This window comes from uncultured Tateyamaria sp., from assembly GCF_947494755.1.
Taxonomy (GTDB): domain Bacteria; phylum Pseudomonadota; class Alphaproteobacteria; order Rhodobacterales; family Rhodobacteraceae; genus Tateyamaria.
The window spans coordinates 217,557-272,328 of record NZ_CANLVZ010000005.1; the positions used below are offsets into that span (position 1 = coordinate 217,557).

The 54,772-nt window shown below is 61.8% G+C and carries 57 protein-coding genes, 2 tRNA genes and 1 riboswitch (2 of these 60 only partly in view); of the genes, 30 read left to right on the forward strand and 29 right to left on the reverse strand.

The window, feature by feature from the left end:
• The 4 genes from Q0908_RS08545 to Q0908_RS08560 form a co-directional block, all read left to right on the forward strand.
• Nucleotides 1-57: the end of an RluA family pseudouridine synthase gene (locus Q0908_RS08545; RefSeq protein WP_299282994.1), read on the forward strand. Its footprint begins 966 nt before the window's first position; only the last 57 of its 1,023 coding nucleotides appear in the window; its start codon lies beyond the left edge, outside the window; it ends in the stop codon at nt 55-57.
• A 225-nt stretch (nt 58-282) separates the two neighbouring features.
• Entirely contained in the window at nt 283-1,179 is an 897-nt protein-coding gene (gene rpoH, locus Q0908_RS08550; RefSeq protein WP_299282996.1) for an RNA polymerase sigma factor RpoH, read from the forward strand.
• Nucleotides 1,180-1,332: 153 nt separating this feature from the next.
• Nucleotides 1,333-2,325: a Gfo/Idh/MocA family oxidoreductase gene (locus Q0908_RS08555; RefSeq protein ID WP_299282998.1), complete on the forward strand. Its 993-nt coding sequence runs from the start codon at nt 1,333-1,335 to the stop codon at nt 2,323-2,325.
• 2 nt (nt 2,326-2,327) lie between these two features.
• Nucleotides 2,328-2,597 (forward strand): DksA/TraR family C4-type zinc finger protein, encoded by a 270-nt coding sequence (locus Q0908_RS08560; protein ID WP_299283001.1) that lies wholly within the window; start codon nt 2,328-2,330, stop codon nt 2,595-2,597.
• A 430-nt stretch (nt 2,598-3,027) separates the two neighbouring features.
• Here the strand turns inward: Q0908_RS08560 and Q0908_RS08565 are convergent, their stop codons facing one another.
• From Q0908_RS08565 to Q0908_RS08590, 6 genes are all read right to left on the reverse strand, one after another.
• Nucleotides 3,028-4,848 carry a M3 family oligoendopeptidase gene (locus Q0908_RS08565; RefSeq protein WP_299283004.1) on the reverse strand — a complete coding sequence of 607 codons (1,821 nt, stop codon included), beginning with the start codon at nt 4,846-4,848 and terminating at the stop codon, nt 3,028-3,030.
• A 141-nt stretch (nt 4,849-4,989) separates the two neighbouring features.
• Entirely contained in the window at nt 4,990-5,847 is an 858-nt protein-coding gene (locus Q0908_RS08570) for an amidohydrolase family protein (protein ID WP_299283007.1), read from the reverse strand.
• The gene (locus Q0908_RS08575; RefSeq protein ID WP_299283010.1) at nt 5,840-7,432 is read right to left on the reverse strand and encodes an ATP-dependent DNA ligase; all 1,593 of its coding nucleotides are present in this window, start codon (nt 7,430-7,432) and stop codon (nt 5,840-5,842) included. The genes Q0908_RS08570 and Q0908_RS08575 overlap by 8 nt, the downstream gene beginning before the upstream one ends.
• The gene (locus tag Q0908_RS08580) at nt 7,429-8,427 is read right to left on the reverse strand and encodes a ligase-associated DNA damage response exonuclease (protein ID WP_299283013.1); all 999 of its coding nucleotides are present in this window, start codon (nt 8,425-8,427) and stop codon (nt 7,429-7,431) included. The genes Q0908_RS08575 and Q0908_RS08580 overlap by 4 nt, the downstream gene beginning before the upstream one ends.
• A 38-nt stretch (nt 8,428-8,465) precedes the next feature.
• Complete coding sequence (locus Q0908_RS08585; protein ID WP_299283016.1) at nt 8,466-9,407, reverse strand: alpha/beta hydrolase; 942 nt, start codon at nt 9,405-9,407, stop codon at nt 8,466-8,468.
• Nucleotides 9,407-9,697 carry an SCP2 sterol-binding domain-containing protein gene (locus Q0908_RS08590; RefSeq protein WP_299283019.1) on the reverse strand — a complete coding sequence of 97 codons (291 nt, stop codon included), beginning with the start codon at nt 9,695-9,697 and terminating at the stop codon, nt 9,407-9,409. The genes Q0908_RS08585 and Q0908_RS08590 overlap by 1 nt, the downstream gene beginning before the upstream one ends.
• A gap of 73 nt (nt 9,698-9,770) precedes the next feature.
• On the opposite strand from Q0908_RS08590, the gene Q0908_RS08595 reads away from it, so the two are divergent.
• From Q0908_RS08595 to Q0908_RS08615, 5 genes are all read left to right on the forward strand, one after another.
• Nucleotides 9,771-10,328 carry a tetratricopeptide repeat protein gene (locus Q0908_RS08595; RefSeq protein ID WP_299283022.1) on the forward strand — a complete coding sequence of 186 codons (558 nt, stop codon included), beginning with the start codon at nt 9,771-9,773 and terminating at the stop codon, nt 10,326-10,328.
• Nucleotides 10,329-10,360: 32 nt separating this feature from the next.
• Complete coding sequence (locus tag Q0908_RS08600) at nt 10,361-13,267, forward strand: helicase-related protein (RefSeq protein ID WP_299283025.1); 2,907 nt, start codon at nt 10,361-10,363, stop codon at nt 13,265-13,267.
• Nucleotides 13,268-13,654: an RNA-binding S4 domain-containing protein gene (locus Q0908_RS08605; protein WP_299283028.1), complete on the forward strand. Its 387-nt coding sequence runs from the start codon at nt 13,268-13,270 to the stop codon at nt 13,652-13,654.
• A 52-nt stretch (nt 13,655-13,706) separates the two neighbouring features.
• Nucleotides 13,707-14,042, forward strand: coding sequence for a ferredoxin FdxA (gene fdxA, locus Q0908_RS08610; protein ID WP_299283031.1), 336 nt, complete (start codon nt 13,707-13,709; stop codon nt 14,040-14,042).
• Between the two features lie 308 nt (nt 14,043-14,350).
• Nucleotides 14,351-14,863 carry a CarD family transcriptional regulator gene (locus tag Q0908_RS08615; RefSeq protein ID WP_299154831.1) on the forward strand — a complete coding sequence of 171 codons (513 nt, stop codon included), beginning with the start codon at nt 14,351-14,353 and terminating at the stop codon, nt 14,861-14,863.
• Nucleotides 14,864-14,913: 50 nt separating this feature from the next.
• Here Q0908_RS08615 and cobS read toward each other — a convergent pair whose 3' ends face one another.
• The gene (gene cobS, locus Q0908_RS08620; protein WP_299283035.1) at nt 14,914-15,678 is read right to left on the reverse strand and encodes an adenosylcobinamide-GDP ribazoletransferase; all 765 of its coding nucleotides are present in this window, start codon (nt 15,676-15,678) and stop codon (nt 14,914-14,916) included.
• A gap of 71 nt (nt 15,679-15,749) precedes the next feature.
• Here cobS and cobT point away from each other — a divergent pair, with 71 nt between their 5' ends.
• Nucleotides 15,750-16,757, forward strand: a complete 1,008-nt coding sequence (gene cobT, locus Q0908_RS08625; protein WP_299283038.1) for a nicotinate-nucleotide--dimethylbenzimidazole phosphoribosyltransferase — start codon at nt 15,750-15,752, stop codon at nt 16,755-16,757.
• A gap of 61 nt (nt 16,758-16,818) precedes the next feature.
• Here the strand turns inward: cobT and Q0908_RS08630 are convergent, their stop codons facing one another.
• Both Q0908_RS08630 and Q0908_RS08635 read right to left on the reverse strand, forming a co-directional pair.
• Nucleotides 16,819-18,711, reverse strand: coding sequence for a cation:proton antiporter (locus tag Q0908_RS08630; RefSeq protein WP_299283041.1), 1,893 nt, complete (start codon nt 18,709-18,711; stop codon nt 16,819-16,821).
• 41 nt (nt 18,712-18,752) lie between these two features.
• Entirely contained in the window at nt 18,753-19,208 is a 456-nt protein-coding gene (locus Q0908_RS08635) for an Lrp/AsnC family transcriptional regulator (RefSeq protein ID WP_299154839.1), read from the reverse strand.
• 136 nt (nt 19,209-19,344) lie between these two features.
• Here Q0908_RS08635 and hppD point away from each other — a divergent pair, with 136 nt between their 5' ends.
• On the forward strand, nt 19,345-20,439 hold the full coding sequence (gene hppD / locus Q0908_RS08640; RefSeq protein ID WP_299283044.1) for a 4-hydroxyphenylpyruvate dioxygenase: 1,095 nt from the start codon (nt 19,345-19,347) through the stop codon (nt 20,437-20,439).
• Between the two features lie 3 nt (nt 20,440-20,442).
• Here hppD and Q0908_RS08645 read toward each other — a convergent pair whose 3' ends face one another.
• Complete coding sequence (locus tag Q0908_RS08645) at nt 20,443-22,956, reverse strand: hypothetical protein (protein ID WP_299283048.1); 2,514 nt, start codon at nt 22,954-22,956, stop codon at nt 20,443-20,445.
• Nucleotides 22,957-23,137: 181 nt separating this feature from the next.
• Here Q0908_RS08645 and Q0908_RS08650 point away from each other — a divergent pair, with 181 nt between their 5' ends.
• A complete protein-coding gene (locus Q0908_RS08650; protein WP_299283051.1) occupies nt 23,138-23,812 on the forward strand; it encodes an SIMPL domain-containing protein in 675 nt (224 codons plus the stop codon).
• Between the two features lie 127 nt (nt 23,813-23,939).
• Here Q0908_RS08650 and Q0908_RS08655 read toward each other — a convergent pair whose 3' ends face one another.
• The 7 genes from Q0908_RS08655 to Q0908_RS08685 all read right to left on the reverse strand — a co-directional run bounded on the left by Q0908_RS08655 (nt 23,940) and on the right by Q0908_RS08685 (nt 29,473).
• Complete coding sequence (locus Q0908_RS08655) at nt 23,940-25,232, reverse strand: O-acetylhomoserine aminocarboxypropyltransferase/cysteine synthase family protein (protein ID WP_299283054.1); 1,293 nt, start codon at nt 25,230-25,232, stop codon at nt 23,940-23,942.
• Nucleotides 25,233-25,318: 86 nt separating this feature from the next.
• The gene (locus Q0908_RS08660) at nt 25,319-25,744 is read right to left on the reverse strand and encodes a hypothetical protein (RefSeq protein WP_299283058.1); all 426 of its coding nucleotides are present in this window, start codon (nt 25,742-25,744) and stop codon (nt 25,319-25,321) included.
• 138 nt (nt 25,745-25,882) lie between these two features.
• Complete coding sequence (locus tag Q0908_RS08665; RefSeq protein ID WP_299283061.1) at nt 25,883-26,899, reverse strand: hypothetical protein; 1,017 nt, start codon at nt 26,897-26,899, stop codon at nt 25,883-25,885.
• Nucleotides 26,900-27,019: 120 nt separating this feature from the next.
• Complete coding sequence (locus Q0908_RS08670) at nt 27,020-27,283, reverse strand: hypothetical protein (protein WP_299283063.1); 264 nt, start codon at nt 27,281-27,283, stop codon at nt 27,020-27,022.
• Nucleotides 27,280-28,035: a hypothetical protein gene (locus Q0908_RS08675; RefSeq protein WP_299283065.1), complete on the reverse strand. Its 756-nt coding sequence runs from the start codon at nt 28,033-28,035 to the stop codon at nt 27,280-27,282. The genes Q0908_RS08670 and Q0908_RS08675 overlap by 4 nt, the downstream gene beginning before the upstream one ends.
• Nucleotides 28,032-29,105, reverse strand: a complete 1,074-nt coding sequence (locus Q0908_RS08680; RefSeq protein ID WP_299283068.1) for a Rieske 2Fe-2S domain-containing protein — start codon at nt 29,103-29,105, stop codon at nt 28,032-28,034. The genes Q0908_RS08675 and Q0908_RS08680 overlap by 4 nt, the downstream gene beginning before the upstream one ends.
• Entirely contained in the window at nt 29,102-29,473 is a 372-nt protein-coding gene (locus tag Q0908_RS08685) for a hypothetical protein (RefSeq protein ID WP_299283071.1), read from the reverse strand. The genes Q0908_RS08680 and Q0908_RS08685 overlap by 4 nt, the downstream gene beginning before the upstream one ends.
• A 250-nt stretch (nt 29,474-29,723) precedes the next feature.
• On the opposite strand from Q0908_RS08685, the gene Q0908_RS08690 reads away from it, so the two are divergent.
• The 7 genes from Q0908_RS08690 (at nt 29,724) to Q0908_RS08720 (ending at nt 36,452) form a co-directional block, all read left to right on the forward strand.
• A complete protein-coding gene (locus tag Q0908_RS08690) occupies nt 29,724-30,689 on the forward strand; it encodes a glycine betaine ABC transporter substrate-binding protein (protein WP_299283074.1) in 966 nt (321 codons plus the stop codon).
• 84 nt (nt 30,690-30,773) lie between these two features.
• Nucleotides 30,774-31,808, forward strand: coding sequence for an ABC transporter permease subunit (locus tag Q0908_RS08695; protein WP_299283160.1), 1,035 nt, complete (start codon nt 30,774-30,776; stop codon nt 31,806-31,808).
• Nucleotides 31,805-32,839, forward strand: coding sequence for a betaine/proline/choline family ABC transporter ATP-binding protein (locus Q0908_RS08700; RefSeq protein ID WP_299283076.1), 1,035 nt, complete (start codon nt 31,805-31,807; stop codon nt 32,837-32,839). Before Q0908_RS08695 ends, Q0908_RS08700 begins: the two co-directional genes overlap by 4 nt.
• Nucleotides 32,840-32,912: 73 nt before the next feature.
• Nucleotides 32,913-33,134: riboswitch (cobalamin riboswitch) on the forward strand.
• A 119-nt stretch (nt 33,135-33,253) separates the two neighbouring features.
• Nucleotides 33,254-33,661: a DUF1636 domain-containing protein gene (locus tag Q0908_RS08705; protein ID WP_299283079.1), complete on the forward strand. Its 408-nt coding sequence runs from the start codon at nt 33,254-33,256 to the stop codon at nt 33,659-33,661.
• Complete coding sequence (locus Q0908_RS08710) at nt 33,658-34,440, forward strand: ABC transporter ATP-binding protein (RefSeq protein ID WP_299283082.1); 783 nt, start codon at nt 33,658-33,660, stop codon at nt 34,438-34,440. The genes Q0908_RS08705 and Q0908_RS08710 overlap by 4 nt, the downstream gene beginning before the upstream one ends.
• A gap of 15 nt (nt 34,441-34,455) precedes the next feature.
• Nucleotides 34,456-35,391: an ABC transporter substrate-binding protein gene (locus Q0908_RS08715; protein WP_299283085.1), complete on the forward strand. Its 936-nt coding sequence runs from the start codon at nt 34,456-34,458 to the stop codon at nt 35,389-35,391.
• Between the two features lie 11 nt (nt 35,392-35,402).
• The gene (locus Q0908_RS08720) at nt 35,403-36,452 is read left to right on the forward strand and encodes an iron ABC transporter permease (RefSeq protein ID WP_299283087.1); all 1,050 of its coding nucleotides are present in this window, start codon (nt 35,403-35,405) and stop codon (nt 36,450-36,452) included.
• Nucleotides 36,453-36,502: 50 nt separating this feature from the next.
• Here the strand turns inward: Q0908_RS08720 and Q0908_RS08725 are convergent.
• Nucleotides 36,503-36,586, reverse strand: a tRNA-Tyr gene (locus Q0908_RS08725).
• Between the two features lie 120 nt (nt 36,587-36,706).
• Here Q0908_RS08725 and rlmB point away from each other — a divergent pair.
• The 3 genes from rlmB to Q0908_RS08740 all read left to right on the forward strand — a co-directional run bounded on the left by rlmB (nt 36,707) and on the right by Q0908_RS08740 (nt 38,506).
• Nucleotides 36,707-37,483, forward strand: coding sequence for a 23S rRNA (guanosine(2251)-2'-O)-methyltransferase RlmB (gene rlmB, locus Q0908_RS08730; protein ID WP_299283089.1), 777 nt, complete (start codon nt 36,707-36,709; stop codon nt 37,481-37,483).
• Nucleotides 37,484-37,604: 121 nt separating this feature from the next.
• Nucleotides 37,605-37,796: a hypothetical protein gene (locus Q0908_RS20400; protein WP_366868921.1), complete on the forward strand. Its 192-nt coding sequence runs from the start codon at nt 37,605-37,607 to the stop codon at nt 37,794-37,796.
• Between the two features lie 236 nt (nt 37,797-38,032).
• Nucleotides 38,033-38,506, forward strand: a complete 474-nt coding sequence (locus Q0908_RS08740; protein ID WP_299283095.1) for a CoA-binding protein — start codon at nt 38,033-38,035, stop codon at nt 38,504-38,506.
• A gap of 83 nt (nt 38,507-38,589) precedes the next feature.
• Here the strand turns inward: Q0908_RS08740 and Q0908_RS08745 are convergent, their stop codons facing one another.
• Nucleotides 38,590-38,967 carry a DUF2147 domain-containing protein gene (locus Q0908_RS08745; protein WP_299283098.1) on the reverse strand — a complete coding sequence of 126 codons (378 nt, stop codon included), beginning with the start codon at nt 38,965-38,967 and terminating at the stop codon, nt 38,590-38,592.
• A 136-nt stretch (nt 38,968-39,103) separates the two neighbouring features.
• Between Q0908_RS08745 and hisA the strand changes: the two genes are divergently transcribed.
• Nucleotides 39,104-39,823: a 1-(5-phosphoribosyl)-5-[(5-phosphoribosylamino)methylideneamino]imidazole-4-carboxamide isomerase gene (hisA, locus tag Q0908_RS08750; protein WP_299283100.1), complete on the forward strand. Its 720-nt coding sequence runs from the start codon at nt 39,104-39,106 to the stop codon at nt 39,821-39,823.
• 50 nt (nt 39,824-39,873) lie between these two features.
• Here hisA and Q0908_RS08755 read toward each other — a convergent pair whose 3' ends face one another.
• Complete coding sequence (locus Q0908_RS08755; RefSeq protein ID WP_299283103.1) at nt 39,874-40,323, reverse strand: DUF302 domain-containing protein; 450 nt, start codon at nt 40,321-40,323, stop codon at nt 39,874-39,876.
• Nucleotides 40,324-40,466: 143 nt separating this feature from the next.
• Between Q0908_RS08755 and hisF the strand changes: the two genes are divergently transcribed.
• Nucleotides 40,467-41,228 carry an imidazole glycerol phosphate synthase subunit HisF gene (hisF, locus tag Q0908_RS08760; RefSeq protein ID WP_299283106.1) on the forward strand — a complete coding sequence of 254 codons (762 nt, stop codon included), beginning with the start codon at nt 40,467-40,469 and terminating at the stop codon, nt 41,226-41,228.
• Nucleotides 41,225-41,533, forward strand: coding sequence for a phosphoribosyl-ATP diphosphatase (locus Q0908_RS08765; protein WP_299283108.1), 309 nt, complete (start codon nt 41,225-41,227; stop codon nt 41,531-41,533). Before hisF ends, Q0908_RS08765 begins: the two co-directional genes overlap by 4 nt.
• 95 nt (nt 41,534-41,628) lie before the next feature.
• Here the strand turns inward: Q0908_RS08765 and hisH are convergent, their stop codons facing one another.
• Entirely contained in the window at nt 41,629-42,267 is a 639-nt protein-coding gene (hisH, locus tag Q0908_RS08770) for an imidazole glycerol phosphate synthase subunit HisH (RefSeq protein ID WP_299283110.1), read from the reverse strand.
• Nucleotides 42,264-42,851, reverse strand: coding sequence for an imidazoleglycerol-phosphate dehydratase HisB (gene hisB / locus Q0908_RS08775; RefSeq protein WP_299283113.1), 588 nt, complete (start codon nt 42,849-42,851; stop codon nt 42,264-42,266). The genes hisH and hisB overlap by 4 nt, the downstream gene beginning before the upstream one ends.
• 147 nt (nt 42,852-42,998) lie before the next feature.
• On the opposite strand from hisB, the gene Q0908_RS08780 reads away from it, so the two are divergent.
• Nucleotides 42,999-43,238 (forward strand): Lrp/AsnC ligand binding domain-containing protein, encoded by a 240-nt coding sequence (locus tag Q0908_RS08780; protein ID WP_299283116.1) that lies wholly within the window; start codon nt 42,999-43,001, stop codon nt 43,236-43,238.
• Here Q0908_RS08780 and Q0908_RS08785 read toward each other — a convergent pair.
• A complete protein-coding gene (locus tag Q0908_RS08785) occupies nt 43,225-44,013 on the reverse strand; it encodes a transglutaminase family protein (protein WP_299283118.1) in 789 nt (262 codons plus the stop codon). The two genes, Q0908_RS08780 and Q0908_RS08785, sit on opposite strands and share 14 nt — an antisense overlap.
• Nucleotides 44,014-44,130: 117 nt before the next feature.
• Nucleotides 44,131-44,205: transfer RNA gene (locus Q0908_RS08790), tRNA-Gly, on the reverse strand.
• Between the two features lie 229 nt (nt 44,206-44,434).
• Between Q0908_RS08790 and Q0908_RS08795 the strand changes: the two genes are divergently transcribed.
• Nucleotides 44,435-44,785 (forward strand): hypothetical protein, encoded by a 351-nt coding sequence (locus Q0908_RS08795; RefSeq protein WP_299283121.1) that lies wholly within the window; start codon nt 44,435-44,437, stop codon nt 44,783-44,785.
• A gap of 103 nt (nt 44,786-44,888) precedes the next feature.
• Here the strand turns inward: Q0908_RS08795 and Q0908_RS08800 are convergent, their stop codons facing one another.
• A complete protein-coding gene (locus tag Q0908_RS08800) occupies nt 44,889-45,266 on the reverse strand; it encodes a VOC family protein (protein WP_299283123.1) in 378 nt (125 codons plus the stop codon).
• Between the two features lie 104 nt (nt 45,267-45,370).
• On the opposite strand from Q0908_RS08800, the gene Q0908_RS08805 reads away from it, so the two are divergent.
• Nucleotides 45,371-45,721: a nuclear transport factor 2 family protein gene (locus tag Q0908_RS08805; protein ID WP_299283126.1), complete on the forward strand. Its 351-nt coding sequence runs from the start codon at nt 45,371-45,373 to the stop codon at nt 45,719-45,721.
• On the opposite strand, the gene Q0908_RS08810 is transcribed toward Q0908_RS08805, so the two are convergent.
• The 3 genes from Q0908_RS08810 to Q0908_RS08820 form a co-directional block, all read right to left on the reverse strand.
• The gene (locus tag Q0908_RS08810; RefSeq protein WP_299283130.1) at nt 45,718-46,866 is read right to left on the reverse strand and encodes an MFS transporter; all 1,149 of its coding nucleotides are present in this window, start codon (nt 46,864-46,866) and stop codon (nt 45,718-45,720) included. The genes Q0908_RS08805 and Q0908_RS08810 overlap by 4 nt on opposite strands.
• Before the next feature lie 182 nt (nt 46,867-47,048).
• Nucleotides 47,049-47,735 (reverse strand): phosphotransferase, encoded by a 687-nt coding sequence (locus Q0908_RS08815; protein WP_299283132.1) that lies wholly within the window; start codon nt 47,733-47,735, stop codon nt 47,049-47,051.
• Nucleotides 47,732-51,178 (reverse strand): pyruvate carboxylase, encoded by a 3,447-nt coding sequence (locus Q0908_RS08820; protein ID WP_299283134.1) that lies wholly within the window; start codon nt 51,176-51,178, stop codon nt 47,732-47,734. The genes Q0908_RS08815 and Q0908_RS08820 overlap by 4 nt, the downstream gene beginning before the upstream one ends.
• A 299-nt stretch (nt 51,179-51,477) precedes the next feature.
• Here Q0908_RS08820 and Q0908_RS08825 point away from each other — a divergent pair, with 299 nt between their 5' ends.
• Nucleotides 51,478-51,867: a BLUF domain-containing protein gene (locus Q0908_RS08825; RefSeq protein WP_299283137.1), complete on the forward strand. Its 390-nt coding sequence runs from the start codon at nt 51,478-51,480 to the stop codon at nt 51,865-51,867.
• 10 nt (nt 51,868-51,877) lie between these two features.
• Here Q0908_RS08825 and Q0908_RS08830 read toward each other — a convergent pair whose 3' ends face one another.
• Entirely contained in the window at nt 51,878-53,020 is a 1,143-nt protein-coding gene (locus tag Q0908_RS08830; protein ID WP_299283139.1) for an alpha-hydroxy acid oxidase, read from the reverse strand.
• Between the two features lie 168 nt (nt 53,021-53,188).
• On the opposite strand from Q0908_RS08830, the gene Q0908_RS08835 reads away from it, so the two are divergent.
• On the forward strand, nt 53,189-54,772 hold the 5' portion of the coding sequence (locus Q0908_RS08835; protein ID WP_299283140.1) for an ATP-dependent helicase. Its footprint extends 843 nt past the window's final position; only the first 1,584 of its 2,427 coding nucleotides appear in the window; its start codon is at nt 53,189-53,191; its stop codon lies beyond the right edge, outside the window.

Here is a 54,772-nt window from a genome sequence, read left to right on the forward strand (position 1 = left end):
CGATTCGAGGCCGCCTTGCCCGAAGACTTTGAAACACTTTTGGCCCTTCTGCGTTAAGGTTTTGTTAGCTTGGCTGTGCAACATCGCCGTGCGACCCTGGGTTTCTGAAATGATCAGCACGTGCGCGTGAGGGCCGGGCTGCGGGGCTGCACATTCAGGATCGCGCATGCCAATATCACACCAACCGACGACCCTCGCACCTTGAAAGGGTGTGATCGCCGTCCCATATTCAATGTTAAGCCTCTAAACATGAAAGGTTTGAGGGGCACCAGGAGGGACAAAATGGCCAATTACGCAAATCTGCCCGCACCCACCCCCGAGGGTGGATTGAACCGCTATATGCAGGAAATCCGTAAATTCCCGCTGCTTGAGCCGGAAGAAGAATACATGCTCGCCAAGGCCTGGGTCGAAAAGGAAGACACCGAAGCGGCCCACCGGATGGTCACAAGCCACCTGCGTCTGGCCGCCAAGATCGCCATGGGGTATCGCGGCTACGGCCTGCCGCAGGCCGAGGTGATTTCGGAGGCCAATGTGGGCCTGATGCAAGCCGTCAAACGGTTCGACCCCGAAAAAGGCTTTCGCCTTGCGACCTATGCGATGTGGTGGATCCGCGCCTCGATCCAGGAATATATCCTGCGCTCGTGGAGCCTTGTGAAACTTGGCACCACCTCGGCTCAGAAGAAACTGTTCTTCAACCTGCGCAAGGCCAAGAACAAGATCGGCGCGCTGGAAGAAGGCGATTTGCGCCCCGAGAATGTGGCACGTATCGCAACCGACCTGGGTGTGACCGAGAGCGAGGTGATCTCGATGAACCGCCGCCTGTCGGGCGGGGACGCATCGCTGAACGCCACTGTCGGCTCCGAAGGTGAGGGGACGATGCAATGGCAGGACTGGCTCGAGGATGAAAGCGCCGACCAAGCGGGCGACTATGAGGCGCAAGACGAGTTGGAAGTGCGCCGCGAGATGCTGGCCGAGGCGCTGGACGTTCTGAACGAGCGCGAGAAGGATATCCTCACGCAGCGCCGGCTGGCCGAAAAGGTCGTTACGCTCGAGGAGTTGTCCGAGCAGTACAAGGTCAGCCGCGAACGCATCCGTCAGATCGAGGTGCGCGCCTTCGAAAAACTGCAGAAGAAAATGCGCGATATCGCGAAATCCAAAGGGTTGATGGCGACCGCCTGACCCGACCCCTTTTGAGATGTGAATGGCCCTGCCATTGTGCGGGGCCTTTTTCGTTTTGATGCTGGCCGGTGGGTTCCACAGCGGTGGGGCTGACGCGTTGCGATGCTCACATCGGGTGCTATGTTGCAGAGTGTTCAGCTGTGCGAGGTCACCATGTCAAAGCCAATCAGATGGGGAATTTTGGGGGCGAGTAACTTTGCGCGCAAGGATATGGCCCCGGCGATCCACGCCGCGCAAGGTGCGGAACTGTCCGCTTTGGCGACGTCAGATCCAGCCAAGGCCGGGCCATTTTCCGCGTTTTGCCCCGGCTTGAAGATCTATGACGGCTATGACGCCCTGCTGGCCGATCCGTCGATCGACGCGGTCTATATCCCGCTGCCCAATCATCTGCACGTGGCGTGGTCATTGAAGGCCATGGCGGCGGGTAAACATGTGCTGTGCGAAAAGCCAATGGCGATGGCAGCGTCCGACTATGACGCGCTGATCGAGGCGCGCGACAGCTCCGGTCTGTTTGCGACCGAAGCCTACATGATCGTGCATCACCCCCAATGGCACCGCGCCCGCGCGCTCTATCAGGCGGGCGAGATTGGTAAGCTGATCCACGTGGATGCAATGTTTTGCTATGACAACGGGGCCGACACGGCCAACGTGCGCAATCGTCCCGAAACCGGTGGCGGCGGTATCCCGGATATCGGCGTCTACACCTATGGCGCGACCCGCTGGCTGAGTGGGGAGGAGCCGGTGGAAATCACCCACGCAGATGTGGATTTCGAGAATGGCGTCGATGTGCTGGCGCGCGTCGCCGCCCGCTTTCCCGGGTTCAACGCCCATTGGGTCACCTCGATGCGCATGCACCCCTATCAGGAGATGACGTTTTTCGGCTCCGATGGGGTGATCAAATTGACAGCGCCCTTCAATGCGGGCGGTTTTGGCACCGCGCGGTTAGAATTGCAGAAGAACGTGCATGGGGGCGGGCGCCCGTCGTCGATCACCGAAGAGCGGTTTCCGGGCGTCAATCATTACGTTCTGCAGGTCGAGGCGTTCTGCGCGCATCTGCGCGAGGGGGCACCCTATCCCTGGCGGCTTGAGGATGCGCGCGGCACGCAAGCGGTCATTGATGCGGTTTTTGCCGAGGCAAGGGGGTAGATATGGCGGGCGGATGGGCCAAAGACGGCGCGGTGAGCGAACAGATCGAAGCGTCGATTTCGGACGAACTGGCGCGGATGAAAGCGCGCCGCGCCCCGGTGGGGGAAAGCGCGAAATATTGCGCCGAGTGCGAAGAGCCAATCCCCGAAGCGCGCCGCGTGGCCCTGCCGGGCGTGAAGTTGTGCGTTGACTGCGTGGCTGAGCGGGATGCGGCGTTCAAGGGACGGGGCGGGATCAATCGACGGGGGTCGAAGGATTCGCAGTTGAAGTGATTTGGGGGGGTGAACGGCGGGTGTGAGCCCATACCTACCAAACGCAGCAAGCTCCTGCTAATCCACACGAACTGCAAAACCTAAGCACCGAAATCTTGAGAGTGGGAAATGTCAGAAACGGTAGAGATTTACGTCTATTTAGAAGATGAGGGCGTCGATGTTTGGCGCCCAACCACAGCCAAATCGTTGGGCGAGGGTAGATATCTGCTTCAGGCAACACCCGACTACGATCCAGATTTGGAAAAGTGGGAGTTTGTTCCAGGAACCGTAGTGTCTAGTCGAATGAGAAGATTTGAAGGAGGGCCGGAGCAAAAGCGAGTAGTTGTGCCAGTTAATTGACCAAAGTCCGCTTTGTTCGCAAAGCGGACATTCGTGTCCAAGCGCTTGTGGTCTTTCGACAATCCAGACGGACATCCCGCGCGCAGGACAGTTATCCTTCCATCGCTTCCAATTCATCGATAAACCCCGAGATCATCGACAGCCCTTTGTCCCAGAATTTCGGGTCCGAGGCATCAAGGCCGAAGGGGGCCAGAAGCTCTTTGTGGTGTTTGGAGCCACCCGCTTTGAGCATATCGAAATACTTGTTCTCGAACCCGTCTGCACCCTCGGCATAGACCGAGTAGAGCGCGTTCACGAGCCCGTCGCCGAAGGCGTAGGCGTAGACGTAGAAGGGCGAGTGCACGAAGTGGGGGATGTAGGCCCAGAACGTCTCGTACCCGTCCATGAAATCGAAGGCGGGCCCAAGCGACTCTGCCTGCACCGACATCCACAGCGCGTTGATGTCTTCGGGCGTCAGCTCTCCGCCGCGCCGCGCCTCGTGCAGTTTGCACTCAAAGTCGTAGAACGCGATCTGGCGCACGACGGTGTTGATCATGTCCTCGACCTTGCCTGCCAGCATGACCTTGCGCTGCGCGGGTGTTTCGGCGCCGTCCAGCATTTTGCGGAAGGTCAGCATTTCGCCAAAAACCGACGCCGTTTCGGCCAGTGTCAGCGGGGTGGAGGAAAGCATCTCGCCTTGCCCCGCCGCGAGCACCTGGTGGACGCCGTGGCCGAGTTCGTGGGCCAGCGTCATCACATCGCGCGGTTTGCCGAGGTAGTTCAGCATCACGTAAGGATGGACGTCCGTGACCGTGGGATGGGCAAAGGCACCCGGTGCCTTGCCCGGTTTCACGCCCGCATCAATCCAACCCTTGTTGAAAAACGGCTGCGCCAACTCCCCCATGCGGGGATCGAACGCGTTGTAGGCGTCCATGACGGTTTTCTCGGCCTCGTCCCAGTCCACGATACGCGGATCTTCCATGGGCAGGGGCGCGTTGCGGTCCCAGACCTGCATCCGCTCGAGCCCGAGCCATTTGCGTTTAAGTTCATAGTAGCGATGGCTGAGTTTGGGATAGGCGGCGACAACGGCGTTGCGCAGGGCCTCGACCACTTCGGGTTCGACCTGGTTGGACAGGTGCCGCCCCGTTTGCGCGGTGGGCATGCCGCGCCACCGGTCGATGATTTCCTTTTCCTTGGCCTGTGTGTTGTGGACGCGGGCAAAGGTCTTGATGTTGCCGCTGAACACTTCGGCCAGTTCGCGTGCGGCGGTTTCGCGCTTCTTACGGTCGGGATCGGTGAGGAAATTCAGCGTGCCCTCGATGTTGAGCAAATCTCCGTCGATGTTGAATTCCAGCCCGGCAATGGTTTCGTCAAAGAGCCGCTCCCACGCGTCGCCGACGACACCGAGATCGTGCAGAAACTTCTCCATCTCATCCGAAAGCTGGTGGGGCTTCATCGCGCGGATCTTGTCAAAGACCGGTTTGTAACGCGCCAGATCCGCATTTTCGGCCATGGCTTTGTCCAGGTGGTCGTCCTCGAGCCGGTTGAGTTCGAGCGTGAAGAAGACGAGCGGGGTGGTGAAGTTGGTGATCTTCTCCTGGCAATCGGACATGAATTTTGCCCGGCCGGCATCGGTGGTCAGTTGGTAATAGCGCAGACCCGCGAAGGACATGATCCGCCCTGCGATCTGGTTGATCCGTTCCTGGCGGTGAATGCAGTTGAGCAGCCCTTTGGCGTCGAGTTGGTCGAGCTTGCCTTCGTAGTCGGTCGCGAAACTGGTGCACGCCGTTTCCAGCCAATCAAGATCGCGCTTGAGTTCGGGCGCGTTTTCGCCGGCGTAGAGGTCATCGAGATTCCATTCCGGCAGATTGCCCAGTGGCTCGCCCCCTGATTGAGTGGCAGCGTCGCAAACGGGGAAGGGCAGGTGCAGCATGGTGAAAAACCTCGTGTTGTGTTGCGCAATAGGTATGGGTGCGAGCCTGCGGGGGCAAGGGCGATGCCGTTTGTTTCGCGCGCCGACAGGCTGGGGGCCAGCCCCCATACCCCCGCGGTTTATCTGGCGAAATGAAAGCGATCAGGTCAGGAACAGGCGGTTGGGTGTGTCGACGAGGATTTTTTGGCGTTCATGGGGGCGCGTGATTGCGCTCAGGTGGTCTGCCAATGTGGCGGCGCGCGGCATTTTCGCCTTCCCCAGCATGATGTGTGGCCAGTCCGAGCCCCAGAGGCAGCGATCTGGGTTGGCGTCGATCAATCGCCGCATCAGTGGTTCGGTCTGCGTGATGTCGCGTGTGAGCCGGTAGGGGGCGGAGAGTTTTATGTGGATGTGCCCTTCGCTGAGTAGCGCGCAGAGCGTGTCGATGGCGGCGCGATCCGGCTTGAGCGTTGTGGGCCAGCCGCAATGGTCGATGACCAGCGGGACGGGCAGGGCGCGGATATCGCTCGCGAGTTCAGCGACATGTTTGTCTGCGTGCAGCAGCATCTGGATGTGCATGCCGTGGTCTGCCAGCAGCGGGGCCATCGCCTTGGCCCCGTCCCATGTCAGCACACCGCCATGCACGTAATTCAGTCGCACCGCAACGCAGTTGGCGCGCGACAGGGTCCGCACAGCCGCAAGATCGGCCCCGTCGGGCAGTAGCCCCACCCCCTTGAAGTCAGCCCCGAGCGCTGCGACCGCATCACAGGTGACCGCGTTGTCCGTCCCGTAAAGGATCGAGTGTACGATCAGCGCGTGCGCGCAGCCCAGTGCCGCAAGGTGGTCCCGCAGCATCGCCAGCCAATCGTCAAAATCGTGCCCGGGTGCCGGGTTTTGTGCCCGGTTCGGTGACAAGGGGTGTTGTGGGCCGCCGAGCATGTGCACATGCGCGTCCCAAGCGCCTTTTGGCAAGGGATGCGTTGGAGGCGCGGGGGCGAATGGCGGGTCGGCATTATCCATAGGTTTTCAGCATTTCTTTCAGATCATCGAGGCTGTTGGCCTCTTGCAGGGGTTTGTCACGGCGCCAACGGGACATGCGCGGAAACCGCAATGCCACGCCGGATTTGTGACGGGAAGAGGCCTGTATCCCCTCGAAAGCGATTTCGAAGACGTGGTGCGGTGTGACGCTGCGCACGGGACCGAACCGTTGCACGGTGTTCTTTTTCACCCAAGCTGTGATCTTGCGAAACTCTTCGTCCGTCAGGCCGGAATAGGCTTTGGTGAAGGGGACTAGGTCGTTGCCGTTCCAGACCGCGAAGGTGAAGTCGGTAAACAGATTGGCGCGCCTGCCTGACCCGGCCTGAGCATAGATCATCACCGCATCAATGGTCAGCGGGTCGAGTTTCCACTTCCACCAGTCCCCTTTCTTGCGCCCCGTCAGGTAGGGGCTATCGCGGCGCTTGAGCATCAGCCCTTCGGCCTGGGCCTCGCGCGCATTGCTGCGGGTCTGGGCGAGGGCGCGCCAATCGTCGAACGCGACGGTGGGCGAAAGCTTGATCGGCGCGTCCTCGGGCAGACCTTTGCAGAGCTTTTCCAGCAGGGCACGGCGGTCTTTTTGGGCGGTGTCGCGCATGTCCTGTCCCTGCCATTCCAGCAGATCGTAGGCATAAAGGATCACCGGCGCGTCCTTGAGCAGTTTTTTGGGCACGGTCTTGCGCCCGATCCGTTTCTGCAAGACGTTGAAGTTCTGCGGGACGCCATCGCCCCAGGCCAGAATTTCCCCATCCAGCACCGTGCCATCGGGGATGAAGTCGCGCGCCCGTGCCAGTTCGGGAAAGCGGTTGGTCATCAACTCTTCGCCGCGCGACCAGACAAAGTGTTGCCCATCGCGCAGGATAAGCTGGCCTCGGATGCCGTCCCACTTCCACTCTGCCTGCCAATCCTCTGGCTTGCCTAGATTTTCCGGTTCACTCTCGAGCGCGTAGGCAAGGTAGAACGGGTAGGGACGCGAGGCGTTCGCCGCCGGGTCAGCAGCTTCGATGAGGCTGTGCCATGTGACGTCGGCCGGGTTCCAGTCGCCCATCAGCCGGTGCGCCATTTCGGCCTCGTCTCCGCCTGTGGCGCGGGCCAGCGCGCGGGTCATCAGCTTTTGACTGACGCCGATGCGGAAACCACCTGTCAGCAGCTTGTTGAAGAGAAACCGCTGCGTGGGATCGAGGGTGCGCCACGCCTCAAGAACAACCACTTTGCGCGCGCTTTCCTCGACATCAGCGAGGGCGCGCAGGGTATTGATCCAACGCGTTAAACCGAGATCAGAGGTTTCATCAGGCGGCGGCAGCACCAGCGCGATGGTTTCGGCCAGATCGCCGACGATGGGATAGGCTTCCTCGAACAGCCACAGGGGGATGTCCGCCACTTCTGCCGCCCATTCGCGCAGCCGCGTCGTGGTCACGGCCCGCTTCGGGCGACGGCCGGAAAAGATCGCGATGGTCCAGACCCGGTCACTTTCGGCAGCGTTTGCGAAATAATCAGCGAGGGCGGCGACCTTGACGGTTGTTTTGGTGGATTGGTCGATGGCGTTGAACAGGGCAGCGAAATCTTTCATGCCGCGTCCTCAGCTTCGTCCCCACCGAATTCGGTTGGTACGACCTCGGCAGTCCAACCTTCGGCATTCAGGTAGCGCGCGAAGATATCCGTGTAACCATGTGTGACGTATATGTTTTCCGCACGGGTTTCCTTGATTGCCGAAAGCAGTCCGACCCAATCGGCATGGTCGGAAATCACAAACCCCCGATCCCCGGCGCGCCGACGCCTGATCCCGCGCACAGCCATCCAGCCACTTGCAAAGGCGGTTTCCCGCGCCCCGAATTTGCGCGCCCATGCCGAGCCAAGCGCTGATGGGGGTGCCAGCACCAGCGCGCCGGGATGATCCTTGGGAGTCAGATCGGCATCGGCGCGGATTGTATCCACCAGATCAATCCCCTGATCGCGCATCACCGCATTGGTGTTTTCAATCGCGGTATGGGTCAGGATCGGGCCGATCTCGGGGTTCAGCATGCTCATGAGGCGCTGCGCCTTGCCAAGCGCGTAGCAGCCCAGAAAGGCGGTCTTGCCCGCCGCTGCGCACCCGGCCCACCAATCATTGATCTGGGTCGCGATGACGGCCTGATCCTGCCAGCGAAAGACCGGCAGGCCAAAGGTGCTTTCGGTGATGAAATGGTGACATTTGACGGGTTCAAACGGGGTGGACAGCCCATCATCCACCACCTTGTAGTCGCCCGAGGCGACCCAGACCTCGCCTGCGACCTCGACCCGGATCTGGGCCGAGCCGGGGACATGGCCTGCGGGATGAAAGGACACGGTGGCATCGCCGATCACACGCCGTTCGCCATATGTGATGGTGTCCAAAGCGATATCACCAAGCCGGTGGCGCATCACGGGGGCCGCGATATCGCTCGCCAGATAGTTGCCCATGCCCCAACGCGCGTGGTCCGCATGCCCGTGCGTGATCAGGGCGCGCGGTACGGGGCGCCACGGGTCGATATAGAAATCGCCAGCCGCGCAATAGATGCCATCGGGGGTAAAGGTCAGCACACTCATGCAGACCTACTTAGTCTGTCACGGCGCATACGCCAGCGTCAGGCAGCCTTTTCGAACCGCGTGGCCAGCGTGTCGAAGATGCGGGTGCGGGTTTCGGGGTCTTCCATCAGCACTTCGTGCTCGCCACCTTCGATCATGTGCAGGACGCCGTCTGACCAGCTGTCCATCCGCGCCTCGATCCGACCGATATGCACAATCCGTTCGTTGGTTCCCAGGAATGTATCGCATTGCAGGTCCGGGGCCGGCATTTGCGCCAGCGCAAGCGTTTCATCCAGCGCCTCACGCAGCCACACAAAGCTGGGTCCGCCAAGGGCCAGTTCGGGATGAGCCTGCAATTGCGTGCGCATCATGTCGTACATCTCGACATCGGTGGTGAGCATATTGTCGTCAAAGGGGGCCGTCAGTACATATGAATCGATAACGGTGCCCGGTGGCAGGCGGTGGCCTTGGCCCAGAACCGGCATCACCCGGCCCAATGCCCAGGCCACCGGTCGCAGGTGGGGCGAGATGCGGATGCCCCACATCGGACCGGTAAAGGCGGCCGCTGCCACCTCCAGTCCTTCGTGCAAGGCGCGCAGCCCAATGCAACCGCCCATCGAGTGGCCAAGCAGAAAGAAGGGCTTGGGCAGGTTCAGCTCGTGAGCCGCGTCGACTGCGGCCACCACGTCACGCTGATAATCGGTAAACACCTCGACATGGCCGATGCGGCCATCATCAAGCAGGCGATCTGCAATCCCTTGCCCCCGCCAGTCCACCGCAACGGTGGCAAAACCGCGCGCCGCCAGATCGGCAGCGGCGGGGCTGTATTTTTCCACGTATTCGGTGCGCCCCGGAAACAGCAGGACCGTTCCCTTGGGGGCATCCGGGGCAAAGACCCCAATCCGGATGCGCACCCCGTCCGAGGTTTTTGTCCAGTAGGCTGCCCCATCCAATGGTGCGGGGCTGACGTCGGAAAAAAGAGGGGCAGCCTGCAAGGTCATCAGGCCAGAACTGCCGCCAGTTTCATCGCCATGCCCATGTCACCGTCCACCTTCAGTTTGCCCGTCATAAAGGCCGAGGTCGGGTTGGTTGAGCCGTCAAGGATCGCCTTGAACGTCTCGACATCCGCCGACAAGGTCACATCCGCTGCATCATCCGCCGCACGTGCGCCGCTTTCATCAATCATCACGGCCCCTTCGCCTTCGATGTCGAATTTCGCGGTGCCCGAAAAATCGGCACCCGCCAGCTTTTCGTTCAGAACGGTTACGGCTTCGTTTACTGTGTCACTCATCTTTGATGCCTTTTTGTTGGTTGGCTGGCCTGTCTTACTAGAATTCGCAGGTTCGCCTGTTACATTGACAACTATGGGCACTCGACTTCGCAAACTCTACCCTGTCGTCACGGCACTTTTACTGACAGTAGGGAATTCCTTACCCGCATGGGCGCAATCTTCATTGGACGAGATGAAGGATGCGTTACGCACCGCCGAACCGGCGGAGGCTGCGCGCCTCACCCGCGAGATCGAGCGGGCGTGGGCGCAGTCGGGCTCTACGGCGCTTGATATGCTGCTGCGCCGGGGCCGCGACGCGCTTGAGGACGATAACGCCGACATCGCGATTGAGCATCTGACGGCTGTGACTGACCATGCGCCCGAATTTGCCGAAGGCTGGCATGCGCGTGCCACCGCCTATTACATGAAGGGGCTTTACGGCCCGGCACTGGATGACTTGCAGCGCGCCCTGATCCTGAACCCCGACAATTACAACGCGATCTTTGGTCTGGGCGTGATGTTGCAGGAATTTGGCGACTATGTCCGTGCCCGCTCGGCCTTTGAACAGGTCCTCGACTTGCATCCCAACCACGAAAACGCCACCAAGGCGCTCGAGCAGCTCAAAGCCAAAGGCATCGGCCGCGAACTCTGAACCAGACGAGGCCGCCAAGCGGGAGAAGTGCGATGTCGGGCGACGCGCGGGTGGTGGCAGTTCTTGGCCCCACCAACACAGGCAAGACGACCTATGCGATCGAACGGATGCTGGGCCACCGCACGGGTGTGATCGGCCTGCCGCTGCGCTTGCTGGCGCGCGAGGTCTATGACCGGATCGTTGCGTTGCGCGGCCCTTCGGTTGTGGCACTGGTCACGGGCGAGGAACGCATCGTCCCGCCGCGCACGCAATACTGGGTTTGCACGGTTGAGGCGATGCCCGAAGGGATGGGCATTGATTTTCTGGCCATCGACGAAATTCAACTGTGCGCAGATCCAGAACGCGGCCACGTGTTCACGGATCGCCTGCTGCGCGCCCGCGGCCTGCACGAGACGCTGTTTCTGGGGGCTGACACCATGCGCGGCCCTATCGGCGCGCTGGTGCCAGAGGCGCAATACATGCGCCGCGAACGCATGTCGCAACTGGTCTATTCGGGGCAGAAAAAGGTCAGCCGGATGCGCCCGCGCAGCGCCATCGTCGGGTTCTCGGTGGATAATGTGTACGCCATCGCCGAGCTGATCCGCCGTCAAAAGGGCGGGGCGGCTGTGGTGATGGGCGCGCTGTCCCCCCGGACGCGGAACGCTCAGGTGGATATGTACCAGAACGGCGAGGTCGATTTTCTGGTGGCGACGGATGCCATCGGGATGGGGCTGAACCTCGATATCGACCACGTGGCCTTCTCAAGTCTTACGAAATTTGACGGGCGGCGGATGCGCCCACTCGCGCCAAATGAACTGGCCCAGATCGCCGGGCGGGCCGGGCGGGGGCAGAAGGACGGGACCTTCGGTGTCACGGGCGATGTCCGCCCCTTGGACGAGGGCACGGCGCAGGCGATCATGGATCATCGCTTTACGCCCCTCTCAAAGCTGCAATGGCGCAATCACGCGCTGCAATTTGGCACCATCGACGCGCTGGTGCGCAGCCTCGAGGCCCCGCCCGATCACGAGGTTTTGGTGCGCGCGCGCGAGGCCGATGACCTCATGGCGCTGAAATCCCTGTCCGAAAGCGCCGAGGTCACCGCGCGCTGCACCGACGCGCTTTCTGTCCGTCTGCTTTGGGATGTGTGCCGCGTGCCCGACTTTCGTGGTATCAGCCATGCGGAACATTCCAACCTTTTGGACGTTATCTTTCGGTATCTCCATGAAAGGGGCACAATTCCAAACGATTGGATGGCACGCCAGATCAAGCGGATTGACCGCAGCGACGGCGATATCGACGCGATCAGCAAGCGATTGGCCTTTATCCGCACATGGACCTACGTGGCTCAGCGGAAAGGGTGGGTTGACGACGAAACCCATTGGCGCGACGAGACGCGCCATGTAGAAGACCGACTGTCAGATGCTCTGCACGAGAAACTGACGCAAAGATTTGTAGATCGGCGCACCTCTGTGTTGTTGCGCCGGCTAGGACAGAAGGAAGCCATGGTGGCCGAAGTAAACGATTCTGGTGAAGTGACTGTCGAAGGCGAGTTCGTCGGCAAATTGGACGGCTTCCGTTTCAGCCAAGACAAAGGCGCAGGTGCGGCCGAGGCCAAGACGATCAAGTCCGCTGCCTTGCAGGCGCTGGCCCCGCAATTCCACTTGCGCGCCGATCGTTTTTACAACGCGCCAGACACCGAAATCGACTTTACCGAACAGGGCGGCCTGATGTGGGGCTCTGCTGCGGTTGGTAAACTGGTCGCGGGGGCCGAGCCTCTCAAGCCTATGGTCGAGGTCTTCGTGGACGATGTGGCGGGCCCCGAGGTTGCCCAGAAGGTACAGCGCCGTTTGCAGCATTTCATCGACCGTAAGGTGGCGGCCCTGTTTGAGCCGCTTATGAACATGCAGCGTGACGAGACGTTGAACGGTCTGGCCAAAGGCTTTGCCTTTCGGATGATCGAAGCACTTGGCGTGTTGCCCCGTGCGGCTGTCGCGGAGGATGTCAAAGCGTTGGATCAGGACGCCCGCGGCGCGCTGCGCAAGCATGGTATCCGTTTTGGTCAGTTCACCATTTTCCTGCCCTTGCTGCTGAAACCCGCCCCGACGCGCCTGCGCCTTGTGCTGTGGTCGCTGTCGCAGGGCCTTAGCGAATTTCCTGAAAGCCCGCCCCCCGGTCTGGTCACGGTGCCTGCGATGGTGGACGGCCCCCAAGGGGTCGATACGATGTCGGGCTATCGCAACGCTGGCACCCGCGCGATCCGCATCGACATGCTGGAACGCCTCGCCGACATGTTGCGGGCCGAGGATTCACGCGGCGGGTTCGAGGCAAAGGCCGATATGCTCTCGATCACCGGTATGACACTGGAACAGTTCGCGACGCTGATGGAAGGTCTGGGCTACAAGGCCGAAAAGGGCGAGCGCGAGAAGGTGAAGCCTGCTGACGCGGTCGTGACCAAGGATGCGACGCCGGATGCGGCTGACATTCCGGTTATGGATGCGGCTGACGCCACGCTACCCACTGCCGAAACAATGCCCGCCGATGCGCCTGAGCCTGTGGCAGATGATGTGGTCGCAGGCACCGAAGAGATCGCGGATGCAGGGCAAGCGCCGATCATCGAAGAGCCTGCCGAAACGCCCGATGTTACTGCCGAAATCCCGGTCAACTCCGAGACCGAGATCGACCCCGGCGCAGCCCCTGATGCGGCTGTGGCTGGCCCCGAAACCGAGGTATTCTACACCTTCACTTGGGGGCGCAGCGCGCCAAACCGTCGCCCGCAAAACGGAGGCAAACCTCGTGGCAAGCAGGGCACACCCGGTGGCAAGGGCAAGGGCAAAGGCCCGCGCCGCGACGGGGGCGACAAGTCGCAAAACTTCTCGGCACGGCCCCCCAAGAAGGAAAAGGCCATCGACCCTGACAACCCGTTCGCCGCAGCCCTCATGGGGCTCAAGGACGGCAAATAAGTGAGCGCATCGGCGGACAAGCTGCGGCTGGACAAATGGCTGTGGTTTGCCCGCTTTTTCAAATCCCGCTCACTGGCGGCCACCCAAGTGGGGGCAGGCAATGTGCGGGTGAATGGCGAGCGGGTCAGCAAGTGCGCCACCACGATCAGTCCGGGCGATGTGCTGACCTTTTCACAAGGGCGTGTGGTGCGCATCGTCGAGGTCGTGCTGCTTGGCACCCGGCGCGGTCCGGCCCCCGAGGCGCAAACGCTTTATTCCGATATGTCGCCCCCACCGCCGCCAAAGGAAACGCACGTTCCCGAAAACCCCCGATTTGAAGGAAAAGGACGCCCCACCAAGCGCGACAGACGCCAAGGCGATCTTTCCCGCGCACGCCACCTTGAATGATCGCGGCGGCTGATTTAGCTAGGCGGCTGACCCAAACGAGACGAGCCCCCGCATGACCTATATCGTCAATGACAGCTGCATTGCCTGCAAATACACGGACTGCGTTGAAGTCTGCCCCGTGGATTGCTTTTATGAGGGCGAGAACATGCTGGTGATCCATCCCGACGAATGTATCGACTGCGGTGTTTGTGAACCCGAATGCCCTGCTGATGCGATCCGCCCCGACACCGAACCGGACATGGAGAAGTGGGTCGAGTTCAATCGCAAATACTCCGAAATGTGGCCGGTCATCATCACCAAAAAAGACCCGCTGCCCACCGCCGACGAGATGGACGGCAAAGAGGGCAAGATGGAGATGTTCTCCGAAGCGCCCGGCGAGGGCGGCTAAGCGCCGAATCGGTTGGACCGGCTGCACGCCCGGTTCTGCTCGCGAAAACTGAGACGCAACAGCTTGGAAATACAGCGCCTTTTGAAAGTTTCCTTTAGGTTAGCTTTCGGAAGGGCGTTTTTTGTGCTATAGTGCTCCCACAATTGACAAACGGACGTTCTGAGACCTGCCGTTCACTCCGGCGGGCATATGAAATCTTGACCCTGACCCGCAGCAAGACGTGGCATCACGTGCCCCGCCTGATGCGGTTTTGACTGTGTAAAACGGGGCGAGTGCGGGGAATGACCAATGTCTTATGAGGATCAGGAATGACAAAATCTAAGAAACTCGACTTCCGCCCCAACGAATTTGTGGTCTATCCGGCCCATGGCGTGGGCCAGATCGTGTCCATCGAAAGCCAAGAGGTTGCAGGCATCGCCCTTGAGCTGTTTGTGATCTCGTTCGAGAAAGACAAGATGACCCTGCGGGTGCCCACCAACAAGGCGACCGATATCGGAATGCGCGCCCTGTCCAGCCCCGACGTGATTGCCCACGCGATGAAGACCCTCAAGGGCAAGGCCAAGGTCAAGCGGGCCATGTGGTCGCGTCGTGCGCAGGAATACGAGCAAAAGATCAACTCGGGTGATCTGATCGCCATCGCCGAAGTGGTGCGCGACCTGCACCGCACCGACGATCAGCGCGAGCAAAGCTACTCCGAGCGTCAGCTTTATGAAGCCGCGCTTGAGCGGTTGACCCGCGAAGTCGGTGCCGTCTCTGGTGGGGACGAATTGGCCGCGGCCAAGGAAATCGGGGATGTGTTGACCAGCCGCGTTGCGGCTTGATCTGACATTCCAGTTCTTAGAAAGGCGCGCTCCGGTCGGGGCGCGCTTTTTTATTGGGTCAGAGCGATGAGGGTCAGCAGCACGGCGATTTCGGTGATGACTTGCGTCGCGCCGAGGATGTCACCCGTCTGACCGCCGAGTTTCGCCTTGGCGATGCCTCCGATCAGTGCGGTGACAAGAGCTGCAATAATCAGCGCCACCAGACCGGCACCCCCCGCGCAAATCAGCGCGCAAAGTGCTGCCAACCCAACGCCGATACCCACGGACAACATATCCGGCGCGCCCACGCTACGCGCCAACCCGTCCTCGCGCGCGTGGGGCAGGGCGTGCATCAGCACCGGCATCATCGCGCGCGACACCACCAGGGCGGTGATAAGCCCGGTCCACGTAACCTCGGCAAATCCAAGCCAGCGCAGACCCATCCCGAGGATCAGCGCCAGCACGCCATACGCGCCGATCCGGCTGTCTTTCATGATCTCAAGGCGGCGGGCAGGATCGAACCCGCCCCACAGCCCATCCGCACTGTCGGCCAGTCCGTCCTCGTGCATCGCACCGGTCAGGATCACCAGCGCGGCGAGGGAAAGGCCCGCGATGATCGCAGGGGGCAGCCCGAAAACGCTAAGGATTGCGGCAAGCGCGCTCACAATCAGCCCCAGAATTGCGCCCACAAGCGGGTAGGCCCAGACCGCGCTTGCACCATGTCCGAAGACGTGATCGGGCAGGTGCGGCAGCGGCAGGCGGGTCAGCAGAACCAGCGCCACGGGCAGGTCCCAGACCCGGGAGACGGGGCCGATGTCGGTTTCTTTTGGTCCCATGTCCGGTCCTGACTTGCGGGGGTCGCGGCTTTGGGTAAAGACCGACGGACCAACAGGCAAGGAAAACAGGTATGAGTTTTGACACACTGGATGAGGTGCGCGCCCTTTTGGCCGATATCCCGGGCCCGGACGCGGATGCCATTGCCGGGGCTGCGGCGCGCAACGGGCAGTTGACGAAACCTCCTGGTGCTTTGGGGCGGCTTGAGGAGCTGGCGCAGTGGTATGCGGGTTGGCGCGGTGATGTCCGCCCCGAAATACGCGCTCCGCAAGTGATCATCTTTGCAGGCAATCACGGGGTGGCGGCGCGCGGCGTGTCTGCTTTTCCGCCCGAGGTGACGGTGCAGATGGTCGCGAATTTCGAACAGGGTGGGGCGGCGATCAACCAGCTTGCCAAAGCCTTTGGCGCGCGCATGGATGTCGTGCCGTTGAACCTGAACAGGCCCACGGCGGATTTCACCGAAGGTCCTGCGATGCGCGAGGACGAGGTTGTCGCGGCCCTGCGCTCAGGCTGGGACGCGGTGGATGCGGCCACGGACCTGTTGGTGGTCGGCGAAATGGGGATTGGCAACACGACCTCGGCCGCTGCGATTGCAGCGCGCCTGTTTGGCGGGGACGCGGGCGACTGGACGGGCCGGGGCACCGGGGTCGAAGGCGACGCGCTCGCCCTCAAGACCGAGGTGGTGGGCGACGCATTGGCAGCGCACGGGGCGGCGACCGACGGGCTGGATGTCCTGATGCGCCTTGGAGGCCGGGAGTTGGCGGGCATGGCCGGCGCGATGCTGCGCGCGCGGGTGTTGCGCATACCGGTCATCATGGACGGCTTTATCTGCACGGCGGCGGCGGCCTGTCTGGAACACACGGTCAAAGGCGCGCTCGATCACGTCGTGGCGGGCCACCAAAGCGACGAGGCTGCGCATGGGGCGATGCTGGAGGCGTTGGACAAAGCGCCGCTGCTGTCGCTTGGTTTGCGTCTTGGCGAGGGGTCGGGTGCAGCACTCGCGATTGGGGTGCTGAAAGGCGCGATTGCGTGCCATTCAGGCATGGCCACTTTCGCCGAAGCGGGTGTGTCAGACGGATAGGCCCGGCGGGCGGGATTGTTTTGCACTGTGGCGCAAAAGGTGCCCGCCCACCGACCCATGATCACGCGCGCTTGGGTTCTTCCTGTCGTGCGGAGAGGGACAGTTCGAGGTCTTTTTCCAATGCCTTGGCCCGCGCCACATAGGCGTCGTTCCTGGACGTGGGCACATTCGGGTCCCACAGCTCGGCCAGTTCCTTCACAGCCTCGCGGTCATGGGCGTAAAAGACGCGCTCCGCTTCGGCGGCCTCGTAGTCACTCAGCCCAAGGTTTTCCAGCGCATAGCGTCCCGCCCGCAGCGAGGCGTCAAACATCTCGCGCACGATATCATCGGCTCCGGCCTGATAAAGCTTGTAGACATGCACCCGGTCATAGGCCCGCGCGATGATGTGCAGATCGGGGCGCACCTTGCGCGCATAGGCCACCAGCCGCGTGGACACCTCTGGATCATCCAGAGCGACCACCAGAACCCGGGCGGTATCGAGCCCTGCGGCGTTCAGAATATCAGGGCGGCTTGGATCGCCAAGGAACCCTTTGAACCCAAAGCGCCGCATCAGCGTGATGGTTTCGATATCGTGATCCAGCACGACGGTGTTGAAGCCCGACCCTTGCAGAAGGCGGTTCACGATCTGCCCGAACCGCCCGATCCCGGCGATGATGACCGGGCCTTCCTCATCGATCTCGTCGGCTTCCACATCCGCGGTCGCATCGCTCATGCGTTGGGTGATCACCTCGTAAAGGATGAACAGCAGCGGCGTGATCAGCATAGTGAGCGCCACAACCAATAGCAGCGTTTCGGCTACATCAGTCGGGATCACCCCCTGACCAACCGAAAAGGCGACCAGCACAAAGCCGAATTCCCCCGCTTGCGCGAGGCCGAGCGTGAACAGCCACCGGTCCCGGCCTTTGATCTTGAAGGCCACCGCAAGGGCATAAAGCACGAGGCCCTTGATCGCGATCACAAGAATGGCCATCGAGATCAGCGCAGGCCAATCCGCAAACAGCAGCGCAAAATTGATGCCCGCCCCGACGGTGATGAAAAACAGACCCAACAGCAGCCCCTTGAACGGCTCGAGGTCGGATTCCAGTTCGTGCCGGAATTCCGAGCTGGCCAGAACCACGCCCGCAAGGAACGCGCCGAGCGCAGGGGACAGCCCCACGAGCATCATCAGGAACGAGATCGACACGACGATCAGCAGGGCCAGAGCCGTATACATCTCGCGCAGATGCGCGGCATGGATGAAGCGGAACACCGGGCGGGTCAGAAAGACACCCGCAAGGATCACCGCAATGACCGCACCAATGGTCACAAGCGTGACGCCCCATGCGGGCAGGCCATCCACAAGGCTCATCGCCGCGTCGCCGTGACCGCCGCCGTGACCATCGCCATGTTCGGCGCCATGGGGCCGCTCGATCGAGCCGTCTGGGGTGATCGACATGGGCAGCGTGACAATCAGCAGCGGCAGGAAGGCGAGGATCGGGATCACCGCGATATCCTGCGTCAGCAACACCGAAAAGACCGAGCGTCCGCCGCCCGTCTGCATCAACCCCTTTTCCGAGAGGGTTTGCAAAACGATGGCCGTCGAGGACAGCGCGAGAGTCAGACCGATGGCAAGGCCCACGCCCCAGGGTTGGCCATAGGCGATGGCCACGCCCATCAGAGCCAGCGTGGACAGCAAAACCTGCATGCCCCCCAATCCAAGCAGTTTGTGGCGCATGTCCCACAAGGCGCGTGGTTCCAGCTCGAGCCCGATCAGGAACAGCATCATCACCACGCCAAATTCGGCAAAGTGCTGCAAGTCCTCGGTTTCAGATCCCACCAGCCCCAAAACAGGGCCAATGATGATCCCGGCCGCCAGATAGCCCAGCACCGAACCCAGCCCAAGCCGGGCTGCGATGGGCACTGCAATCACGGCGGCAGCGAGGTAGATTGACGCCTGATAGAGAAAGCTTTCCATCAAAGTCTCCGATTTGCGACGCGCCAGGACGGGCGGGTCAATCAGGTGGGCAGGGGGCCATCCCGTTTGAGTTGGTCCATGACGATCTGGCTGTGCACCCGCGACACCGCCGGATGGGGCAGCAGCACGTCATGGATAAGGGTGTTTAACGCGCTTAGGTCGGCGCAGTACACCCGCAACAGGTAGTCCGCATCGCCCGTCATGGTCCAGGCACTTGTGATCTGGGCCTGCGTGTTCAAAAGCCGGGCAAAACTGGCCGAATGTTCGGGGCCGTGGGTGCTGAGGTGGACCTGAACAAAGCCCTGCACGCTCAATCCCAGGGCCTCGGGGTTCAGCCGTGCGACATAGCCCTCGATGTAACCTGCCGCCTCGAGGCGCTGCCTGCGCCGTCCGGCCTGGCTGGGCGACAGGTTCAGCACATCGCCGAGGTCCTGTGCGGTCAGGTGCGCATTCTTTTGCAGTGCAGCCAAAAGACGGGTGTCAATCGAATCGAGCATATGCGGGCTTTCTGTACGGATCGCATAAACTATGCGGAATATCCGCGCCCTGTGAAAGCGGCGTGCGGTCATTTGCGCAGAATTCACAGTGACGAAGGCGTATATTCCGATCAAACATACTGTCAGGAGGTCACCCATGGGTCCGTTCCCGCACAATGCCCCGAAATCGCAGATCACCGAGGCCAACCCCATGGGCACCGATGGTTTTGAATTTGTCGAATTTGCCAGTGCCGATCCGGACGCCCTGCGCATCTTGTTTGAGCGTATGGGCTATCAAAAGGTGGCCAAACACAAGGCCATGGACATTGAGCTGTGGCAGCAGGGTGATATCACCTACGTGCTGAATGCCGAAGCTGGCAGTTTCGGGGCCCGCTTTGTCGAAGAACACGGGCCATGCGCCCCGTCAATGGGCTGGCGGGTTGTGGATGCAGGCGCTGCGTTCAAACGGGCGGTGGATCTGGGCGCGAAACCCTATGAGGGGGCTGGCAAGGTGCTTGATGTGCCCGCGATCTACGGGATCGGCGGCAGCTTGATCTATTTCGTGGACCAGTACTACGATACGTCTCCCTATAACGGCGAATACGAATGGCTGGCGCCATCCAAGCCGCGCGGCGTGGGGTTCTTTTACCTCGATCACCTGACGCACAACGTCCACAAGGGCAACATGGACAGGTGGTTCAGCTACTACCGCGACCTGTTCAACTTCAAGGAAATCCGGTTCTTCGATATCGAGGGCAAGTTCACCGGCCTGTTCAGCCGCGCGTTGACGTCCCCGTGTGGGCGCATCCGCATTCCGATCAACGAGGACCGGGGCGAGACGGGGCAGATCGTGGCCTACCTCAAGAAGTACAATGGCGAGGGTATTCAACACATCGCGGTGGGCTCTGATGACCTGTATGACAGCACTGACATCATCGCCGAAAACGGGCTGAAGTTCATGCCCGGCCCCCCGGATGCGTATTACAACCTGAGCCATGACCGCGTTGTGGGGCATGACGAGCCGATTGAACGGATGAAAAAGCACGGCATCCTGATCGACGGCGAAGGGGTTGTGGATGGGGGCGAGACCAAGATCCTGCTCCAGATATTCTCCAAAACGGTGATTGGCCCGATCTTTTTCGAGTTCATCCAGCGCAAGGGCGATGACGGCTTTGGCGAGGGCAACTTCAAGGCGCTGTTCGAAAGCATCGAACAAGAGCAGATCAACAGCGGTGAATTGTCAGCCAGCTAGGGCCTAGCCCTTGGGCATCTTCAGCACGAGGTTGCGGCTGCCTTTCTGATAGCGCAACTCGCTGTCGCCGATGGCCGAAATCCGCCCCCCGTCAAAGCGATCCCCGACCTGCACCTTTTTGTAGCGCCCATTGCCAAGCCGCACGAGCGCGCGGCGGTTGGACGGTGTGCCATAGACCCCGATCAGGTTGGCCTGACGCAGGTTCAGCGCGTTCTTCACCGTGGCAGAGCGCGCAACGGACGCGGTGGACGGAATGGCGGGTGTGACCGACCGGGGGGCCACGGCGGCAGTGCGCACCGGTTCGGGTTTGGGGGCCGCACGTTGGGCGCGGGCCACAGTGCGTGCAAAGTTTCGGGGTCGCACGTTGGGACGTAAAGTCGTGACCGAGGCAAGGACCGCTTCTGCCACCGCATCTTCGATCTCCGGATTGGGTTCGACGGCGTTTGCGACGACCTCTTGCGGTGCTGCGGGGCGCAGACGGGGGCGTAGCGCGGCCAGTTCGGTGCGTGACAGCCCGCCAAGCGTTGCCCGTTCGTTTTGTTCCACAAGGTCGGTGGGCCGGGGCTGTGGGCGGACCTGCGCCAGCGCGGCAGTGGCCGTGTCAGGCACCGGATCAACGTCGCGGCGGGCCCGCTCGTCAGGTGGTGTCAGGGCAGGGCGGCCCAGAAAGACGGTGAACCCATCCGGGCTGAGTGCGCCCTCAATCGTAGGGATGATGCGCCCCTGATCGTCGCGGGCATAGCTTGTACCGGGGGCGGCAGGCGACGAGATCACCGGCAGTGCCGCGTCCGTCAGGAATGAGGGCGCACTTGGCAAGGCCACCGCGTCAAGGGCCGGGCTGATGGGATCAATGCCGGTGACATACAAATCCTCGATTTCGATCAGGGCCGCAGGGGCCGGGGGCACGTCCGGCGCCTGTGGCCAGATGCCGGTCACCGCATAGCGCGCCTCAAGGGCTGCAAGATCGAGTTCTGCGGTCGGGGCCGGGTCCGGCAAAGGATCGCGCAGCGCATCCAGCACGGCGGCGTCTTCTTCCGTCAGCCCATCGCTCAGGCTGTTATTCAGGGACGCTACGATCACATCATCTGCGGTCGTCTCGTCAGGGTCAGTTGGGATCGTGGCCCCGACATCCTCGGCCAGCGCTGCCTGGGTGTCGTCGGGTAGGGTCGAGGCCAGCGTGCGTTCGCGCCCTGGAAACAGTTTGGCCAGCCCATCGTCAAGAAAGACAGAGGCCCAGGCCGCCACACCTGCCAGAAAGACCAGCAAAATGGCCGTCAGGATCAATCCCAGGAACCGGGGCTTGCCCGCGACCGCCCCATCCGCACGCGCCCCGAAGACGGTCATGCGTTGGGCTTCTGGTGTCCGCTCGTTCGCCGTACGGGCGGCGACCTGTGGCTGGGGCGCCGGCACGGGGGCGCGGCGGCGCGACAAGAAACTGTTGGAGCGGGCCGGGGCCGGATCAGCGGGCGGCGGCGGGGCCACAGGTTCACTTGGCGCGGGCACCGGGCGCAAGCTGGCCGTGGCCGCCTTTGGCGGAGCCAAGGGGGTGATCGGTGCCGCCTTGGGCGCGGGGGCAGGCGCGGCAGGGCGCGCACTTGGCGGGTCGCGCGTCACCCCGCCCAAAGGCGTCAGGGTGGTCGATGGTGTTTGCCGTCTGCGGGTTGCAAAGCCAAGCAGGGCAGGTGTGTTGTCGGTCTCGGTCTCGGTCTCGGTCTCGGTCTCGGTCTCGGTCTCGGTCTCGGGTTTGGCGGTGGTGTCCGCCGTTGCATCCGGTTTCTCAGCAACGACATCGGCGGACTTTGCCACAACCCTGGAAGGCGGCTTGGCCTCCGCCTCGTCCTTGGCCACCTCGGGCTTGGGTGGTTCGGGCTCGGCAACGACAGGGTCCGGCGTAGGCTCGGCGACGACAGGCGCGGTGCGAGGCTCAGGCTCGGTCACCACTGGCTCGGGTTCAGGCTCAGGTACAGGCGGCTTTTCAACGATGACCACACGCACGCCATCCGCAACCACCACCTCACCCGGAGCCAGCAGCGTATTCGCCTGCTCCGTGGGGCCGAAAAACGGTTCACCGGGAAAGGTGTCGCCCTCAGGCTTGGCGACAAAGCTGACGGGTTCGAACTTGTGCTCGACCGCAAAGGCTTCGGCCTCGGCCAGCGTCTCGCGGGCAACGGCGGCCACGTGGGTCGTATCCCCATTGGGCGAGACATCAAAGACCAGCGCATCGACCGGATAGGGCGTCGCGCCATCCAGCGCGTCGCGGGCGGCATCCCTGCGCGCCTCGGTGTCCAGCGTGCCCGTGTCGAGGGTCAGATATTTGATCTGGCTGTCGGGCAACACCAGCTTGCTGCGCACGGGCTGATCATCAACGCCCTCCCCCTTGGCGCGCAGCTGCGCAAGCTCACCTGCGAGGTCCTCCGCCTCGAGCGAGACCTCCCCCACAAGATGCCAGCCCCCCGCCGCACGGTGCAGCAGCGAAATACCGTCAGCAGACAGAGAGAGCGCGAAATTTGGCTTCATATCGGATGTGTACCAACTATGCGGCGTAGAGTGAATGCGACCTGCGTTCATAAATAGAATAAAGCAGGAGTTTGCCCATGCAAAGCAAAAGCCCGTTAAAGGACGCGCTAAGCTTGCATGATGCCGAGCGGTGGCGCATATTTTCTGCCCACCACATCCATGGATTTTGAGGAATTACACCGTGAAATCAATCCTTTTGAGCGTGATGATCATGTGTTTCACGACCCTGACGGTGCGGGCGGAAACGCCACCGCCTTTTGTGTCCGTGACGGGGGAAGGGACAGTGACGGTCGTACCGGACATGGCCGTGATTTCCTTGGGTGTCTCTCATCAGGACAAGACGGCCAAGGCAGCGATGGACGCGGTCAGCGCCGATGCGCGGGCCTTGCTGGCCCGATTGGCGGAACTGGGCATAGCGGCGCGGGATGTGCAGACGGATCAGCTGAACGTGTCGCCTGTGTGGGAGCAGGTGGACAACGCCCGTCGCGTCGTCGGGTTTGCCGCGTCCACAGGCGTGTCGGTTCGGGTGCGCGCATTGGATGATCTGGGCCTCATCCTCGATGAGGCTTTGGCGGCGGGAGCCAATACATTCAATGGGTTGCAGTTCGACCTTGCAGAACGGCGCGAAGCCGAAGCAGAGGCCCGCGAGGCGGCGGTGCGCGACGCGATTGCCCGCGCAAACGAAATGGCAGGCGCTGCGAACCTCGCCCTTGGTCCTGTGCGCAGCATGGTCGAGCAGGGCAGTGGTGGCGCGCCTCAGATGATGTCGATGGCGCGATCCGAAGGTGTGCCCGTTGCGGTGGGTGAGTTGTCGGTGTCGGCGCGTGTGGCCGTGACTTTTGACCTGACCCAATGATTTAGATGCCGCTTGCGCGACGATATTTTTGAGGGGGCGCTGCCCCCGGCCTTCGGCCTCCCCCGCGGTATTTTTGGTCAAAAGACGGGGAAAGGTAAGGCGGAGGTGGCCTCCGCCCCCTCCGGTTTTAGCTGACCGCTTTGCTGAGTGCCTGATCGAGATCGGCGATCAAGTCGTCCGCATCTTCGATCCCGATGGAGACCCGCACCACTTCGGGGGCCGCTCCGGCGGCGCGCTGTTGTTCTGCCGTCAACTGGCGGTGCGTGGTCGACGCCGAGTGGATGATCAGCGAGCGTGCATCGCCGAGGTTCGCCACGTGGCTGAAGATTTCCAGCGCGTTCACCAGCTTGACGCAGGCGTCGTAACCGCCCTTGACCGCGAAGGTGAACAGACCCCCTGCACCGCGCGGACAGATCTTGGCCACCCGGTCGAAATAGGGCGAGGATTCCAGCCCTGCATAGGTGACGTAGTCCACCCTGTCATCTGCTTCGAGCCATTGCGCGATCTTGGTCGCGTTCTCGATATGCCGGTCCATGCGCAAGGACAGCGTTTCGGTGCCCATCAGCGTGTAGTGCGCGGCCTGAGGGTTCATCGTCATGCCCAGATCGCGCAAGCCAATGGCGATGCCGTGGAAGGTGAAGGCGAGGGGGCCGAACGTCTCGTGGAACTTCATCCCGTGATAGGCGGGTTCGGGCGCGCTGAGTGAGGGGAACTTGTCATTCGCGGACCAGTCGAACTTGCCCGAGTCCACGACGCAGCCCCCTGTGACCGTGCCGTTGCCGGTAAGGTATTTGGTGGTCGAGTGGACGACCAGCGTGGCCCCGTGTTCGATGGGACGGCACAGGTAGGGTGTCGCCGTGGTGTTATCCACGATCAGCGGGATTTCAGCCGCATCCGAGATGGCCGAGATCGCATCGAGGTCGGTGATATAGCCGCCCGGATTGGCGATGGATTCACAGAACACAGCCCGTGTGTTGTCATCGATGGCCGCCTTGACCGCATCCACATCGTCGAAGTCGACGAATGTGGCCTCCCACCCGAAGCGCTTGATGGTCTGGCTGAACTGGGTCACCGTGCCGCCGTAAAGGCGTGTCGAGACGACCACGTTCTTGCCCGGGCTCATCAGCGGGAACAGCGCCATGAGCTGTGCGGCGTGCCCCGATGAGCAGCAAACCCCGCCCGCGCCCCCCTCGAGGGTGGCGATCCGTTCCTGCAGGACCGCCACGGTGGGATTGGTCAGGCGCGAATAGATGTAGCCGACCTCTTGCAGGTTAAAGAGGGCGGCGGCGTGCTCGGCGTCGCGAAACACGTAAGCCGTGGACTGATAGATCGGCGTTTGCCGCGCCCCCGTGGCCGGGTCGGGCCGTGCGCCTGCATGGATCTGGAGGGTGTCAAAGCCGTATGTGGGTCCGTCGGTCATGGGTCAGGTGTCCTTGCTGCCTGGGCGATCTGTCGGCACCATGGATAGGCAAGCGCGCCGGCAGGGGCAAGGGTGCCTTGACCGAGTCAGGCACCGACCACGGCAAAGCGCTGATAGACCTCTGGAAAGGCTGCGACCTGATAATCGATCATCTCGATCACCGGAAACAGCTGGCCTGCGTCCTGAAACAGCGCATAGCGCACCTGGCTTATGCGCAGGCAAACCCCGTGCGCATCAAAGTGGTCCCATTCGACCCACACATTGGAATAGCCCTGGGCGGGCATGCCTTGCGCCACGATCCGCGGCGTGACCCGCACCACACCCGCCGCGCGTATCGTGTCCCGATAAAGCGCGAGGCCCTGCACCAGCGTCCCGGATGATCCAAAGACCGACAGGTGATCGCCCGCATAGAACGGCACGGGATAGCAAAGATGCTCCGAAACGTCGGCCAGCCGGTCTTCGTTGAAGGCATGGGCGAGGTTGGCGAGAAACTTGGCGTTAATGTTGGACATGGCGCGGTCCGATCAAGACGATGTGCAGTTTATTTGACTGATTGGTCAATTAACACTTTTGCGCGAAATGTCAGCGCGCAAATCCAACCTGCCGTTGTGCCATTTCGCCGCGCACAAAAACGCAGAGCGGTCATGCGTCTAGCGCATCCAGAATCCGTTGGACTTGATCCGGTTGCGGATCGCCTGTTCGCGCCGTGGCATGTCGTTCTGATCAAACAGTGCCCGCACCTTGGCCCCGCGCCCTTGAAACACCATCCGTTTGATGGGGTCGTAAGATTTCAGCACCTTCTTGATCTTGTTGGGGGCCGCCACGCTTTCCAGCGCCGCAATCACCGCGTCGCTTTCGCGGGCATAAAGCATGGGCAGCAACCGGTAATGGCACGAGACCGGCCCGTCGAGATAGTCATGCACCGCGCTGTCGCGCCCCCCGCCAAAGCTGTGGATCACCAGCGGCAAGGCCACCTGATCCAGCCATGGATCAAGTGTCTGACACACCAGTTCCTTGGGTGGGTTGTCCCGGATGCGCAGCGCGTATTCGAGGAACCGTTCCCCGAAGGCATGTGGGCAGGCCCCAAAGAAGAAGCCCGCGTTGAAATAAAGGTAGCGTGCCCAGTATTCGTCCGGTTCGGCCAGATCGAGGCTGCTTTCGAAGTCGAGGCCAAAGGCATCATAAAGCGATTTCCACGTTTCGGTGTAACCAGGGCCGTAAAGCTCGATCTCGGGCCATGTTCCTGTGCGCCGCAGCGAGGCCGAGGGCGTGTCAAAGTCGAAGGGTACTGCGCCCAGATCGCCGGTGATCAGCGTGTCGCTGTCAAAGAACACGAAGGGTTCGCCCTTGGGCAGGGCCGTCAGCATCTCGATCTTGTTGCCATAGGCATAGGCGTGGCCAAAATGCGCGCTTTCGAAGGGGATGATTTCAGCCCCCAAGTCGGTCAGCGCGTCGCGCAAGTCTTGCGGCGCGATGCGTGGGTCATTGGGCCAGAGGGGGCCGGTTTGCGGCTCTGCAATCAGCACGCGGCCCTGAAATGTGGGCGCATTGGCCCGCAGCGAGGCCACGAACAACAGCGCTTCGTATCCGAGCCGCCCGTTTTGCCCTACAAGGGCGACGTTAAACGGTTTCGGGGCCTTGGATTCTTTTGTCGATTTGCGTGCCATATGCCTGCGATATGCTCAGATCAGGTGGGCAGGGTTGGCCCCGCCATTTGCCCGAGTATAGGCCGACCAGACCGCCCGCGCCAAGACAGGTATCTGCAATCAATGCGGGTGATGCGCAATTCACTCAGGCGGCGGGTTCAGCACGTCATAGAGCTTTTGCAAGAGGCTCAGCACCAGAAACGCGCCAACGGCCCAGATCAGCAACTCGAACGGTGCGAAATCCGTGCCGCGCAGCCACTGACCCAAAAGGCTGCCTTGCGGGCGCAGCGCCTCAATCCCGAACAGCCCGTCGCGCGGCCAGAGCGAAAACGTCCAGAACCGTGACAGGTAAAACAGGATAGCCGCGACCGATGCGGCAAGGGTCAGCCAGAAGATCCGCTTCATTCGCTCAACTCGATTGTGTCGGTGTCGATTTCCCAGACCAAAAGGTCTCCGCGCCGGGTCAATTCGCCCTCCGCAGTGATGTATTGGGCCACGAAATCATAGGCTTCTCGGGGCAGTCGGGTGCCGCCGGGGCCGGTGACCAGCAGGAACTCCTCGCCCAGAACCGGTTGGGATGAGACGAAGATCGGCGGCACATCCCCAAGCAGGCACAGGTTGGCGCAGGCCTTGTGCGCAAGTCCACGACCCGGGCGCATCGCCCCTGCCAGACACTTGCCGTCACAAATCTCGCCGGTCAGTTGCCAGCGCCCTTGGGGTTCGACGGCGATCTCGGGGGCTTCACCTTCGGCGGCCTGCAGGCCATTGCGCCCACCACGCACCTGCATCATGTAAAGATCGCCACGTTCCAGAACGACGCCGGATACCTGGGCTAACTGGCCGTTCAAAGGCATCGCCCGTCCATCCACGCCGGACTTGCCGCCCGCCGTCATCATGAAACTGTCGCCCGGTTTGATCCGGTCATTGCCCTCGACCACATGGATGACGGGGTAGGGAGTCATCTCGACCACGCCCACCACCGTCTGGCGGCCATAGTCAAAGCGGAAGGCACCGGGGCCGGGATCATCCTGCGCCGCGCCCATCAGGAAGCCTGCACCGGCAAGCCCTGCAATCAGCAATACGCACGCGCTCAGCAGGAAGGTCCGCAACGGGCCGGGGGCTGGCAGGTAGCCGACGAAAAAGGGTTTCTCGCTCATGCGGGTTCTCCCTCTGGTGTTGGTTCCGTCGCGGCCCCGGGCAGTGGCACCGGGTCCACATAGGTGCCGGGTGGATTCGCGTCCGGGTGGACCTCGACCATGTCCCCGACAAGGCGCAGCCGATAGGTGGGCACCATTTCGGTAAACGGCGCGGGCGAGCGGCCCGAGCGGACATCGTATTGGAACCCGTGCCAGGGGCACGTCACAAGGCAGTCGATGATCTTGCCCTCGCCAAGGGGCCCGTTCTGGTGGGCGCAGGCATTGGCGATGGCTGAAAGCTGCCCCTCCATCAGAAAGATTGCAACGCGGTCGCCATTGGCCAGCCGCTTGATCTTGGCAAACCCTTCGCGAAAGCTGGAGGCGGGGCCGACCTTGACCCATGCACCATCCTTGGACACCGGGTCATTCCGCTCGGACCACCACGCTGCCAGATGCAGCACGATCACGGCTGCGGCCCCGGCCATGAACATGACCGTAAAGACGTGGTTTTGCTGTTCTTGCAGGATGCCAAGCGAGATATGCGCAGCAACCGAGAAATAGGCGGCATAGATCAGATAATGCAGTCGCTTCCACACGGGCGGTGTCAGGAATTTCAGCCAAAAGTCGTGGCTCGTGGCCGCGAGGATCATCAGACAGATCAGTGCAAAAATCCCAAAGAGTTCAAAGGGAAAGCCCGCAATCTGGCCAAAGCTGGAATTTGCATAAAGCAGGCCGACGTATTTGTCCGAGCTGGAAAAGTTGAAGTACCAGTTGAGGATGTAACCAGAATGCGTGATGGCCACAAAGGTCGTCATCACCCCGAAATGACGCCGGTTATACAGCAGTGGCAGGAACCGTTTATCAAGTCGCGCGGCAGGGCCGATGCACAGGATCACCGTCAGCATCATGAAGGCGCAGGCTCCAAAGGCGCGCGCGTTGTGGATTTGCGGATCGACCGCGCGTTCATGGTCCAGCGCCTCGGGCGACACATACAAAAAGAGCCACAGAAAGGCGGCCACTGCGGCCAGCATCACAGCATCATAGATCCACTTGTTCGGGTTCCATTGAACCGGCGTGTACTTGACGCTCATTTGCTGGCCCCTTCGCTCAGTTGGACGGGGGTGATGTCTTCGGGCCATGTCTGACGCACCGACAGGCCGGTGATGACGATGACCACGATCCCGATGCTCATCGCGATGACGGCGAGGCCGTAGCCCTTGCGCACCGGGCGGTAGCGATCAGCCCATGCGGCGCGCTCGGTTTCGATCTGCCACCAGCGCCACAACACGATGGGCCAGATCAGCAGCACACCGGGAATCAGCAGCGGGCGAAAGATGTAGGCCCCGCGCGCGTCTTCATCTATGCGATCAATGCCGATGGTGATGAACAACAGCGCCACAAGTGCCCCGATGATCCCCCATGTCTGCATGCCCATCACAAGGGCCTGTGCCACGTCCATTCGGTCATTTCCTTGCAGTTTGGTGTCCGACTTGACGTTGACCTTAACAAGGGTAAGCAACCGGACCCAACCCCAAATAAGTCGCACGTGGCTGACACAGCGGGAATGTGATCAATTCCCTGTCACTCTGTGCCGGTTCCTGCATTGAATTCGCAAGAATGTGGAAATTGGACTGTAAGATCAGGCCGCATTGGGTCTATGACTCGTCGTATCTTTTGCCAAATACTTGGGCACAACAGGGAGAACTGAAATGAAAAAACGTGTTTTTGCCAGCGCACTTGTGCTGAGCAGTGGGCTGGCCTCCATGGCCGCGGCGGATTGCGGCGAGGTGTCGATCACCGAAATGGACTGGGCCTCGGCGGCTGTGGTCACCAATGTGTCCAAGTTCCTGCTCGAGCAAGGCTATGGCTGTTCGGTGTCCATCGTTCCAACCACAACTGTCCCCGCCATGGCGTCGGTCGCCGAAACGGGCGAGCCTGACATTCTGACCGAGCTGTGGACCTCCTACACCGAAGTCTACGAAGAGCTGCGCGGCGAAGGCAAACTGGTCGAGTTGTCCAAGGTCCTGTCCGATGGCGGGGTCGAGGCGTGGTGGATCCCCGACTATCTGGCCGAGGCGCACCCCGAACTGACCACCCTTGAGGGCATCAAGGCCAACCCGCAGCTTGTCGGTGGCCGCTTTCACGACTGCCCGTCGGGCTGGGGCTGTGACGTGACCAATAACAACAACTTCAAGGCCGCCGGTCTGGCCGATGCGGGCGTCGAACGCTTCCAGCACGGCTCGGGAGAGACATTGGCGACCGCCATTGCCGCCGCCTATGAGGCGAAAGAGCCCTGGTTCGGCTACTACTGGGCCCCCACATCGGTGCTGGGCAAATACCCTATGGTTCAGGTCTCGATGCCGGAATATGACGCTGACACCCACACCTGCAACGGTCTGGAAGACTGCGCGACCCCCGGTCTGTCCGCCTATCCGGTTTCGAACGTGGTGACAGCCGCGACGCAAGCCTTTGTGGACCGCGAACCCGAGGCGGCCGCCTTGATGGGCAACGTGACCTTCACCAACGCGCAGATGGGCGAAGTGCTGGCCTGGCAGGAAGCCAACCAAGCCTCGAACGAAGAGGCGGCGGTCTACTTCCTAACGACCTATAAGGACACGTGGGGCGACTGGCTGAACGATGCGGCCCGCGAAAACCTAGCGGCCTTGCTGCAATAACCGACCCACCCCGCGCCGCCACAGTGGTGCGGGGTGATCCATACCAAGAACAAACCCCACGAACGGGGTGACAGGGGGCGCAACATGGCGCAATACGAGGCGGTTTTCGACACGCTTGGCCTGCGGGACTGGTGTGATGCGGGCACGGGTGAGGCACCTGTGTCCATGGCCCAATTGCTGGCCCAGGCCAAAGGCGGCGGAACCGAAGAGGCGGGCAGCGGCCTGCCTTTTCCCTCGCTTGATGTGCTGCACGAAGCCTGTCCGCGTATCGGCCAGACCCGTGATCTGACCGAGGGGCTTGAGCAGGGGTTTCTGTCGATCAGGTCCGAATTGAAATTCGTGCTCGACCCGATCACCCAACCGCTCAGCTGGATGCTGGACGGGACGTTGTTTGTTTTCGAAAGCGCGCCGTGGTGGGTGATGATCCCGGCGCTTTTGCTGGTGTCCTGGCTGGTGTCGCGGTCCCGTTCGGTCACCGGGTTCGTGGCTTTCGTCCTGCTGTTTTTCGCCTTTATCGACCACTATGAGGTCGCGATGCAGACGCTGGCCATTGTGTTTGTCTGCACCGGCATATCGGTGCTTTTGGGAGTGCCTATCGGGATTGGCATGTCCAAGTCCGACACCGCCCAACGCAGCATCGTGCCGCTCTTGGACCTGCTTCAAACGCTGCCCACATTCGTCTACCTGATCCCGTTGATTTTCCTGTTTTCCGTCACGGAATCAAAGCTTTATGGGATCGCGATCATCCTTTACGCCATCGTGCCGGTGATCCGGTTGACGGATCTGGGCATCCGGCTGGTGGACAAGGACGTGATCGAGGCGGCAGATGCATTTGGCCTGACATCGCGCCAGAAACTGGCGCGGGTGGAGTTGCCGCTGGCTTTGCCCAACATCATGGCTGGCGTGAACCAGACGATCATGATGAGCCTTGCGATGGTGGTCATCGCCTCGCTGGTCTCGGCACCCGGTCTGGGCGTGCTGGTGCTGCGCGGTATCCGCAGCCTTGATCTGGGCGTGGGGATCGTGGCGGGCCTTGGCATCGTGTTGCTGGCGGTTGTGCTTGATCGGGTCTCAAAGGCGGCACTGGCCCGCGTTGATACTCAGAGGAACACGAAATGAGCGGTCAGCCCAAGGTCTCGATACGGGGTCTCTACAAGATCTTTGGCCCCGATGATCGCGCGATGGTGCCCCATGTGCAGGGTGGCATGGACAAGGCCACGCTGCTGGATCGCCACGGCCATGTGCTGGGTCTGCAGGACATCAATGTCGACATGCAACCGGGTGAAATCACGGTGATCATGGGCCTGTCCGGGTCGGGCAAGTCCACGCTGATCCGCCATCTCAACCGGTTGATCGAACCCTCGGCGGGTGAGATCCTTGTGGATGGCACGGACGTGATGGCGCTTGGCGACAGGGATTTGCGCCGCTTGCGGCAGAAACAGATGTCGATGGTGTTCCAGAAATTCGCGCTGTTGCCGCACAAGACCGTGCTGGAAAACGCGGCCCTTCCATTGAGCGTTCAGGGGGCGGACGCGCAGACGCAGGACCGCGAGGCGCGCAAGTGGCTGGCCCGCGTCGGCCTTGACGGGTTCGAGGATCGCTACCCGGCGCAGCTATCGGGTGGCATGCAGCAACGGGTGGGAATCGCGCGCGCGCTGACCGCCAACACAGACATCATGCTGATGGACGAGGCGTTTTCGGCCCTTGATCCGCTGATCCGCACGGACATGCAGAACCTGCTGCTTGAGCTGCAAAAAGAACTGCAAAAGACGATTATCTTCATCACGCACGATCTGGATGAGGCGCTGAAGCTGGCAGACCATCTGGTGATCCTCAAGGACGGTGCGGTTGTGCAACAGGGCGAGCCACAGGGCATCCTGCTGGCCCCGTGCGATCCCTACATCGAAGACTTCGTGAGCGACATCAATCGCGCGCGGGTCTTGCGAGTGCGTTCGGTGATGGGGCCTGTGACCGACGATACGTTCGATGGGGATGTCGAGGCGGCAAGCAACCTTGAAGACTTGATTGCCCTGTCGGATGGGGACACCAATCACTGCTACCGCGTGCTGGAAGACGGTGCGGTGGTGGGGCAACTCGATATGAAGGACCTTGTTAAAGCCCTTGTGCCACGTATTTCGGGCGGCTCTTGATGCGCGCGGCGGTGCCTTGTTCCTGATCTGCGCCTTGTCCGGCTTTAATCAATTGACCTCCGAATATGAATGCCGCAAAGGTACCACGGATGGTTTCCAGCCGCCCGAAAACGCGTCTGGGATGAAAAGGGAATTCGGTGAGGACGCGCACACACGCGCCAAATCCGGAACTGCCCCCGCAACTGTGAGCGGTGAGCGACCCCGATGAACACCACTGAGCCGACGCAGGCTTGGGAAGGTTCGGGCAAGCATTGACCCGCAAGTCAGTAGACCTGCCATCAGCGGCATCTTGGTGCCGTCAATGCAACTCAACCCAGACGGGGTGTCTGGCTCGGAGATCATGATGGCGACACGCGATACCCTCGTGGTTCAATACATGTCCGCTTTGCGCCCCGCACGTTCGCGGAGGGCGACATGGACAGACATCAAAACCACAGAATTACAGTGTGCACGTCTTGCACACATACAGGCACGACCTGTCGACCGGGCTTTGCCCTGATCCAAAAGCTGCGCACCGCGATCGAGGCGGCAGGCCCGGCGATTACGGAAGAGTTCGAAGTGTCGGGCGTGGCCTGCATGGCCGGGTGTGACCGACCCTGCACCGTGGCCTATCAGGCCAGCCGCAAAGCCACCTATCTGTTTGGCGATATCGATCCGGACGTGGATGTCGATGATCTGGTTACCTTCGCGCAGACCTATTCGGACCTGCACGACGGCTGGTGCGCCTCCGGTGAGCGGCCGGGTAAGCTGCGCGGCTCTACGCTTGCGCGGATACCGTCGGCAATGATCACAACAGAAGCCAGCATTGTGCGCGCGTCATGACGGCCGCCGACCTCGCGGTGCAGGGGGTCAGTTGGGCCCCGGCCAAAACCGCCCAACCTGTGTTGCATTCCACCACGTTTCACGTGGCGGCGGGGCGCATCCTCGGGGTCGTTGGTCCGAACGGGGCGGGCAAGTCGACCTTGTTGCGGCTGCTCTATCGCTTCCAGCGCCCCCACACCGGACAGGTGCTGGTGGGCGGTCAGGACATCTGGTCAATGACCGCGCGCCAAAGCGCACGCCGGATTGCGGCGGTCCTGCAAGAACAGGCCTCAGCCTTTGGGTTGACGGTGCGCGAGATTGTCCGCCTTGGCCGAACGCCGCACGTGTCGGGTTTTGCCGCAGACGGGGCCAGCAGCGAAGCGGTCGTGGACGATGTGCTGGCCACGCTCAGCCTCGCGCCCCTTGCGGATCGGGATTTCGGGACCTTGTCGGGCGGTGAGCGGCAGCGGGTCATGGTCGCCCGTGCCCTCGTGCAAGAACCCCAGGTGCTGATCCTTGACGAGCCTACGAACCACCTTGATGTCCGCCACCAGCTTGAGGTCATATCGCTGATCCGCAGCCTTGGGCTGACCATCGTGGTGTCCCTGCACGACCTCAATCTGGCCGCTGGCATCTGTGATGATGTGCTGGTCTTGAACGACGGGTTTCCGCAGGGATTTGGCCCGCCCCAATCGCTGCTCACCGACCAACTCGTCTCCGACACGTTCGGTGTCGCGGCACAGCGCGAGCATCTCAGCCTCAGCGGCGCCGCTCATTTTTCCTTCACCCTTCCAAACTAAAAAAGAAGCCCGTAGATGAAACGCACCCTTACGACACTGGCCGCGCTCTTGCTTGCAGGCGCAGCCACGGCCCAGACAATCGTACAAAGTTGCAACCGCACCGTCACATTCGATGCCCCACCTCAGGCCGCGATTTCCAATGACGTGAACCTGACCGAAATGATGCTGGTGCTGGGCCTTGCGGACCGCATGGTCGGCTACACTGGCGTGTCGGGCTGGAAAACGCTGGACGAAGAGATGACCGCGGGCATCGAGGCCTTGCCCGAGCTTTCGGCCAAATACCCGTCCAAAGAGGTGCTGATCGGGGCCGAGGCTGATTTCTTCTTTGCCGGCTGGAATTACGGCATGAAGGTCGGCGGCGAGGTGACGCCCGAAACGCTCGAACCGTTTGGCATTCAGGTCTACGAACTCACCGAAAGCTGCATCCATATTGGCGCGAAAGAGGCGGCCTCCATGGACGACATGTATAATGATCTGCGCAATCTGGGCGCGATCTTTGATGTGTCGGACCGGGCTGAGGGGTTGATTGCAGGCTATCAAGCGGAACTCGCGACCTTCCTTGACGCGGAGCCACCCCTGGACGCTGCCCCGCGTGTCTTTGTCTATGACAGCGGCGAGGACGTGCCCTTTACCGCCGGTAAGTATGGCATGCCCAATGCCTTGATCGAAGCTGCAGGCGGCACGAACATCATGAACGATCTTGAGAAAAGCTGGGCAACGGCAGGGTGGGAAGCCGTGGTCGAGCGCAATCCCGAAGTCATCGTGATCGTGAACTACGGCGAAGTGACGGCTGACCAAAAGCGGGCCTTCCTACGCTCGAACCCGGCTTTCGCGGACATTGATGCGGTGCGCAATGACCGCTTTGTGGTGCTGGAATATGTCGAGGCGACGCCGGGGCCGCGCAATATTGAGGCGGTCAAGACCCTCGCCGCCGCCTTCCGGGCGGAATAGCCCCACCTGCAATGACACAGCGACCGGCACACACACGCCTCACGACCTCCCACGGCCTTTGGGTCACGGGTGGCGCGTGTGTCGTGGCCCTGTTCGGGTCCTTGTCGATTGCGGTCAGCGTGGGGGCCATTGCGGTCCCGCTCGAGACGGTCTGGGGCATTTTGATCAACAAGATCGCCCCCGACACGGTGGTGCAGCATTGGACGGCGGGCCGCGAGGCGATTGTCTGGGACATCCGGCTGCCACGCGCGATCCTCGCGTGTCTGGTGGGGGCGGGTCTGGCGATGGTGGGTGCCAGCCTTCAGGCAGTGACGCGCAATCCTTTGGCAGACCCGCACCTGCTTGGCATCTCGGCGGGGGGCGCGTTCGGGGCCATTTTGGCGCTGTTGCACACTGGGCTGTTCCTTGGGTTGCTGACGGTGCCGCTGCTGGCCTTTCTGGGCTCGCTTGGGGCGACACTTATCGTGCTGGCGGTGTCGCAATTCGCATCGGCCACCAGCGCCGACCGGTTGGTCCTGGCGGGCGTTGCAGTGTCGTTCATCGTGATGTCTGCGGCAAATGTGCTGATCTTTCTTGGCGATCCCAGAGCGACGCACACTGTTGTGTTCTGGATGCTGGGTGGGCTGGGGCTGGCGCAATGGGGGCAACTGATCTACCCGGCGGCGGTTTTGCTTGGTTGTGGCGCGTATCTGTGGCTCAAGGCGGGCACGCTCAACGCCATGACGGTAGGGGATGAAACGGCCACGACCCTTGGCATCCCTGTCGACCGTTTCCGGCTGACGATCTTTGTGATCGGGGCGCTGATCACCGGGGTGATGGTCGCCTTTTCGGGGATCATCGGTTTTGTCGGCCTTATGGTTCCGCACATCGTCCGGCTGCTGGTGGGTGGGGATTATCGACGGCTGCTGCCCATCTCGGGGCTGTGCGGCGCGATCTTTCTGGTCTGGGCGGACATCGTTGCCCGCACTGTTGTGGCCCCCGAAGACATGCCCATCGGCATCGTGACCGGCCTGATCGGCGGCGTCGCCTTCGTGTGGTTGCTGCGCAAGCGGATGAACTGAGGCTGATCCACCCCGCACAACGGACCGTAGACGCGATATGCTGAGGAAAGTGGTGGGCGACCCTGGAATCGAACCAGGCGTGCGTCTCCGCGAGGGAGTTACAGTCCCCTGCCACACCTTGCGGCCTGTCGCCCACTGCGCCATTAGGGCGTAAACCCAAAATGGCGTGAGCGCGTGACTAACGGCCCGCCTCACAAGGGTCAAGACACGAAATGCAGGCCATGGCCCAACCAGCGCAGGCCGAAGGGGATAAGATGAAAAAACCCAAATGGGTCGTCGAAAAAGAGCAGGCCAAAAAGGCGGATGCGGCGGCAACGCTGTGGCTGTTCGGTCTGCATGCGGTGCGGGACGCATTGGTCAATCCAAAGCGTACCAAGCTGCGCATTATGGTGACGCTGAATGCGCAAACCAAACTGGCGGACGCGATTGCCGAGGCGGGCATGCAGCCCGAGATCGTCGATGCGCGCAAATTCAACGCCCCAATCGACCCCGGCTCGGTCCATCAGGGAGCGGCACTTGAGGTCAAACCGCTGGATTGGGGCAGCCTCGAGGATGTCGCCATCGGGGCGGCCACGCCGCGGCTGATCCTGCTCGACCGGGTGACGGACCCGCACAATGTGGGTGCGATCCTGCGCTCGGCCGAGGTGCTGGGGGCCTCAGCGGTTGTGGGCACGCGCCACCATGCGGCCCCTGAAACCGGCGCGCTGGCCAAATCGGCCTCGGGCGCGATGGAGCGCCAGCCATATGTGCGCGTGCGCAACCTGTCGGACGCGATTGTGGCGTTGCAGGGCATGGGCTACCTCGTGCTTGGCCTGGACGGCGAGGCAGAGCAATCCGTTGAGGGCGCGCTCAAGGGGCAAAAAGACCGCCCCGTGGCGCTTGTTCTGGGGGCCGAAGGGCCGGGATTGCGCCAAAAGACCAAGGAAACCTGCGACATGTTGGTCAAAATCGACGCGGCAGGCGGCTTTGGGTCCCTCAACGTCTCAAATGCGGCCGCAATCGCCTTATATGCAAGCACGGACCACAGCTGAGGAGGCGACCATCGGCTACCCCACGAAAATCGGAACGTGCTGTTATTGCGGCACACGGGCGGCTTTGGTCCTGAAGGGGCAGACGCGGCATGAACTTGCGTGTTCCAGCTGCGGGGCCCCGTTGCACAACCTCAAGATGATGCCCAAACGGGCCCCTGCGGCGCGCGATCCTGTCCATCGATCCAAACCTTACGAAAAGTCCGTCAAGCGGCAGGTGAACAAACCCGTCAAGAAAAAGCACAAACGCAAAAAATCGCGTTGGGCGGATTTGTTCGAGGATGCGTTTGATATCATTGAGGATATCTTTGATTGAGCGGGACACCGCCATGGCCCGTCCGCAAAATTGCCGATCCGCATTTATTTTTCGTTCACAGGTTTGCGAGAAGCTCTTTCACAGCGTCCCGTGCACCATATCTGTTGTGGTAAGCGATGGGTTTGGAACACCCGACGCCTGAGTTTACTGTCCCTCGTTCCATACCTTTGCGCCCCTTTCGCTTTGCGATCGGGGCGTTTTTTTGTCAGCGTGGTGCGAAACGCAAAGGGGGCGGCATGGACGAGACATATACGGATCAGCATCTGCGCGATGTTCTGAAGCGCACCAAGGTCGTCGCCGTGGTGGGTGTGTCCGCAAATCCGGTGCGTCCCAGCTATTTTGTGGCCCGCTATCTGAAACTCAAAGGCTTCACCGTGATCCCGGTCAATCCGATGATCGCGGGGGAAAACCTATTCGGGGCCACTGCGGTTGCGACATTGGCCGAGATCACAGCGCCAGTGGATATGGTCGACATCTTCCGCCGGTCCGAAGCTGTCCCCGAGATTGTGGACGAGGCATTGGCCACCTTTTCGGACCTCAAGACGATCTGGATGCAAATTGGAGTGCAGCACGAAAAGGCCGCCGCAAAAGCCCGCGCGCGTGGCGTCACGGTGATCCAGAACCGTTGCCCGAAAATCGAATATCAGCGCTTGTTTGGTGAGTTGAGAATGGGCGGCTTCAACACCGGGATCATCTCGTCAAAGCTCTGATGTCGGGCCCCTGAACAGCACGAAAAAGGCCCGCACCCCTGCTGGGTCCGGACCTTCAAATGCTTTGCGACAGCGTGCTCGGATCAGTTGATGCGTGTCCATGTCTGCCCGCGACAGATCGGCCCGACGCAGCCCGACACTTTCAGCGCGTTTCCGTTCAGCGACATCTTCGAGCGGTAGGTCTTGTCCACATCCGGTGCCCAGATCTTGCCACCCGAATAGCTGCCGTCGCCTTTGGACTGCATGTCCCAGATGATGGCTTTGCCCACGGACGACGTGTCGTCGCTGCCCACCACTTTGGTGATGGTGCCGCAGATGTTCGCCCCACATGGCGCGATGGCTACATGCAGGAATGCGCCTTCGTCGCTGGCTTCGGTTTTCCAGGTGCCCGCAACAGGTTCGGCAAATGCCATGCCCGCGCTTGCGATGGCCACACATGCGGCTGCAATCAGGTGTTTCATGTCGTTCTCTCCTCCGTACTGCCCGAAACTCTGGGGCATCGACGTGCTGCAAATCAACAATGACCTAGGGTCGCGTTGCAAATTGTGACGTAAGGTGCCACTTGGCCCACATCAGTTTCCAAAAGGTGCAAAGCCGATGATCCTTTACCCCGCAATCGACCTCAAGGACGGGCAGGCCGTGCGACTGGTGCATGGTGATATGACCCAAGCGACCGTGTTCAACGATGATCCTGCCGCGCAGGCACAGGCCTTTGTCGAGGCCGGGTGCGAATGGTTGCATCTGGTTGACCTGAACGGGGCATTTGCGGGCACGCCGGTCAACGCCGCCCCGGTTGAGGCGATCCTGAAGGCCTGCAAGGTGCCCGTGCAACTGGGGGGCGGCATCCGCGATATGGCCACCATCGAGATGTGGCTGTCCAAAGGGTTGCAGCGCGTGATCCTTGGCACTGTGGCCGTCGAAAACCCCGATCTGGTGCGCGACGCGGCCCGCGCGTTTCCCGGTCATGTGGCCGTGGGGATTGATGCGCGCGCAGGCAAGGTCGCGACCAAAGGTTGGGCGACCGAAACGGATGTGGATGCGACGGACCTCGCGAAATCCTTTGAGGATGCGGGCGTGGCGGCGATCATCTACACCGACATCAACCGCGACGGGGCGATGGGCGGGCCGAACATTCCGGCCACTCAGGCGCTGGCAGAGGCGGTCAGCATCCCGGTGATTGCATCGGGGGGCGTGTCCTCGCTGGCGGACCTCACTGCTCTAATGGCCACGGGGTCCATCGCCGGGGCCATCTCGGGCCGCGCCCTTTATGACGGTGCGATAGACCTCAGTGAGGCGCTCGCGGTCCTAACAGCATAAGAAAACGGGCACATGTTCATGCGCCCGTCCTTCATCAAAACAGCCCTGAGTTACTCCGCGACTGCGTCCGTGAACTTGCCCAAGGCACCGGTCATCACGTTGATATAAGGCGCATCCTCGGCCACTCCGCCCAATGGGCCCAGCATATCGGCAGGCTTTTGATAGGCGATCCAGGTCTGGCCCCCATCCTCATAGACCAGCACCTTGAGCGGCAGGAACAGCCCCGACACCGGGTCATCCTTGATTGCGGGCGTGCCGACCTTTGGATTGCCAAAGATCAAAAGTTGCGAGGCCCCGATGTCCTCACCAATGGATTGCGCACCCGCGCCATGGTCCACGCGCGCGAATATCTTGAGGCCCGCACCTTCCATCGCTGCAACCAGCTGGTCCACGGTTTCAGCCACGCCTGCTGCCGCCTTCTTGCGTTCGATTCCATTGTCACCAGCCATTGCGGCCCCCGTCATCGCCAAAATAAACCCAATCGTCGCAAACAGTCTCATCGCAATTCTCCCTTAAGTGCCAGCCCACAGTGCCATCACGCACGGACAATACCAGCCACGTTCGCGTGACCAGCCAAAGCCCGCCGAAGCAGCAGGGCCCGCAGCCCCTTTCGCGCCCGCGCAAAGCACACTATCAAGCCCCCATGTTGAAAACCCGGATCATCCCCTGCCTCGATGTCGCCGACGGGCGCGTCGTCAAAGGCGTGAATTTCGTCGATCTCGTGGACGCAGGTGACCCTGTGGCCGCCGCAAAAGCCTATGATGCAGCCGGCGCGGACGAGCTGTGCTTTCTCGACATCCACGCGACCCACGAGAACCGGGGCACGATGTTCGATCTGGTGCAACGCACGGCCGAACAGTGCTTTATCCCGCTGACGGTCGGGGGCGGGGTACGTACGGTCGCGGATGTGCGGGCATTGCTGCTGGCGGGTGCGGACAAGGTGTCGTTCAACTCGGCTGCCGTTGCCGATCCGGACGTGCTGGCGCGCGCCGCCGACCAGTTCGGCAGCCAGTGCATCGTCTGCGCAATCGACGCCAAGACGGTCAGCCCCGGCAAGTGGGAGATTTTCACCCATGGCGGGCGCAAACCCACGGGCATTGACGCGGTGGATTTCGCGCGGACCGCCGCCGCCAAGGGGGCAGGGGAAATCCTGCTGACGTCGATGGACCGCGACGGCACGCGGGCAGGCTTCAATCTGCCATTGACCCGCGCGATCTCGGACGCGGTATCGATCCCCGTGATCGCCAGCGGTGGGGTGGGCACATTGGATCACCTCGTTGACGGTGTGACGCAAGGCGGCGCATCGGCGGTACTGGCGGCATCGATCTTCCACTTTGGTGATTTCACGATTGGACAGGCCAAGGCGCATATGGCCGCCGCTGGCATCCCCATGAGGCTGACATGACGCTAGACGATCTCTTCGCAACCATTGAGGCGCGCAAAGGGGCTGATCCCGACAGCTCATGGACAGCCAAGCTGCTCGCCAAGGGCCCTGAAAAATGCGCCGAAAAGTTCGGCGAAGAGGCCATCGAGGCGATTATCGAAGCGGTGAAGGGCGACCGAGCGGGGCTGACATCAGAAGCCGCAGATGTGCTTTATCACCTGCTGGTCATGCTGGCTGCGCGCGATGTGGCGCTTCAGGATGTGATGGCGGAGCTCGACCAACGCCAGAGCATGTCCGGTCTCACCGAAAAAGCAAACCGTCCCTGATCTTCTTTTGGCCAAACATACCGCGCGGAAGGCTGCAATGCCCGGGGGCAGAACCCCCATGTAAGGCGCAGGTGTCCTGCGCCTCGCCGGTTCGGTTAAGGGGCCCAGGTCAAGAAGTTGCGGATCATGCGCAGCCCCACATCCTGACTCTTTTCAGGATGAAACTGCATGCCCAACATCGTATCGCGCCCGACCACCGCCGTGACATCACCGGCATAATCCACATGCGCCAGCCGCAGTGCCGGATCGGCGACCTCGAAATGATAGGAGTGCACGAAATAGGTGTGATCGCCACTCACCACACCCTCAAACGCGGGATGCGGCGCATCCAGAACCAGATCGTTCCAGCCCATATGCGGAACCTTGAAGCTCTGATCAGCGGGCACAATCGGCACCACCTGACCGCCCACCCAATCGAGACCCGGCGTGTCGGTATATTCGCGCCCCCACGTGGCCATCAATTGCATGCCGACACAGATGCCCAGAAACGGGCGGCCCTTGACCTCAACGGCCTCGACCAACGCCTCGTAAACACCCGCCCCGCGCAACGCGGCAGCACAGGCCGGAAAGGCCCCGTCACCGGGCAGCACGATCCGGTCGGCCCGCGCAACCACATCCGCATCGGATGTGACGACAACGGTGCCCGCATCCGCCTCGCGCGCCATGCGCTCGAACGCCTTATGCGCTGAATGCAGATTGCCGCTTTCGTAGTCGATCAGAACCGTGAGGCTCATAGGGTGCCCTTGGTCGAGGGGATCGCATCGGCGACGCGCGGATCAACCTCCAGCGCGATGCGCAACGCACGCGCCACCGCCTTGAAGGTCGCCTCGGCAATGTGGTGACTGTTGAGGCCATGCAGCATGTCCACATGCAGCGTGATGCCGCCATGGGTCGACAGCGCCTGAAAGAACTCGCGCACCAGTTCGGAGTCAAAAGTCCCGATCTTCGCCGTGGGCAAATCCACATTCCACACCAGAAAGGGCCGGCCCGACAGATCAAGGGCCGCGCGCACCAGCGCGTCGTCCATCGGCAACAGGCAGGACCCATAACGCTGAATACCTTTCTTGTCGCCGACGGCCTCGGCCAGCGCCTGACCCAAAGCGATGCCCACATCCTCGACCGTGTGGTGATCGTCGATATGCAGATCGCCCGCGCAGCGGACTTTCATGTCGATCAGCGCATGCCGCGCCAACTGGTCCAGCATATGATCAAAGAACCCGACCCCGGTCTGGTTGTCATATACACCCGTGCCATCCAGGTTCAGTTCGACCGAAATGTCGGTTTCGGCGGTGGTGCGGGTCAGGGTGGTGCTGCGCATGGGGCAGGCCTCCGGTTCGAAAATATGCGTTGGCGCTTCTATAGGGGGCAGGGCGCGCGTCGCCAAGGCCCACCGCGCCGGTCCTTGCGCCACCCCCCTCCGACATGGCACTAGACTGGCATATCTGTCACGAAAAGGGCCTGCCCGATGTCCACTTGCGTCTTTATCCAGATCCGATGCCGCCCGGGATCGACCTACAAAGTGGCCGAAGAGATCGCGCTGCGCGAAATCCACTCGGAACTCTATTCCACCTCCGGCGACTACGACCTGCTGATGAAGGTCTATATCCCCGAAGGTCAGGACGTCGGCAAATACATCAACGACCAGCTTCTGGACATTGACGGGATCGAACGTTCGCTGACCACCATGACGTTCAAGGTGTTTTAGCCGCGCGGCTGACCGACACCGATTGGGCCACGAACCCGGCCTGCCCAAAGACATTCAGGAACGCCACGTCCGCCGCGTCCGCGCCGACACCGATCCGCGCCATCGTGTCGGGGGTCGCCATGCCGGTCGGGTCCACCAAATGCCATGCCCCGTCCAGATAGACCTCTGCGACGGCGTGAAAATCCTGTGGGGTAACATCCGGCGCATAGACGCTGGCAAAGCGCGCCGGGATGGTCGAGGCCCTCGCCAGCGCAATCATCACGTGGGCATAATCCCGGCAAATCCCCTGCCGCTGCACAAAGCTGTCGATGGCCGTGGTCTGGGCGTTGCTGACGCCGGGCACATAGGAAAACGCACCTGCGATCCAGTCGTTGATCGCCGCGATCCGCGCCCCGCCCTGAAGACCGCCAAACTCCGCCGCAACAAAGGACTGGAACTCGTCTGACGGACAATAGCGCGATGGCATCAGATAGCGGACCGTGTCCCCGGGCAGCAAGTGAGGCGCGACCGCGTCGAGGGCTTTCAGATCAGACACAGGCCGATCAACCCGCACCTGCGCCGTATAATCGCAGTGAAACGGGCCGGTCGCGCGCAGCCAGATGCGCTCCCCGATCCCGTCCTCGGCAGCGACGCGCGCAAAATGCTGCGTCTCGGACGTCGCGATATGGGCTGACAGCAGGTGTTGGTCGGGCAGGGGGGCGGCCTCGATCTGCACCAAGAGGTCCACGGGCGCGGGAAGGTCGTATTTCAAATGAACGTCGATATCCAGGATCAAGGCAGACTCTCCGGCTGATGTGGCGTGGATCGCCAATCTGTGGTGCGAAAAACGAAAGGGCCTCCCGAAGGAGGCCCTGTCATCGTGATCTCTCCAGCCCGGGTGCAGCTGGAAAATTGGAGCGGGCGAGGCGATTCGAACGCCCGACCCTAACCTTGGCAAGGTTATGCTCTACCCCTGAGCTACGCCCGCTTCCTTGGGTGAGCCGGAGATACTTACCCCTGCCGCGCGCTGCAAGTGGAAAAGTGCGGGGCTGTGCAAAAAAAACTTGAGGGGATCCTGTTGCGCTGTCGAAAATTTTGAAGCGCTGTGCGACGGAAACAGAACTGGTGCGCGTATGACCCTCATGACCCACCGCGCTGTTGTTGTCATCCCACGGCCCGATCCCGCCAAGCAAAAGCTTTTGCCCCGGAGACTGATCATGACCTTGTCCCAACTCAAGACGACGGCACTGATCTTTGCAATCGCACTTGGCTGTGCGGCCCAAGGCGATGCCCAGCCCATGTTGCGCCAGCACGCCGGCACCAAGGCCGAACCGGTCGCCTTGGCCCGCGCAGTGCAGCGCGTATCGGGCGGGTCGGTCACGATCACCCAGACTGGGCGTACCGACACCATCACATCCAAGGTTGTGCCGACCCATGCGGTTGGCCGCTGTCCCAATGCGGACAATCCGAACCGTGTTTCCGCCCAATCCCACACGTTCCGTGTGCCCGTCAGTCCCAAGGTCGGCCACGCCACGCCTTTGCAACGGGGCCATGATCACCTCGTCTGAGTATCCCGGCGGCACATAGGCCTATTTTCTGACGGATACCTACCCGGTGATCCCGCGCTGCCGTATGGGCGCGCCGGGCAAGGGGCTTTCCAGATGCTGAACGTCAGGTGCGCTGGATCAGATCCCACCGGCTGCCGAAGGGGTCGACAAATACCGCCACGGTTCCATATGGCTCATGGCGAGGTGCTTCTTCGAACCGGATGCCGTGGGCGCGCAGGTGGTCATAGTCGCGCGCAAAATCATTCGTGCCCAGAAACAGCCACACCCGGCCCGCGCCCTGATTGCCGATGGCAGCCTCTTGGACGGGGCCATCTGCACGGGCCAGGACGATGCTCGTTTCGGCATCCGGTCCGCGGACTTCAACCCATCGTTTGCGCCCTTGGTCGATATCCGCGACCAGATCAAAGCCCAGCACCTTGCAAAAGAAATCAATGCCCGCATCATAGTCGGGGACAATGTACGTAAATGCATGTATGTCCATTTGTGCACAATTAACCTGCTTTTATGGGTGTATATTTGCAAATTTGAACGCTTATAGTGGTCCGGAACATGCCGATATCCCGGCCTTAGTTGAGGAGATAGACAATGTCGATCAGAGAGAATGTACAAGCCGTTATCGATGGCACCATGCGCGGTGAGATCCTTGAGACCTTTGAAAAATACTATGCCGAAGATGTGGTGATGAGCGAGAACGGTGTCGAAGACCGCGTCGGCAAGGATGAGAACCGCAAGTTCGAAGAGATGTTCGTCGGCAACGTCGAATTTCACGCCGCCAGTGTGGGCCGCGTTGCGGTCGATGGCGATCAGGCGGCGGTCGAGTGGGTGTTTGAAATGACCCCCAAGGGCGGTGAGCGGATCACGCAGCGCCAAGTGGCCTTCCAGACGTGGAAAGACGGGAAGGTCGTGCGCGAGGTCTTTTACTACAACAAGGGTTAGGCCCGCGGGCTGCGCACCGCATGGGCCAGCACGATGATCAGTGCTGCCAGCACCGCCAACACGCCGAACCCGGTGCGCAAGGTCGTGGCGTGCGCGATAAACCCGATCAGCGGCGGGCCCAACAGCAGCCCGCCATAGCCCAAGGTCGCCACGCTCGCGATGGCCGTGCCGGGTGGCAGGTGCGGATCGTTTGCCGCGCGCGAAAAGGCCAGCGGCATGATCACCGCATAGCCAATACCCATCAGCCCAAAGCCGACCAGCGCGGCCGCATAGGTGGCAAAGCTCACCGCGCAAAGGGTGCCTGCGGTCGCGAACACGCCAGCGATCCGCGCGGTTGTGACTGGGCCGAACGCTTGGGTCACCTGATCCCCCATCAGCCGTGTGATGACCATGGCGACGGAAAACACGGTATAGCCAAGGGCCGCATTTGCAGCACTGACTTGTGCGATATCGACAAGGAACAGGGCGGACCAATCGACCATGGCCCCTTCGCCCATGGACGCGCAAAAGGCGATCATCCCGACTGCAACCAAAGCGCCTCGCGGGATCGGAAACAGCGGAGTGCTTTGGGTGGTGTCCTGACGCGCAGAGGTCCATGGAATCCACGCCATGGCCAGTGTCAGCGCCGCAATTGCGGCAGCACCCGGAACGAAATGCGCCGCGATGCCGACGCCGTACAGTTCCGCCCCATAACCCGATGCCGCCCCCAGACCGGCCCCTAGGCTGAACATCGCGTGAAACGAGGACATGACCGGGCGCGCGATATGCCGCTCTGCCTCTCCAGCCCATGTGTTCATCGCGACGTCCATCGCCCCATGGGTGGCCCCGAACAGAAACAGGGTCAGCGCAAGAAGGGGCACATTGGGTGCAACCCCGATCAGGCACAATGCAACGCTGTAGGCGGCGGCGATGTGCAGGGTGAGCCGCGCAGCGCCCAGCTTGTCCGCAAAGCGCCCCGCAAGCGGAAAGGCGGTGATCGCGCCACCCGCAAGCAGCAAGAGCAGCCAACCAAGATCGCCCGCATCCAGCCCATGCACCTGCGCCACTGCGGGGATCCGCGAGGCCCACATACCGTAAAGCGCGCCGTTCAGGACGAACATGGCCGAAACGGCCATCCATGTGGCACGATTGGTGGGGGTTTTCATGTGGCGTCCTGAATTTCGCTGGGCGTTGATGTGCAGCCTTTCGGACCGCCATAGGCTTGGCAAGCGAATTTCAAACCGCTTTGAGGGCTTGTTTCAAACTGTCAGATGATGTGTGGCACCGTTAGGGATATTGGCGGCCTTGGCATTTGAATTGGGTGATAGGCCCACGCGCCGCTGCCGGTCTACCAGTCGATGGTTTCGACGAGGGCAAGGGCGCGGTCGGGCTCGACCTGCCAGCAGCAGGCGATTTCCCACGCCAGTCTGGCACGCTCTGCCTCGGGGCTGCTATCGCCTGCCAGGGCAAGGTCGAACAAGGTCAGATCAAACCGTGCCTCGTCCCAGTCGATCACGCTGGCTGTGCCGTCCTCGTCCACGAAGATGTTCGGGGGGCCAAGATCGGCGTGCACAACGGAGTGCGGCTGGCTTGCGACCGCAGACCACGCTTGCCGGATTTGCGTAATCACGCGCGCTGGCATCAGTCGCAAATCCACATCACCCCCATAGTCGGACGTGATCAGGTCGGAGGCGCTGGCAAATCCGGGGCGTTGGGGGAGGGAGTCGCAAGCACGATGAAACGCCTGAATTTGCACCGCGATTCTGCGCGCATCTGCGGGCCGCCCCGGTAGGTATGGCTCGCAGGTCCATCCCTCCACGCTCAAGGTGCCGGTCCCGCCGCGGATCAAACGGGGCACGCGCAAGCCGGCGGCTTGCGCGGCATCATGAACCGGGGTTAGCCACTCCAGCGCCGCTTCGGACCGCCGGGTTGTTTTTAGAATATGGCCACCCACCTGCAGCACCGTATTGCGGTGCCCACCGCGCAGGGGAACGGGGCTCCCCGTCAGCCCCCAAGCGGACAGCGGCGGCGTCATTCAAACTCGACAAGCAGGTCCTTGGCGTCGATCTGCCCGCCGGGCGCGATATGCACCGCCTTGACCACTGCGTCGCGCTCGGCGTGGATGCCCGTCTCCATCTTCATCGCCTCAATGGTCAGCAGCAGGTCGCCTTCGCTCACCTCCTGGCCCACTTGCACACCAACGCTGGCGACCACACCCGGCATGGGCGCGCCCACATGCGCGGCATTGCCCAACTCGGCCTTGGGACGCTGCACCGTTGTCGATTTCACCATGCGGTTCGGGACGCGGATGACGCGGGGCTGGCCGTTGAGCTCAAAAAACACCTTGGCCTCGCCGTCCTCGTTCGTCTCGCCGACCGCTTGCAGACGGATTTCGAGGGTCTTGCCCGGGTCGATTTCGGCGGTGATCTCTTCGCCCGGCTGCATCCCGTAAAAGAACGTCTTGGTTGGCAGGGTCCGAACGGGGCCGTATAGGCGGTGTCGGCCCATATAGTCGAGGAAGACCTTGGGATACATGAGGTAGCCCGACAGGTCCTCATCATCGACCTCGCGCCCTTCGAGCTGCCCAGACAGGTCCGCGCGTGTCGCTTCAAGGTCGACGGCAGGCACATCCGCGCCGGGGCGGGCGGTGTTGGGGGCCTCGCCTTTCAGGATCTTGGTCTGGATCGCAGTCGGGAACCCGCCCGGAGGCTGACCGAGATTGCCGCGCATCATGTCCACGACTGAATCGGGGAAGGCGACGTCCTTTTCGGGGTCCTCGACCTCTTCCCGGGTGAGGTTCTGGCTGACCATCATCAGCGCCATGTCCCCCACCACTTTGGAGGACGGCGTGACCTTCACGATATCGCCGAACATCTGGTTCACGGACCGGTAAGTGCGCGCGACCTCGTGCCAGCGATCTTCAAGCCCCAGTGAGCGGGCCTGTGCCTTGAGGTTGGTGAACTGCCCGCCGGGCATTTCGTGCAGGTAGACTTCGGAGGAGGGAGCTTGCATCCCGCTCTCGAAGGCGGCGTAATGATCGCGCACCGCCTCCCAATAGTCCGAGATGTCGCGGATCGCATCGACCGAAAGGCCAGTGTCGCGGTCAGTGTGCTGCAGTGCGCCGACCACCGTGCCAAGCGTGGCTTGCGAGGTATTGCCCGACAAGGCGTCCATGGCGCAATCGACCGCGTCCACACCCGCCTCGGCAGCAGCAAGGATCGTCGCACAGGCGATTCCCGCCGTGTCATGCGTGTGGAAATGGATCGGCAAGCCGACCTCTTGTTTCAGCGCACGCACCAGCACGCGCGCGGCTGCCGGTTTCAGCAAACCCGCCATATCCTTGAGGCCCAGCACATGCGCGCCCGCGTCTTTCAGCTGGTTGCCCATATCGACATAGTATTTCAGGTCGTACTTGGCCCGATCCGGATTCAGGATGTCGCCGGTATAGCAGATCGTGCCTTCGCAGACCTTGTTCTGTTCCTGCACCGCGTCCATCGCGACGCGCATGTTTTCGACCCAGTTGAGGCTGTCGAACACGCGAAACACATCGACGCCCGTATTGGCCGCGACGCGCACGAATTCCTGCACCACGTTGTCGGGATAGTTGGTATAGCCCACCCCGTTGGCCCCGCGCAGCAGCATCTGGGTCATCAGGTTCGGCATCGCCTCGCGCAGGTCGCGCAGGCGCTGCCAGGGACATTCCTGCAGGAACCGATAGGCCACATCGAACGTGGCCCCGCCCCAGCACTCCATCGAGAAAAGCTGCGGCAAGTTGGCGGCATAGGCGGGGGCCACCTTGATCATGTCATGGCTGCGCATCCGCGTCGCCAGCAGGGACTGGTGCCCGTCGCGCATTGTCGTGTCGGTGATCAGCAGTTGTTGCTGCGCCTTCATCCAGTCCGCGACGGCCTGGGGGCCCTTTTGTTCCAGCAGGTTGCGGGTGCCCATCTGGTGTGAGGGGTCGGCCTGCAAGGCGGGCGGCTTCGGGGGCTTGAGATCTGCGCGGGGGCGGGGACGGTCCTTGACCTCCGGGTGCCCGTTTACGGTGATGTCGGCGATATAGGTCAGCACCTTGGTGCCCCGGTCCCGGCGGCGCTTGAAGGTGAAGAGGTCCGGCGTCTCGTCAATGAACTTGGTGTGGTAGGTGTTGTCGAGGAAGGTCGGGTGTTTCAGCAGGTTTTCCACGAAGGCGATGTTGGTGCTGACACCCCGGATGCGAAATTCGCGCAAGGCCCGGTCCATCCGCGCAATCGCCATTTCGGGGGTCGGGGCCTTGGCGGTGATCTTGGTCAGCAGGCTGTCGTAATAGCGGGTGATGACCCCCCCCGCATAGGCGGTGCCGCCATCGAGGCGAATGCCCATGCCTGTCGCCGATCGGTACGCGGTGATACGGCCATAGTCGGGGATGAAGTTGTTCTGCGGGTCTTCGGTCGTGATCCGGGTTTGCAGCGCGTGGCCGGTCAAAACCACATCCCCTTGCGTGGGCTTGCCGGTGGCTTCGGCGATGGTCTTGCCCTCGGCGATCAGGATCTGGGCGCGCACGATGTCGATACCGGTGACTTCCTCGGTGACGGTGTGTTCGACCTGCACGCGCGGGTTCACTTCGATGAAGTAGAATTTGCCCGTTGACATATCCATCAGGAATTCGACGGTGCCCGCGCATTCATAATTCACATGCTTGCAGATCTTGTAGCCCAGATCGCAGATTTCGACCCGCTGTTCGGGCGTCAGGTAAGGGGCGGGCGCGCGCTCGACCACCTTTTGGTTGCGACGCTGGACCGAGCAGTCGCGCTCAAACAGGTGGTACATGCCGCCATGCTTGTCGCCCAGAATTTGGACTTCGACGTGGCGGGCTTTGAGGATCATCTTTTCCAGATACCCCTCACCGTTGCCAAAGGCGGCCTCGGCCTCGCGTCGCCCTTCGAGCACTTTTTCCTCGACCTCTGATTCATCTGCAATGGGGCGCATGCCCCGACCGCCGCCGCCCCAAGAGGCCTTGAGCATCAGCGGATAGCCAACCTCTTTGGCCTCTTTCTTGATGGCCGCCATGTCGTCGCCCAGAACTTCGGTGGCCGGGATCACGGGGACGCCCGCCTCGACCGCAACCCGGCGCGCAGACGCCTTGTCGCCAAGGGCGCGCATGGTTTCGGCGCGGGGACCGATGAAGGTGATGCCGTTTTGTTCGCAGGCATCCACGAAATCGGGGTTTTCAGACAAGAGGCCATAGCCCGGATGGATCGCATCCGCCCCGCTTTCGCGGGCTACGCGGATCATTTCCTCGATACTGAGATAGGCGGCCACCGGACCCAGACCCTCACCAATCCGATAGGCTTCGTCCGCCTTGAAGCGGTGCAGGCCGAGCTTGTCCTCTTCGGCAAAGACCGCAACCGTCTTTTTGCCCATTTCATTGGCTGCACGCATGATGCGGATCGCAATTTCACCCCGGTTTGCGATGAGGATTTTTTGAAACTCGGGCATGACTGGGGATCCTGTGTATGGGTACTCAAAGGGCAGCGTTGAGCGGCTTTTATGACGTTTTCGCAAAGCAGTATACGCGTATTTTTGGGTAGGGTGACAGGGTGTGGGATGAAAAATGCTGCGCAGCGGCATGAATGATGCTGCGTGAGCACAGGAAATTCGGCTTGGCGCTTAATGGAATGTCAGGGTTTGCCCGACATACAGGATTGCAATGTCCCGTGCGGGGTTTGAGGGTCTGATTTTGATGTTTCGTACAGTGTATTCCAGCTCCGCCAAGGCGGTGCTGTCCCCCCGAGGTTGTGTCGCAAATCCTGAACATCTCGCGGCGCAATAACGCGCGCGATGGGATCACCGGGCTGCTTGCCTATCACGACGGGCGGTTTTTGCAGGTGCTTGAAGGGCCTGAGGGCGCGGTGGCGGCCTGTCTGGCCCGGATCAATGTCGATCAGCGTCATACCCGCGTGCGCACCTTGTCCGCCGGGCCGGTCAAGGCCGCCCTGTTTCCGAAGTGGCGCATGGGATATGCCACGCCGCAGGACTTGCAGCCCGCCGCGCGCGACAGCCTCGCCGAATTGTCCGCCTTGGCCGACATTTGCCGCATCGGTGGCACTCCGGATCCAAAGGTGGAGCAGCTGGTGCGCAGTTTTCTGGTGAGTTCGGGGGCTGGCTGGACGCTGCCCGCCGGATAGGCCCTGGCGCTTAGACCTCGTGCGTCAGGACATCTGGCAGGTTGCCGAGGGTGCGCGCCCCGATCTGCCCCATGCAGGATTTCAGGTCTTCGCGCAGGATATGTGCCAGATGATCGGGCCCGTCCGGGCCAAGAGCGGCCAGCGCATAATGCCAGGCCCGTCCCATCATGACGAAGCTCGCGCCCATCGCCATGGCCCGCAAAATGTCGAGCCCGCCTTCGACGCCGCTGTCAAAGATGATGGGCAGCTTTGTGGCGCGCCGCACGTCCGGAAGCACTTCAATTGTGGCCGGTGCCCCGTCGAATTGCCGCCCCGCGTGATTGGAGACCCAGATCGCATCGACTCCCAACTCTTCGAGCCGCTCGGCATCCGGTCCGCGCATGATTCCCTTGATTACAAACGGCCCCTCCCACGCATCGCGCAGCCACGACACATAGTCCCAATCAGGTGAGGTGCGCAGCAGATAACCCACATGCGCCGTGACAGGCAGATTGGCGGTGGCCTTGGTGGTGTAGGCATCAAGCATCCGCATATGTGGCATGCCGGTGCGCGCCATGCCCATGGCCCAGGCCGGGCGCTGCGCCACCTGCGCCAGCAAGCGGGGCGTCAGTTTGGGTGGATTTGTCAGCCCCGAGCGTGTTTGTCGTTCACGTCGTGAGGCAACGGGCACGTCCACCGTCAGCACCAGCGTCTTGAACCCTGCCGCACGTGCGCGGTTCAGCATATCGGTGCGAATGCCCTCATCGCGCGGCGGGTACATTTGGAACCATGCATGGGTGCCAAGGTCGCTTTGGATATCTTCTGGGGCGGCGGTGGCCACGGTTGACAGGGAATAAGGAATGCCAAGGCGCGCGCCGGCCCGTGCCAGATGCCGTTCGGCATTGGGCCACATCAACCCCGACATCCCCACCGGCGCGATCCCGACGGGCAGGGGCATCTGGTGCCCGAACAGCTCTGTGCTGAGGTCTGGATCAAACTCGCCATGTAGCACCGAGGGGATCATACCAATCCGATCCAATGCGGCGCGGTTGCGGGCCTTTGCGGCCTCGGTCCCCGTGCCGCTGTCAAGGTATTCCCAAACGAATTTGGGGATTCGCCGCTGTGCGCGAGCGCGCAGATCGCTGAGGGCTGGGTATCGGCTGGTGAGGTCCATGGCGCGGACTATGGAGAGGCGGGCGGCGCGCTGCAAGCGGGTGTTGCGCGGGGGGCTAGCCCCCTTGCGCCCTGCGGCCTCACCCCCGGAATTTTTTGGAATGGAAAAGAAGAACAACGCGCGAACACGTGTCTTTCCCTTTCGCGCTTGAGGCGATAGATTGCAGTCATGAGCAGTTATGATGAATTTGACGCCTTTGAGGGCGCATCATTGTCGGCGCGCGCGATGGCGGCGCGCCCGCAGCGCTATCTGGAGGGGTTGAACCCCGAACAGCGCGCGGCCGTCGAAAAGCTGGACGGACCCGTGCTGATGCTGGCCGGCGCGGGCACGGGCAAGACCCGCGCGCTGACGGCGCGAATCGTGCATCTGCTCAACACAGGAAACGCGCGACCCAACGAGATTCTGGCGGTGACCTTCACCAACAAGGCCGCGCGCGAGATGAAGAACCGGGTGGGTGCGATGCTCGGCGGGCAGATCGAAGGGGTGCCGTGGCTCGGGACGTTTCACTCGATCTGCGTGAAGCTGCTGCGGCGTCATGCGGAACTCGCCGGGTTGAAGTCAAACTTCACCATTCTGGACACGGACGATCAGATCCGCCTGATGAAGCAGTTGATCCGCGCCGCTGGGATCGACGACAAGCGCTGGCCCGCGCGCCAGCTCGCCAATATCATCGATGGCTGGAAAAACCGTGCACTGACGCCGGACAACGTGCCCGCGTCTGACGGCGGGGCCTACAATCACAAGGGCGTCGAGCTTTATGCCCAGTATCAGGCCCGCCTGCTGGAACTGAACGCCTGCGACTTTGGCGATCTGCTGCTGCACATGGTCACCATCTTTCAGAACCACCTCGACGTGCTTGAACAATATCAGCGTTGGTTCCGCTTTATCCTCGTGGACGAATATCAGGATACCAATGTGGCCCAGTACTTGTGGCTGCGTTTGCTGGCCCAAGGGCACAAGAACATCTGCTGTGTTGGGGATGATGACCAGTCGATCTATGGCTGGCGCGGGGCAGAAGTGGGCAACATCCTGCGCTTTGAAAAGGACTTTCCGGGCGCGCATGTGGTGCGGTTGGAGCAGAACTACCGCTCCACCCCGCATATTCTGGCCGCCGCCTCGGGCGTGATCGACGGCAATGAAAACCGTCTGGGCAAGACGCTGTGGACCGCAAAGGAAGAGGGCGAGAAGGTCCGCCTGATCGGCCATTGGGACGGTGAGGAAGAGGCCCGCTGGATCGGCGACGAGATCGAGTCCGCTCAGCAGGGCACGCGCGGTATGCGCCCGATGTCGCTGGATGAGATGGCCATCCTCGTACGCGCCTCCCACCAGATGCGCGCGTTTGAGGATCGCTTTCTGACCATCGGTCTGCCCTACCGCGTGATCGGCGGTCCGCGCTTTTACGAGCGGATGGAGATCCGCGACGCGATGGCCTATTTCCGCGTGGTCGTCAGCCCCGAGGACGATCTGGCGTTTGAGCGGATCGCGAACACGCCCAAGCGCGGGCTTGGGGACAAGGCGCAGCAGACCATCCAGATCACCGCCCGCGCCAATGGCGTGTCGCTGGTCGAAGGCGCGCGTCTTGCGGTCGATCAGGGGCTTATCAAGGGTAAGGGCGCCACCGAGTTGCGCACGCTCGTCGAGGGTATTGCGCGCTGGCATTCCAAGCTGCGCGGCCCCCGGATCGAGGTGGTCGAGGATGACCGCGTTCTGGATGACGGCGTCGTGCCCTTGCGCAGCGAATACGGCCCGCCG

What these genes read in the sequence shown, in the direction of transcription:
- hisH (WP_299283110.1), bottom strand. Translation starts at nt 42,267, where the DNA reads ATGAGCCTCACGGTTCTGATCGACTACGAAAGCGGCAATCTGCATTCA.
- Q0908_RS08800 (WP_299283123.1), bottom strand. Translation starts at nt 45,266, where the DNA reads ATGGACATACATGCATTTACGTACATTGTCCCCGACTATGATGCGGGC.
- Q0908_RS08580 (WP_299283013.1), bottom strand. Translation starts at nt 8,427, where the DNA reads ATGAGTGTGCTGACCTTTACCCCCGATGGCATCTATTGCGCGGCTGGC.
- Q0908_RS08665 (WP_299283061.1), bottom strand. Translation starts at nt 26,899, where the DNA reads ATGGCACGCAAATCGACAAAAGAATCCAAGGCCCCGAAACCGTTTAAC.
- Q0908_RS08745 (WP_299283098.1), bottom strand. Translation starts at nt 38,967, where the DNA reads ATGAAACACCTGATTGCAGCCGCATGTGTGGCCATCGCAAGCGCGGGC.
- Q0908_RS08805 (WP_299283126.1), top strand. Translation starts at nt 45,371, where the DNA reads ATGTCGATCAGAGAGAATGTACAAGCCGTTATCGATGGCACCATGCGC.
- Q0908_RS08615 (WP_299154831.1), top strand. Translation starts at nt 14,351, where the DNA reads ATGACAAAATCTAAGAAACTCGACTTCCGCCCCAACGAATTTGTGGTC.
- Q0908_RS08710 (WP_299283082.1), top strand. Translation starts at nt 33,658, where the DNA reads ATGACGGCCGCCGACCTCGCGGTGCAGGGGGTCAGTTGGGCCCCGGCC.
- Q0908_RS08740 (WP_299283095.1), top strand. Translation starts at nt 38,033, where the DNA reads ATGGACGAGACATATACGGATCAGCATCTGCGCGATGTTCTGAAGCGC.
- Q0908_RS08690 (WP_299283074.1), top strand. Translation starts at nt 29,724, where the DNA reads ATGAAAAAACGTGTTTTTGCCAGCGCACTTGTGCTGAGCAGTGGGCTG.
- hisF (WP_299283106.1), top strand. Translation starts at nt 40,467, where the DNA reads ATGTTGAAAACCCGGATCATCCCCTGCCTCGATGTCGCCGACGGGCGC.
- Q0908_RS08590 (WP_299283019.1), bottom strand. Translation starts at nt 9,697, where the DNA reads ATGAGTGACACAGTAAACGAAGCCGTAACCGTTCTGAACGAAAAGCTG.
- cobT (WP_299283038.1), top strand. Translation starts at nt 15,750, where the DNA reads ATGAGTTTTGACACACTGGATGAGGTGCGCGCCCTTTTGGCCGATATC.
- Q0908_RS08660 (WP_299283058.1), bottom strand. Translation starts at nt 25,744, where the DNA reads ATGTCCAACATTAACGCCAAGTTTCTCGCCAACCTCGCCCATGCCTTC.
- hisA (WP_299283100.1), top strand. Translation starts at nt 39,104, where the DNA reads ATGATCCTTTACCCCGCAATCGACCTCAAGGACGGGCAGGCCGTGCGA.
- Q0908_RS08630 (WP_299283041.1), bottom strand. Translation starts at nt 18,711, where the DNA reads ATGGAAAGCTTTCTCTATCAGGCGTCAATCTACCTCGCTGCCGCCGTG.
- hisB (WP_299283113.1), bottom strand. Translation starts at nt 42,851, where the DNA reads ATGCGCAGCACCACCCTGACCCGCACCACCGCCGAAACCGACATTTCG.
- Q0908_RS08755 (WP_299283103.1), bottom strand. Translation starts at nt 40,323, where the DNA reads ATGAGACTGTTTGCGACGATTGGGTTTATTTTGGCGATGACGGGGGCC.
- Q0908_RS08635 (WP_299154839.1), bottom strand. Translation starts at nt 19,208, where the DNA reads ATGCTCGATTCGATTGACACCCGTCTTTTGGCTGCACTGCAAAAGAAT.
- Q0908_RS08560 (WP_299283001.1), top strand. Translation starts at nt 2,328, where the DNA reads ATGGCGGGCGGATGGGCCAAAGACGGCGCGGTGAGCGAACAGATCGAA.
- Q0908_RS08685 (WP_299283071.1), bottom strand. Translation starts at nt 29,473, where the DNA reads ATGGACGTGGCACAGGCCCTTGTGATGGGCATGCAGACATGGGGGATC.
- Q0908_RS08575 (WP_299283010.1), bottom strand. Translation starts at nt 7,432, where the DNA reads ATGAAAGATTTCGCTGCCCTGTTCAACGCCATCGACCAATCCACCAAA.
- Q0908_RS08715 (WP_299283085.1), top strand. Translation starts at nt 34,456, where the DNA reads ATGAAACGCACCCTTACGACACTGGCCGCGCTCTTGCTTGCAGGCGCA.
- Q0908_RS08675 (WP_299283065.1), bottom strand. Translation starts at nt 28,035, where the DNA reads ATGAGCGAGAAACCCTTTTTCGTCGGCTACCTGCCAGCCCCCGGCCCG.
- Q0908_RS08810 (WP_299283130.1), bottom strand. Translation starts at nt 46,866, where the DNA reads ATGAAAACCCCCACCAATCGTGCCACATGGATGGCCGTTTCGGCCATG.
- Q0908_RS08705 (WP_299283079.1), top strand. Translation starts at nt 33,254, where the DNA reads ATGGACAGACATCAAAACCACAGAATTACAGTGTGCACGTCTTGCACA.
- Q0908_RS08765 (WP_299283108.1), top strand. Translation starts at nt 41,225, where the DNA reads ATGACGCTAGACGATCTCTTCGCAACCATTGAGGCGCGCAAAGGGGCT.
- fdxA (WP_299283031.1), top strand. Translation starts at nt 13,707, where the DNA reads ATGACCTATATCGTCAATGACAGCTGCATTGCCTGCAAATACACGGAC.
- Q0908_RS08655 (WP_299283054.1), bottom strand. Translation starts at nt 25,232, where the DNA reads ATGACCGACGGACCCACATACGGCTTTGACACCCTCCAGATCCATGCA.
- Q0908_RS08680 (WP_299283068.1), bottom strand. Translation starts at nt 29,105, where the DNA reads ATGAGCGTCAAGTACACGCCGGTTCAATGGAACCCGAACAAGTGGATC.
- Q0908_RS08645 (WP_299283048.1), bottom strand. Translation starts at nt 22,956, where the DNA reads ATGAAGCCAAATTTCGCGCTCTCTCTGTCTGCTGACGGTATTTCGCTG.
- rlmB (WP_299283089.1), top strand. Translation starts at nt 36,707, where the DNA reads ATGAAAAAACCCAAATGGGTCGTCGAAAAAGAGCAGGCCAAAAAGGCG.
- Q0908_RS08585 (WP_299283016.1), bottom strand. Translation starts at nt 9,407, where the DNA reads ATGACCTTGCAGGCTGCCCCTCTTTTTTCCGACGTCAGCCCCGCACCA.
- cobS (WP_299283035.1), bottom strand. Translation starts at nt 15,678, where the DNA reads ATGGGACCAAAAGAAACCGACATCGGCCCCGTCTCCCGGGTCTGGGAC.
- Q0908_RS08555 (WP_299282998.1), top strand. Translation starts at nt 1,333, where the DNA reads ATGTCAAAGCCAATCAGATGGGGAATTTTGGGGGCGAGTAACTTTGCG.
- Q0908_RS08600 (WP_299283025.1), top strand. Translation starts at nt 10,361, where the DNA reads ATGTCGGGCGACGCGCGGGTGGTGGCAGTTCTTGGCCCCACCAACACA.
- Q0908_RS08815 (WP_299283132.1), bottom strand. Translation starts at nt 47,735, where the DNA reads ATGACGCCGCCGCTGTCCGCTTGGGGGCTGACGGGGAGCCCCGTTCCC.
- Q0908_RS08820 (WP_299283134.1), bottom strand. Translation starts at nt 51,178, where the DNA reads ATGCCCGAGTTTCAAAAAATCCTCATCGCAAACCGGGGTGAAATTGCG.
- Q0908_RS08700 (WP_299283076.1), top strand. Translation starts at nt 31,805, where the DNA reads ATGAGCGGTCAGCCCAAGGTCTCGATACGGGGTCTCTACAAGATCTTT.
- hppD (WP_299283044.1), top strand. Translation starts at nt 19,345, where the DNA reads ATGGGTCCGTTCCCGCACAATGCCCCGAAATCGCAGATCACCGAGGCC.
- Q0908_RS08795 (WP_299283121.1), top strand. Translation starts at nt 44,435, where the DNA reads ATGACCTTGTCCCAACTCAAGACGACGGCACTGATCTTTGCAATCGCA.
- Q0908_RS08695 (WP_299283160.1), top strand. Translation starts at nt 30,774, where the DNA reads ATGGCGCAATACGAGGCGGTTTTCGACACGCTTGGCCTGCGGGACTGG.
- Q0908_RS08565 (WP_299283004.1), bottom strand. Translation starts at nt 4,848, where the DNA reads ATGCTGCACCTGCCCTTCCCCGTTTGCGACGCTGCCACTCAATCAGGG.
- Q0908_RS08780 (WP_299283116.1), top strand. Translation starts at nt 42,999, where the DNA reads ATGTCCACTTGCGTCTTTATCCAGATCCGATGCCGCCCGGGATCGACC.
- Q0908_RS08570 (WP_299283007.1), bottom strand. Translation starts at nt 5,847, where the DNA reads ATGGATAATGCCGACCCGCCATTCGCCCCCGCGCCTCCAACGCATCCC.
- Q0908_RS08670 (WP_299283063.1), bottom strand. Translation starts at nt 27,283, where the DNA reads ATGAAGCGGATCTTCTGGCTGACCCTTGCCGCATCGGTCGCGGCTATC.
- rpoH (WP_299282996.1), top strand. Translation starts at nt 283, where the DNA reads ATGGCCAATTACGCAAATCTGCCCGCACCCACCCCCGAGGGTGGATTG.
- Q0908_RS08720 (WP_299283087.1), top strand. Translation starts at nt 35,403, where the DNA reads ATGACACAGCGACCGGCACACACACGCCTCACGACCTCCCACGGCCTT.
- Q0908_RS08830 (WP_299283139.1), bottom strand. Translation starts at nt 53,020, where the DNA reads ATGGACCTCACCAGCCGATACCCAGCCCTCAGCGATCTGCGCGCTCGC.
- Q0908_RS08595 (WP_299283022.1), top strand. Translation starts at nt 9,771, where the DNA reads ATGGGCACTCGACTTCGCAAACTCTACCCTGTCGTCACGGCACTTTTA.